The sequence below is a fragment of the Streptomyces sp. YJ-C3 genome (assembly GCF_053891275.1).
Genome location: NZ_CM132685.1, coordinates 7142136 through 7197840 on the forward strand (window position 1 = coordinate 7142136; position 55705 = coordinate 7197840).

53 protein-coding genes, 1 pseudogene and 1 riboswitch (1 of these 55 running past the window's edge) are annotated in these 55705 nt (G+C 71.9%); of the genes and pseudogenes, 23 read left to right on the forward strand and 31 right to left on the reverse strand.

Annotated elements, in window-relative coordinates; genetic code table 11:
• The 7 genes from ACVHNB_RS32160 to ACVHNB_RS32190 form a co-directional block, all read right to left on the reverse strand.
• Positions 1-493: the start of a lipid-transfer protein gene (locus ACVHNB_RS32160; protein ID WP_456226456.1), read on the reverse strand. It extends 698 nt beyond the left edge of the window; the window shows 493 of its 1191 coding nt (coding positions 1-493); the start codon lies at positions 491-493; its stop codon lies off the left edge, out of view.
• Between the two features lie 60 nt (positions 494-553).
• Positions 554-1735, reverse strand: coding sequence for an acyl-CoA dehydrogenase family protein (locus ACVHNB_RS32165; protein ID WP_428955009.1), 1182 nt, complete (start codon positions 1733-1735; stop codon positions 554-556).
• A 5-nt stretch (positions 1736-1740) separates the two neighbouring features.
• Positions 1741-2961, reverse strand: coding sequence for a CaiB/BaiF CoA transferase family protein (locus ACVHNB_RS32170; RefSeq protein ID WP_456226457.1), 1221 nt, complete (start codon positions 2959-2961; stop codon positions 1741-1743).
• The gene (locus tag ACVHNB_RS32175) at positions 2954-4612 is read right to left on the reverse strand and encodes an acyl-CoA dehydrogenase family protein (protein ID WP_456226458.1); all 1659 of its coding nucleotides are present in this window, start codon (positions 4610-4612) and stop codon (positions 2954-2956) included. Before ACVHNB_RS32175 ends, ACVHNB_RS32170 begins: the two co-directional genes overlap by 8 nt.
• 21 nt (positions 4613-4633) lie before the next feature.
• Entirely contained in the window at positions 4634-5986 is a 1353-nt protein-coding gene (locus tag ACVHNB_RS32180; protein ID WP_456226459.1) for an MFS transporter, read from the reverse strand.
• Between the two features lie 167 nt (positions 5987-6153).
• A complete protein-coding gene (locus ACVHNB_RS32185; RefSeq protein ID WP_428955005.1) occupies positions 6154-7068 on the reverse strand; it encodes a LysR substrate-binding domain-containing protein in 915 nt (304 codons plus the stop codon).
• Positions 7069-7126: 58 nt separating this feature from the next.
• Positions 7127-9304 (reverse strand): acyl-CoA dehydrogenase, encoded by a 2178-nt coding sequence (locus ACVHNB_RS32190; protein ID WP_428955004.1) that lies wholly within the window; start codon positions 9302-9304, stop codon positions 7127-7129.
• Between the two features lie 249 nt (positions 9305-9553).
• Here ACVHNB_RS32190 and ACVHNB_RS32195 point away from each other — a divergent pair, with 249 nt between their 5' ends.
• From ACVHNB_RS32195 to ACVHNB_RS32205, 3 genes and pseudogenes are all read left to right on the forward strand, one after another.
• The gene (locus ACVHNB_RS32195) at positions 9554-11308 is read left to right on the forward strand and encodes an MFS transporter (protein ID WP_428955003.1); all 1755 of its coding nucleotides are present in this window, start codon (positions 9554-9556) and stop codon (positions 11306-11308) included.
• Between the two features lie 95 nt (positions 11309-11403).
• Positions 11404-11574, forward strand: a pseudogene (locus ACVHNB_RS32200) (XRE family transcriptional regulator); the annotation flags it as partial.
• Complete coding sequence (locus ACVHNB_RS32205) at positions 11534-11737, forward strand: DUF397 domain-containing protein (RefSeq protein WP_428955002.1); 204 nt, start codon at positions 11534-11536, stop codon at positions 11735-11737. The pseudogene ACVHNB_RS32200 and the gene ACVHNB_RS32205, both read left to right, overlap by 41 nt.
• 3 nt (positions 11738-11740) lie before the next feature.
• Here ACVHNB_RS32205 and pepE read toward each other — a convergent pair whose 3' ends face one another.
• Both pepE and ACVHNB_RS32215 read right to left on the reverse strand, forming a co-directional pair.
• Positions 11741-12466 carry a dipeptidase PepE gene (gene pepE, locus ACVHNB_RS32210; protein ID WP_456226460.1) on the reverse strand — a complete coding sequence of 242 codons (726 nt, stop codon included), beginning with the start codon at positions 12464-12466 and terminating at the stop codon, positions 11741-11743.
• 37 nt (positions 12467-12503) lie between these two features.
• The gene (locus tag ACVHNB_RS32215) at positions 12504-13322 is read right to left on the reverse strand and encodes an IclR family transcriptional regulator (protein WP_428955000.1); all 819 of its coding nucleotides are present in this window, start codon (positions 13320-13322) and stop codon (positions 12504-12506) included.
• 157 nt (positions 13323-13479) lie between these two features.
• On the opposite strand from ACVHNB_RS32215, the gene ACVHNB_RS32220 reads away from it, so the two are divergent.
• The 7 genes from ACVHNB_RS32220 (at position 13480) to ACVHNB_RS32250 (ending at position 20981) form a co-directional block, all read left to right on the forward strand.
• Positions 13480-14433, forward strand: a complete 954-nt coding sequence (locus tag ACVHNB_RS32220) for a DUF1177 domain-containing protein (protein WP_428954999.1) — start codon at positions 13480-13482, stop codon at positions 14431-14433.
• Between the two features lie 4 nt (positions 14434-14437).
• Positions 14438-15799: a cytosine permease gene (locus ACVHNB_RS32225; protein ID WP_456226461.1), complete on the forward strand. Its 1362-nt coding sequence runs from the start codon at positions 14438-14440 to the stop codon at positions 15797-15799.
• Positions 15796-17106 (forward strand): M20/M25/M40 family metallo-hydrolase, encoded by a 1311-nt coding sequence (locus ACVHNB_RS32230; RefSeq protein ID WP_456226462.1) that lies wholly within the window; start codon positions 15796-15798, stop codon positions 17104-17106. The genes ACVHNB_RS32225 and ACVHNB_RS32230 overlap by 4 nt, the downstream gene beginning before the upstream one ends.
• A gap of 26 nt (positions 17107-17132) precedes the next feature.
• Entirely contained in the window at positions 17133-17801 is a 669-nt protein-coding gene (locus ACVHNB_RS32235) for a class I SAM-dependent methyltransferase (RefSeq protein WP_428957675.1), read from the forward strand.
• 22 nt (positions 17802-17823) lie between these two features.
• Positions 17824-18852: an N-acetylmuramoyl-L-alanine amidase gene (locus ACVHNB_RS32240; RefSeq protein WP_456226463.1), complete on the forward strand. Its 1029-nt coding sequence runs from the start codon at positions 17824-17826 to the stop codon at positions 18850-18852.
• Positions 18853-18980: 128 nt separating this feature from the next.
• Positions 18981-19856, forward strand: a complete 876-nt coding sequence (locus ACVHNB_RS32245) for a hypothetical protein (protein ID WP_456226464.1) — start codon at positions 18981-18983, stop codon at positions 19854-19856.
• Between the two features lie 114 nt (positions 19857-19970).
• On the forward strand, positions 19971-20981 hold the full coding sequence (locus ACVHNB_RS32250) for an LLM class F420-dependent oxidoreductase (protein ID WP_456226465.1): 1011 nt from the start codon (positions 19971-19973) through the stop codon (positions 20979-20981).
• A gap of 12 nt (positions 20982-20993) precedes the next feature.
• Here ACVHNB_RS32250 and ACVHNB_RS32255 read toward each other — a convergent pair whose 3' ends face one another.
• Positions 20994-21515 (reverse strand): hypothetical protein, encoded by a 522-nt coding sequence (locus tag ACVHNB_RS32255; protein WP_428957674.1) that lies wholly within the window; start codon positions 21513-21515, stop codon positions 20994-20996.
• 149 nt (positions 21516-21664) lie between these two features.
• Here ACVHNB_RS32255 and ACVHNB_RS32260 point away from each other — a divergent pair, with 149 nt between their 5' ends.
• Positions 21665-21943 carry a hypothetical protein gene (locus ACVHNB_RS32260; RefSeq protein ID WP_428954993.1) on the forward strand — a complete coding sequence of 93 codons (279 nt, stop codon included), beginning with the start codon at positions 21665-21667 and terminating at the stop codon, positions 21941-21943.
• On the opposite strand, the gene ACVHNB_RS32265 is transcribed toward ACVHNB_RS32260, so the two are convergent.
• The 3 genes from ACVHNB_RS32265 to ACVHNB_RS32275 are packed head-to-tail and all read right to left on the reverse strand — an operon-like array spanning position 21940 to position 25066.
• Complete coding sequence (locus ACVHNB_RS32265) at positions 21940-23010, reverse strand: prenyltransferase/squalene oxidase repeat-containing protein (protein WP_428954992.1); 1071 nt, start codon at positions 23008-23010, stop codon at positions 21940-21942. The two genes, ACVHNB_RS32260 and ACVHNB_RS32265, sit on opposite strands and share 4 nt — an antisense overlap.
• Positions 23007-23747, reverse strand: coding sequence for a class I SAM-dependent methyltransferase (locus ACVHNB_RS32270; RefSeq protein WP_428954991.1), 741 nt, complete (start codon positions 23745-23747; stop codon positions 23007-23009). Before ACVHNB_RS32270 ends, ACVHNB_RS32265 begins: the two co-directional genes overlap by 4 nt.
• Positions 23741-25066: a glycosyltransferase family 4 protein gene (locus ACVHNB_RS32275; protein ID WP_456226466.1), complete on the reverse strand. Its 1326-nt coding sequence runs from the start codon at positions 25064-25066 to the stop codon at positions 23741-23743. The genes ACVHNB_RS32270 and ACVHNB_RS32275 overlap by 7 nt, the downstream gene beginning before the upstream one ends.
• Positions 25067-25250: 184 nt before the next feature.
• Here ACVHNB_RS32275 and ACVHNB_RS32280 point away from each other — a divergent pair, with 184 nt between their 5' ends.
• On the forward strand, positions 25251-25880 hold the full coding sequence (locus ACVHNB_RS32280; protein ID WP_428954989.1) for a TetR family transcriptional regulator: 630 nt from the start codon (positions 25251-25253) through the stop codon (positions 25878-25880).
• Here ACVHNB_RS32280 and ACVHNB_RS32285 read toward each other — a convergent pair.
• Genes ACVHNB_RS32285 through ACVHNB_RS32295 form a run of 3 tightly spaced genes read right to left on the reverse strand, consistent with a single transcriptional unit; the run spans position 25877 to position 28499 of the window.
• Positions 25877-26740, reverse strand: coding sequence for a tetratricopeptide repeat protein (locus ACVHNB_RS32285; protein ID WP_428954988.1), 864 nt, complete (start codon positions 26738-26740; stop codon positions 25877-25879). The genes ACVHNB_RS32280 and ACVHNB_RS32285 overlap by 4 nt on opposite strands.
• 56 nt (positions 26741-26796) lie before the next feature.
• Positions 26797-27030, reverse strand: a complete 234-nt coding sequence (locus ACVHNB_RS32290) for a ferredoxin (RefSeq protein WP_428954987.1) — start codon at positions 27028-27030, stop codon at positions 26797-26799.
• A 5-nt stretch (positions 27031-27035) separates the two neighbouring features.
• Positions 27036-28499 (reverse strand): aldehyde dehydrogenase, encoded by a 1464-nt coding sequence (locus tag ACVHNB_RS32295; protein WP_456226467.1) that lies wholly within the window; start codon positions 28497-28499, stop codon positions 27036-27038.
• A 198-nt stretch (positions 28500-28697) separates the two neighbouring features.
• Between ACVHNB_RS32295 and ACVHNB_RS32300 the strand changes: the two genes are divergently transcribed.
• From ACVHNB_RS32300 to ACVHNB_RS32340, 9 genes are all read left to right on the forward strand, one after another.
• Positions 28698-29759, forward strand: a complete 1062-nt coding sequence (locus tag ACVHNB_RS32300) for an MBL fold metallo-hydrolase (RefSeq protein WP_456226468.1) — start codon at positions 28698-28700, stop codon at positions 29757-29759.
• Positions 29760-29865: 106 nt separating this feature from the next.
• The gene (locus tag ACVHNB_RS32305) at positions 29866-30123 is read left to right on the forward strand and encodes a hypothetical protein (RefSeq protein ID WP_456226469.1); all 258 of its coding nucleotides are present in this window, start codon (positions 29866-29868) and stop codon (positions 30121-30123) included.
• A 14-nt stretch (positions 30124-30137) separates the two neighbouring features.
• Positions 30138-31304, forward strand: coding sequence for a flotillin family protein (locus ACVHNB_RS32310; protein ID WP_428954983.1), 1167 nt, complete (start codon positions 30138-30140; stop codon positions 31302-31304).
• A 95-nt stretch (positions 31305-31399) separates the two neighbouring features.
• Positions 31400-31451: riboswitch (cobalamin riboswitch) on the forward strand.
• Positions 31452-31564: 113 nt separating this feature from the next.
• On the forward strand, positions 31565-32791 hold the full coding sequence (locus tag ACVHNB_RS32315) for a prenyltransferase/squalene oxidase repeat-containing protein (protein ID WP_456226470.1): 1227 nt from the start codon (positions 31565-31567) through the stop codon (positions 32789-32791).
• Positions 32788-33432, forward strand: a complete 645-nt coding sequence (locus ACVHNB_RS32320) for an SCO2322 family protein (protein ID WP_428954981.1) — start codon at positions 32788-32790, stop codon at positions 33430-33432. The genes ACVHNB_RS32315 and ACVHNB_RS32320 overlap by 4 nt, the downstream gene beginning before the upstream one ends.
• 4 nt (positions 33433-33436) lie before the next feature.
• Positions 33437-34564, forward strand: a complete 1128-nt coding sequence (locus ACVHNB_RS32325; protein WP_456226471.1) for a CbiQ family ECF transporter T component — start codon at positions 33437-33439, stop codon at positions 34562-34564.
• Positions 34561-36180, forward strand: coding sequence for an ABC transporter ATP-binding protein (locus ACVHNB_RS32330; protein WP_428954979.1), 1620 nt, complete (start codon positions 34561-34563; stop codon positions 36178-36180). The genes ACVHNB_RS32325 and ACVHNB_RS32330 overlap by 4 nt, the downstream gene beginning before the upstream one ends.
• The gene (locus ACVHNB_RS32335) at positions 36177-37169 is read left to right on the forward strand and encodes an ECF transporter S component (protein ID WP_428954978.1); all 993 of its coding nucleotides are present in this window, start codon (positions 36177-36179) and stop codon (positions 37167-37169) included. The genes ACVHNB_RS32330 and ACVHNB_RS32335 overlap by 4 nt, the downstream gene beginning before the upstream one ends.
• Positions 37170-37444: 275 nt before the next feature.
• The gene (locus tag ACVHNB_RS32340; RefSeq protein ID WP_428954977.1) at positions 37445-37849 is read left to right on the forward strand and encodes an aggregation-promoting factor C-terminal-like domain-containing protein; all 405 of its coding nucleotides are present in this window, start codon (positions 37445-37447) and stop codon (positions 37847-37849) included.
• Between the two features lie 122 nt (positions 37850-37971).
• Here the strand turns inward: ACVHNB_RS32340 and ACVHNB_RS32345 are convergent, their stop codons facing one another.
• Positions 37972-39141: a steroid 3-ketoacyl-CoA thiolase gene (locus ACVHNB_RS32345; protein ID WP_428954976.1), complete on the reverse strand. Its 1170-nt coding sequence runs from the start codon at positions 39139-39141 to the stop codon at positions 37972-37974.
• 240 nt (positions 39142-39381) lie between these two features.
• Here ACVHNB_RS32345 and ACVHNB_RS32350 point away from each other — a divergent pair, with 240 nt between their 5' ends.
• Positions 39382-40632, forward strand: coding sequence for a cytochrome P450 (locus tag ACVHNB_RS32350; RefSeq protein ID WP_428954975.1), 1251 nt, complete (start codon positions 39382-39384; stop codon positions 40630-40632).
• A gap of 140 nt (positions 40633-40772) precedes the next feature.
• Complete coding sequence (locus tag ACVHNB_RS32355; protein ID WP_456226472.1) at positions 40773-42389, forward strand: hypothetical protein; 1617 nt, start codon at positions 40773-40775, stop codon at positions 42387-42389.
• Here ACVHNB_RS32355 and ACVHNB_RS32360 read toward each other — a convergent pair.
• From ACVHNB_RS32360 to ACVHNB_RS32425, 14 genes are all read right to left on the reverse strand, one after another.
• A complete protein-coding gene (locus ACVHNB_RS32360; protein WP_456226473.1) occupies positions 42363-43571 on the reverse strand; it encodes a lytic transglycosylase domain-containing protein in 1209 nt (402 codons plus the stop codon). The genes ACVHNB_RS32355 and ACVHNB_RS32360 overlap by 27 nt on opposite strands.
• A 41-nt stretch (positions 43572-43612) precedes the next feature.
• Complete coding sequence (locus tag ACVHNB_RS32365; protein WP_428954972.1) at positions 43613-44308, reverse strand: hypothetical protein; 696 nt, start codon at positions 44306-44308, stop codon at positions 43613-43615.
• A 21-nt stretch (positions 44309-44329) separates the two neighbouring features.
• Complete coding sequence (locus ACVHNB_RS32370; RefSeq protein ID WP_428954971.1) at positions 44330-44857, reverse strand: nuclear transport factor 2 family protein; 528 nt, start codon at positions 44855-44857, stop codon at positions 44330-44332.
• 32 nt (positions 44858-44889) lie between these two features.
• Complete coding sequence (locus ACVHNB_RS32375; RefSeq protein ID WP_456226474.1) at positions 44890-45558, reverse strand: hypothetical protein; 669 nt, start codon at positions 45556-45558, stop codon at positions 44890-44892.
• Positions 45555-46052, reverse strand: a complete 498-nt coding sequence (locus ACVHNB_RS32380) for a hypothetical protein (protein WP_428957673.1) — start codon at positions 46050-46052, stop codon at positions 45555-45557. The genes ACVHNB_RS32375 and ACVHNB_RS32380 overlap by 4 nt, the downstream gene beginning before the upstream one ends.
• Positions 46052-47290 (reverse strand): MCE family protein, encoded by a 1239-nt coding sequence (locus tag ACVHNB_RS32385; RefSeq protein WP_456226475.1) that lies wholly within the window; start codon positions 47288-47290, stop codon positions 46052-46054. The genes ACVHNB_RS32380 and ACVHNB_RS32385 overlap by 1 nt, the downstream gene beginning before the upstream one ends.
• Positions 47287-48432 (reverse strand): MCE family protein, encoded by a 1146-nt coding sequence (locus ACVHNB_RS32390; RefSeq protein ID WP_428954968.1) that lies wholly within the window; start codon positions 48430-48432, stop codon positions 47287-47289. The genes ACVHNB_RS32385 and ACVHNB_RS32390 overlap by 4 nt, the downstream gene beginning before the upstream one ends.
• Positions 48432-49433, reverse strand: a complete 1002-nt coding sequence (locus ACVHNB_RS32395) for an MCE family protein (RefSeq protein WP_428954967.1) — start codon at positions 49431-49433, stop codon at positions 48432-48434. Before ACVHNB_RS32395 ends, ACVHNB_RS32390 begins: the two co-directional genes overlap by 1 nt.
• A gap of 2 nt (positions 49434-49435) precedes the next feature.
• Positions 49436-50500: an MCE family protein gene (locus tag ACVHNB_RS32400; RefSeq protein ID WP_428954966.1), complete on the reverse strand. Its 1065-nt coding sequence runs from the start codon at positions 50498-50500 to the stop codon at positions 49436-49438.
• Positions 50500-51561 carry an MCE family protein gene (locus tag ACVHNB_RS32405; RefSeq protein WP_428954965.1) on the reverse strand — a complete coding sequence of 354 codons (1062 nt, stop codon included), beginning with the start codon at positions 51559-51561 and terminating at the stop codon, positions 50500-50502. The genes ACVHNB_RS32400 and ACVHNB_RS32405 overlap by 1 nt, the downstream gene beginning before the upstream one ends.
• Positions 51558-52799 carry an MCE family protein gene (locus tag ACVHNB_RS32410; RefSeq protein WP_456226476.1) on the reverse strand — a complete coding sequence of 414 codons (1242 nt, stop codon included), beginning with the start codon at positions 52797-52799 and terminating at the stop codon, positions 51558-51560. Before ACVHNB_RS32410 ends, ACVHNB_RS32405 begins: the two co-directional genes overlap by 4 nt.
• 1 nt (position 52800) lies before the next feature.
• Positions 52801-53607 carry an MlaE family ABC transporter permease gene (locus ACVHNB_RS32415; RefSeq protein ID WP_428954963.1) on the reverse strand — a complete coding sequence of 269 codons (807 nt, stop codon included), beginning with the start codon at positions 53605-53607 and terminating at the stop codon, positions 52801-52803.
• A gap of 7 nt (positions 53608-53614) precedes the next feature.
• A complete protein-coding gene (locus ACVHNB_RS32420; RefSeq protein WP_456226477.1) occupies positions 53615-54484 on the reverse strand; it encodes an MlaE family ABC transporter permease in 870 nt (289 codons plus the stop codon).
• Between the two features lie 112 nt (positions 54485-54596).
• On the reverse strand, positions 54597-55604 hold the full coding sequence (locus ACVHNB_RS32425; RefSeq protein WP_456226478.1) for an ABC transporter ATP-binding protein: 1008 nt from the start codon (positions 55602-55604) through the stop codon (positions 54597-54599).
• Positions 55605-55705 lie beyond the last annotated feature (101 nt).

A 55705-nucleotide genomic window follows, 5' to 3' on the forward strand; every position in this document is an offset into this window, starting at 1 on the left:
CGTGCCGCTCCATGTGTTCACGGGCCGCGTCGCCGAAGATCTGGGCGGTGGGCGGGGACATCTCGAAGCCGTGCCGGGCGGCCATGATGCCGTAGTGGCGGGCGACGGGGGACGTCTTGAAGTCGCCGCCATCGGCTCCGCCGCCGAGCGCGCCGCGCTGCATCTTCTCGAAGCCGAGCGCGAGCACGCAGTCGCTCACGCCGCCCTCGACGAATTGGCGGGCCATCATCAGCGCGGTCGAGCCCGTCGCGCAGTTGTTGTTGACGTTGTAGACGGGGACGCCCGTCAACCCCAGTTCGTACGCGGCCCGTTGGCCTGCCGTGGAGGCCTGGAAGCAGTAGCCGACGGGGACCTGCTGGACGTCCCCGTAGGCGATCCCGGCGTCGGAGAGCGCGGCGCCGCCCGCTTCCCTCACCATGTCCCAGTACTGCCAGTCGCGGCTCTCGGGCTTCTCGAACGTGGTCATGCCGACGCCGACGATGTACGACTTCATGGCTGCACAGCCCTCCTGCCACTACCTGACGGACCGTCAGATAGTGGCAGGGCGGAGCGATTAACGGAAGGCCGCGTGCCCCGTCAGTGCCTGGCCGAGCGCGAGCGTGTGCATCTCGGTGGTGCCTTCGTACGTGAGCACGGACTCCAGGTTGTTGGCGTGCCGGATCACCGGGTACTCCAGGGAGATGCCGTTCGCGCCGAGGATCGTGCGGGCGGTGCGGCAGATCTCGATGGCCTCGCGCACGTTGTTGAGCTTGCCGAAGCTGATCTGCGCCGGGTGGACGCCGGTCGGCGAGTCCTTCAGCGCGGACAGCTGGAGCGCGGTCAGCGTCGCCTTGTGGAGTTCGAGCGCCATGTCGACGAGCTTCTGCTGGGTGAGCTGGAACGCGGCGATCGGCTTGCCGAACTGCTCGCGCTGCACCGCGTAGTCGCGCGCCGCCTGCCAGGCCGAGCGGGCCGCGCCGGTGACCCCCCAGACGATGCCGTAGCGGGCCTCGTTCAGGCAGGTCAGCGGGGCGCCGACGCCACGCGCCGCGGGGAGTTGCGCGGACGCCGGGAGTCGTACGCCGTCGAGGACCAGCTCGCTCGTCACCGACGCGCGCAGCGACATCTTGTGCTTGATGAGGGGCGCGGAGAAGCCGGGGCTGTCGGTGGGCACGACGAAGCCGCGCACCCCGTCCTCGGTCTGCGCCCAGACGACCGCCACGGCCGCGACGGAACCGTTGGTGATCCACATCTTGCGGCCGTCGAGCACCCAGTCGTCGCCGTCGCGGCGGGCCCGCGTCGTCATGGACGCCGGGTCGGAGCCGTGGTCGGGCTCGGTCAGGCCGAAACAGCCGATGGCCTCGCCCGCGGCCATCCTGGGCAGCCACTCCTGCTTCTGCTCCTCGGAGCCGAAGCGGTGGACGGCGAACATGGCGAGGGAGCCCTGGACGGAGACGAAGGAGCGCAGGCCCGAGTCGGTGGCCTCCAGCTCGCGGCAGGCGATGCCGTACGCGCGGGCCGACATGCCGGCGCAGCCGTAGCCCTCCAGGTGCATGCCGAGCAGGCCCATCTTGCCGAACTCGCGGGCGAGTTCGGGAAGGGCGGGCAGCTCGCCGGACTCGAACCAGTCGGCGATGTGCGGCTCGACCTTGTCGTCGAGGTACTGGCGGACCGTGTCGCGCACGGCGCGCTCCTCGTCGGTGAGGAGGGCTTCGAGGTTCAGCGGGTCGACGGGGTCGAGGGCGGGGAACGGCATGGGGCTCAGGCTCCTTGCGGGTGAGGGTGGTCTTCGGGCACGTCGAGAAGACGGTCGATCTCCTTCTCCCCGTACCCGAGTTCGGCGAGTATGGCCCTGTTGTGCTGGCCGAGGGTGGGCGGGGCGCTGCGCACGGGCGGGCGCCCGCCGCGGAACGTGACCGGGAACGCGACCTGCTGGAGCGGTCCGGCATCCGGGTGGTCGACCTTCTGCACCATGTCGAGCGCGGCGGTCTGCGGGCAGTCGTAGACCTCGTCGAGGGTGCGGATGGCGGCGACGGGCACGCCGAGCGGCTTCAGCAGGCCGGTCCAGTGGGCGACGGGCTCGTCGACGAGGACGGACTCCAGCTTGGCGTTGAGGGCCGTGCGGTGGGCGACCCGGTCGCGGTTGGCCGCGAAGCGCGGGTCGTCGGCCCACTCCGGGTGGCCGAGGGCGGTGACCAGGCGGCGGAACAGGGCGTCGTTGCCGACCGCGATCACGAAGTGGCCGTCGGCGGCCGGGTACGCCTGGTACGGGACGAGGCTGGGGTGGCCCGAGCCGAGCCGGGTGGGGCGCTCGCCGGTGGCGAAGTAGCCGGTGGCCCAGTTGATGTGCAGGGCGAGCTGGGACTCGTACAGGGAGGTCGTGACGTACTGGCCGAGGCCGGTGCGCTCGCGTTCGACGAGGGCCGCGTTGACGCCGATGAGGCCGAACAGGGCGGCGCCGAGGTCGCCCATCGCGTATCCGGCCTTGACGGGCGGTCCGTCGGGTTCGCCGGTGAGGGACATCAGGCCGGCGCTCGCCTGCGCCACCATGTCGTAGCCGGGTTCGTCGCGCAGGGGTCCGGTGTCGCCGAACGCGGAGATGTGCAGGATGACCAGGCGCGGGTAGCGCGCGCTCAGCTCCTGGTAGTCGAAGAGGCGGGCGAGCGAGGAGCCCGGGCGGAAGTTCTCGACCATGACGTCGGCGTCGGCGAGCATCCGGTGCACGGCCTCCTGGCCGCCCGCGGACTTGAGGTCGAGGGTGACGGAGCGCTTGTTGCGGTTGGCCGCCAGGTAGTACGTGGCGTCGGGGCCGTTGAAGGGCGGGCCCCAGGCGCGGGTGGGGTCGCCGCCGTCGGGGTGCTCGACCTTGATGACGTCGGCGCCGAGGTCGGCCAGGGACATGGTGACGTACGGCCCGGCGAGGATCTTGGAGAGGTCGACGACCTTCATGCCCGCGAGGGGGGCGGGGCTCTGGTCAGGCACGGTCGTTCTCCCGGAGGTCGTCGAGCGGGACCCGTCCACCATCCGCCAGTTCGGCGAAGTGGTCCAGGGCGGGGCGGGGCAGCGCGGCCGGGTCGCCCTCGTCGAGCAGGGTGCTGTAGCAGCGGGCGACGAGGAGGGCGCGGCCGTCGCCGGTGGTGCGGGTCTCGTGGTCGGCCTGGTCGTGCAGGAGGGTCTCCATGACGGCGCGGGTCAGCTCGTCGGCGTACCGGCCGATCCGCATCTCCTGTTCTTCGCCCGGGAGCTGGAGGAGCGCGTCGCCCTTCTTGCGCAGGAGTTCCCAGCGGGCGCGGGTGGCGGGCCGGTCGCCGTAGGTGTCGGCGAGGGTGGCGTGGGCGTTCTGGCGGCGCATGCAGCGCAGCACGTCGAGGGCGATGACGTTCGAGGAGCCCTCCCAGATGGAGCCGAGGTGGGCGTCGCGGACCAGGCGCGGATTGACCCAGTCCTCGATGTAGCCGTTGCCGCCGCGGATCTCCATGGCCTCGCCGGTGACGGTGCGGGCCCGCTTGCACAGGGTGTGCTTGGCGAGCGGGGTGAGGACGCGGACCAGCGCGCGGGCGTCGGCGTCCCCGTCGTCGGCGGCGCTCAGCCGGGCGGCGGCCTCGATCACCAGGTGCAGGGCGGCTTCCGTGTCGAGGATCATCGGGAGCAGCGTGGCCCGCATGAGCGGCTGGTCGAAGAGGGGCTTGCCGAAGACGTGGCGGGTGCGGGTGTGGTCGATCGACTCGCGGACGGCGCGGCGCATCAGGGCGGTGGCGCGCATGGCGTTGGAGAGGCGGGAGACGTTGAGCATCTCGGCCATCTGCCGGAATCCGTCGGTGAGTTGACCGACGGGGGTGGCGTACGCCTCTTCCAGGGTGACCTCGCCGCTGGCGATGGACTTCGAGCCGAGTTTGTCCTTGAGGCGGTCGATGCGGATCGCGTTGCGGGTGCCGTCGGGGCGCAGGCGCGGGACCAGGAACATGCCGAGGCCGCGGGTGCCGTCGCCCTGGCCGGGGACGCGGGCGAGGGTGAGGATCACGTCGGCGGACGGGTTCGAGGCGAACCACTTCTGCCCCGTCAGCGTCCAGTGGGTGCCCTGGTCGGTGGCGACGGTCTCCGTCAGTCCGACGTCCGTGCCGCCCTGCTTCTCGGTCATGAACATCGCGCCGGTGGCGCGGAGTCCGGGGTCGGTGGAGGACAGGGCGGCTATCTCGTCGGCGTACCGCTCGGGGTCGAACAGGCGCAGGATGCGGGCGGCCGAGTCCGTCATGGAGAGCGGGCAGGCCATGCCGAACTCGGACTGTACATAGAGGTACGAGAGGGCGTACTTGACGGTGTGCGGGACCTTCGTGGGCCAGCCGAGGACGCCGGGGCGGTGCGACATCGCGGCGAGCCCGAACCGCTCGTAGGCGAGGGAGGCGGCCTTGTCGTGGGCGGGGTGGAAGGCGATCTCGTCGACGCGGGTGCCGTCGGGGGCGTACTGCACAAGCCGCGGCGGGTTGGCGTCGGCGAGGGCGGCCTGCCGGTCGAGGTCGCCCGCGGCCAGCTCGCCGAGTTCGGCGAGGAGGGGTTCGACGCGGTGACGATCCTCTGCGGTCAGGACGCGGTCGAGGAGGGGGCGCAGGGCGGGGTCGCGGTCGGCGAAGTTCATGGCAGGCAAGGGTGGCTCCGGTCAGGCGGGTTGTGCGGCACGGGAGGTGGCGGGTTCGGTGGCGCGGTCGCCGGTGCGGGCGAGCAGCGGCAGCACACCCGCGAGGGTGATCGCGGTGTAGCCGAGGCCGAGGGCGACGACCGGCCAGATCGAGCCGGAGGCGTTCAGCAGGTACTGGGAGACGATCGGCGCGGTCCCGGCGAAGAGGGTCGTGCACAGCTGGTACGACAGGGACATGCCGGTGTAGCGGACCTCGACGGGGAAGACGCGGGCGAGGATGCCGGCGAGCGCCGCGTAGTACATGGCGTGCGGGAAGGTGGCCAGGCCCATTCCGAGGACGGCCAGCCAGAAGTTCCCCGTGCCCACGAGCACGAACATCAGTGGCAGCACGACGAATTCGGGGAGCAGCATCCACAGCACGGCTTTGCGTACGGGCCACTTGCTCGCGAGGACGGCGCCGAAGGGCTGCACGATCACCTGCACGACGAGGGCGAGCGAGATGACCGTGAGGAAGGAGGTCCGGTCGAAGTCCAGGTCGGAGGTGGCCCAGGACAGGGCGAACGTCGTCTTCACGTAGGTGATGGCGACGCCGGCCGTGCCCGCGATGACGCCGAGGAAGACGAGCATCGGGTAGCGGGTGAGCACGGTCTTGATGGGGAGCTTGACCGGCTTGTTGCGGGCGAGGGCCGCCTGCATCTCCGGGGTCTCGGCGAGCTTGAGCCGGATGAACAGGCCGACGGCGACGAGCACGGCGGAGAACAGGAACGGCACGCGCCAGCCCCACGACTCGAAGGCGGCGTCGGGGAGTTGGGCGATGCCGAGGAAGGCCAGCGTGGCGAGCAGGTTGCCGACCGGGGAGCCCTGCTGGGCGAAGGCGCCGTAGAGGAGCTTGCGCTTGGGCGGGGCGTACTCGGTGGCGATGAGGACAGCGCCGCCCCATTCGCCGCCCATGGCGACGCCCTGGATCATGCGCAGCAGGACGAGCAGGACCGGTGCGGCCGCGCCGATCTGGCCGTAGCCGGGCAGCAGGCCCACGCAGAACGTGGCGCCGCCCATCATCGTGAGCGTCACGACCAGGGCCTTCTTGCGGCCGTACTTGTCGCCGAAGTGCCCGAAGACCAGGCCGCCGAGGGGGCGGGCGAGGAAGCCGACCCAGAAGGTGGCGAACGCGGCGAGGGTGCCGACGGCCGGGGAGGCGTCGGCGAAGAAGATCTTGCCGAGGACCAGCGCGGAGGCCGATCCGTAGATGTAGAAGTCGAACCACTCGATGGTGGTGCCGACGAAGGCGGTGACGCCGGCGCGGCGGGCGTCACGGGCGAGCCCGGGGTCGGGCGGGGCCGGGGCGGCGGGCACGGCGGGGGTGTCGTGCTGCATGCGAGCGTCCTCTCGTTGCGGCAGGTCCCGCGGCGGAGGGCGACGGCAGTGAAGGGGTACAGGCGGGGACACCGAGCGGCCCGTCCTCGCTCCGTCGCGAGACGTGGATCACTCTGCACCGCGCCATTAGGTGGTGTCCAAGACCAATAACGGGCCCGATTAAGACGTCATCCGGCATGATCCGGTGCGTCGGGCGGCGTCGGCAGCACCTCTTCCGCCACCTGCAGCACCGCTTCGAGAGCCGCCGAGGGATTGCCCGTGCGCCAGCCGAGGGCGATCGGCAGCACCGGCACGTCGTCCCCGGCGAGCGGCCGGAAGACGACGTGCTCCAGGTGGATGTTGCGGGCGGACTCGACGACGACGGCGACACCGACGCCCGCGCCGACCAGGGCCAGCATGTTGTACGAGTCCGGGGCCTCCTGCGCGATCCGGGGCGCGAACCCGGCGTCGTGGCAGGCCTGCACCATCGCCTCGCGCACCGCCGACTCGCGGGAGAGCGGGAACGTCACGATGGGCTCCCCCGCGAGCTCCCGCACCGGCACCTCGGCGCGCCCGGCGAGCGGATGGCTGTCGGGCAGGGCGAGCACGAGCCGCTCCATGCGCACGACGCGGGCGGTGATGCCGCGCCGCACCGGCAGGGCGACGAAGCCGATGTCGAGGCTGCCGTCGGTGACCCGGCGCAGCGCCTCGCCGGTGTACGTCTGGCCCTCCAGGACCAGCTCGATACCGGGGAGCCGGGAGGTGACGGCGCGGGTGAGCAGGGGCAGCGCGGAGTAGCTGCTGGCCCCGGCGAAACCGACCGTGACCCGGCCGACCTCGCCGAGGTGGGCGGCGCGCACGGTGCGGCGTACGGCGGAGGCGTCGGCGAGCAGCCGCCGGGCCGGCTCCACCAGGGACTGCCCGGCCGGGGTGAGGCGGACGGTGCGGGTGGTGCGGTCGAAGAGCTTGACCCCGAGGTCGCGTTCGAGGAGCTTGATCTGCTGGCTGAGCGGGGACTGGGCCATGTGCAACCGCTCGGCGGCCCGCCCGAAGTGCAGTTCCTCGGCGACGGCCACGAATCCGGTGAGGTGTTTCAGCTCCACGGGGCCGACCTTACGCACCGGGGTCCTGGCCCTGGGATCCGCCACCGCCGAACAGGCCTCAGTCCCGCGGCAGCCCCAGGATCCGCTCGGCCACCACATTCAGCTGCACCTGCGTCGTCCCGCCCGCGATCGTCAGGCACCGGGACAGCAGGAACCCGTGCAGCGCCCGCTCGCCCGGCCCCTCGCGGAGCGCTCCCGCCGGGCCGAGGAGTTCGAGGGCCAGTTCGGCGACCTTCTGCTGGTGCGGGGTCTGCACCAGCTTCCTGACGGAGGCCCCGGCACCCGGCTCCTCCCCCGCGACCTGCTGGATCGTGGTGCGCAGGCCGATGCAGCCGAGCGCGTGCGCCTCCGCCGCGAGGGCCCCGATCCGGGCCCGGTACGCGCCGTCCAGGTCACCCGCTCGCGCCAGGAGCGCCTCCAGGCCCGTGTCGAAGGTCAACTGGTCGGCCATGTGGACCCGTTCGTTGCCGAGCGTGTGCCGGGCGACCCGCCAGCCGTCGTCGACCTCGCCGACCACCGCGTCGGCGGGCAGCAGGACGTCGTCGAAGTAGACCTCGTTGAAGAGGGAGTCGCCGGTGATCTCGCGCAGCGGGCGGATGTCGATGCCGTCGGTGTGCTTCATGTCGACGAGGAAGTAGGTGAGGCCCTTGTGCTTGGGGGCCTCGGGGTTGGTGCGGGCCAGGAGGATGCCGTGGTCGGCCCACTGGGCGGCGCTCGTCCACACCTTCTGGCCGTTGATCCGCCAGCGCCCGTCCTCGGTGCGTTCGGCGCGGGTGCGCAGTGAGGCGAGGTCGGAGCCGGCGCCCGGCTCGGAGAACAGCTGGCACCACAGGAGGTCGCCGCGCAGCGTCGCCGGGAGGTAGTGGTCGCGCTGCGCCTCGGTGCCGTAGGTGAGGAGGGAGGGGACGACCCAGGTGGCGATGCCGAGGTCGGCGACCTTGACCCCGGCCGCCTTCAACTCCTCTTGTACCGACAGCTGTTGGACCGGCCCGGCGCCCAGTCCGTACGGCGGCGGCAGGTGCGGGGCGGCGTAGCCGGTCGGCGCCAGGGCGCGGCGGGCGGCGGCCGGGTCGAGGCCGCGCACCCCGTCGATCACCGCCCGGGCCCGCTCCCGGTGGGCGTCCGCCTCGGCGGGCAGCGCGAACCGCAGCTCGCGGCGGGCGCCCGCTTCGGCGAGCCGCACCGCGCGCAGCCGGTGCGCGTCCCCGGCGCCGAGCAGCTGCCGGGCGACGACGGCCCGGCGCAGATACAGGTGGGCGTCGTGCTCCCAGGTGAAGCCGGTGCCGCCGAGGATCTGGATGCAGTCCTTGGCACAGCCGTACGCGGCGTCGAGGGCGGTCCCGGCCGCCAGCGCGGCGGCGAGCGCGCGGACCTCGGCGGGGCTGTCCTCGTCGAGGGCCCGCGCCGCGTCCCACACCAGGGCGCAGGCCTGCTCGACCCGGACGAGCATGTCGGCGCAGAGGTGCTTGACGCCCTGGAACTGTCCGATGGGGCGGCCGAACTGCTCGCGTACTTTGGCGTGTTCGGCGGCGGTGTGCAGGGCCCAGGCGGCGGTACCGCAGGCGTCGGCGGCGAGCAGGACCGCGGCGAGATCACGGACGAGGGCGCTGTCCACGGCGAGGATCCGGTCCGCGGGGACGACGGCGCCCGCGGCGACGGCCTCGGCGGTGGACCGGGTCGGGTCGGCGCCGTCGTGCGGCCGCACGGTGAGGCCGGGGGTGCCGGCGTCGACGGCGGCCCAGACGACGCCGTCGTCGGTCGTGGCGCCGAGCAGCAGCAGGTCGGCGTCGCAGCCGGTGAGCACGGGCGGCGCGGCCCCGTCGAGGACCAGCCCGTCGGGCCCGGCGGCGGCGGTGAGCCCGCCGGGGCCGAACGCGACGGCGCCGATCCGCTCACCGGCGGCCAGCGCCCCGGCGAGTTCGTGCCGTCCCGCCCGCCGCAGCACCTCCGCCGCCAGCACGGTGCCCACGTACGGGCCGGGCAGCGCCGCCCGGCCCGCCTCCTCGACGACCACCGCGAGGTCGAGCAGGGTCCCGCCCCCGCCGCCGTACGCCTCCGGCAGGTGCACCCCGAGCAGGCCCTGCCCGGCGAGCCCGTCCCAGTAGGGCGGGCGGTGGCCGGGTGCGGCCGGGGCGTCGAGCAGCTTGCGCACCTTCTCGGGCGGCACGGCGCGGGCGATCCAGCCGCGCGCGGCGTCCGCGAGTTCCCGCTGTTCCTGCGTGATGGCGATCCCCATGCGGCGCACGGTAGAACACGTTCCAGTAGAGCGGAAGACCGAATCTGACGCCAAGTCAGAAACTCTCTTCACCGGATGGCTGTGTAATGAAAAGGTCAAGGTTCCCGGTCGTACGACGATCGTCGGAATAGTCGCCTCGGGAAACAGGTTCGAGCTACACACAACCTGCCCGCACGCCGACGTACGCGCGCCCACCGCTGTACGCGCACCTTCGCCGTTCCCGAGACCGCCTTCCGGAGGCCCTCCGTAATGTCCCAGCCGACGACCACTCCTCGCCGAACAGGCGGCGTCGTCCCCGTCCTCGCCTTCGCCGGCATCGTCGTCGCGGTCATGCAGACCCTGCTCGTGCCGGTGATCAAGGACCTGCCCGAGCTGCTGAACACCGCCCCCTCCAACGCCACCTGGGTCCTGACCGCGACCCTGCTCGCCGGCGCCGTGTCCACGCCGATCATGGGCCGCCTCGGCGACCTCGCGGGCAAGCGCCGGATGCTGCTCGCCAGCCTCGCGATCATGGTCGTGGGCTCCCTGATCTGCGGCTTCACGGACAACCTGCTCGTGATGATCGCGGGCCGCGCCCTGCAGGGCTTCGCCATGGGCGCCATCCCGCTCGGCATCGGCCTGATGCGCGACATGCTGCCGCCCGAGAAGCTCGGCTCGGCCATGGCGCTGATGTCCTCCTCGATCGGCGTCGGCGGTGGCCTCGCGCTGCCGCTGGCCGCGCTCGTCGCCCAGCACGCCGACTGGCACGCGCTGTTCTTCGGCGCCGCCGCACTCGGCGTCGTCTCGATCGTCCTCACCCTCGTCTTCGTGCCCGAGAGCCCGCTGCGGGCGCAGGGCAGCTTCGACGTCGCGGGCGCGCTCGGCCTCTCGCTCGGCCTGGTCCTGCTCCTGCTGCCGATCACCAAGGGCAGCGACTGGGGCTGGGGCAGCGGCACCACGCTCGGCCTGTTCGCCGCGGCGGTCGTCGTGCTCCTCGGCTGGGGCGCGATGGAGCTGCGCCTGAAGGCCCCGCTGGTCGACCTGCGCACCACCGCCCGTCGCGAGGTCCTGCTCACCAACCTCGCCTCGATCATGGTCGGTGTCGCGTTCTACGCGATCTCCCTGGTCCTGCCGCAGCTCCTCCAGCTGCCGTCCGCCACCGGCTACGGCCTCGGCCAGTCGATGGTCGTCGCCGGTCTGTGCGTGGCGCCGCTCGGCCTGACCATGATGTTCACGGCCCCGGTCTACGCCCGCCTGTCGGCCCGCTTCGGCCCGAAGGTCACGCTGATCCTCGGCATGCTGATCATCGCGATCGGCTACGGCGCCGGGCTCGGCCTGATGAGCGCCGCCTGGCAGACGATCGTGATCTCGGTGGTCGTGGGCGCGGGCATCGGCCTGGCCTACTCCTCGCTGCCCGCGCTCATCATCGGCGCGGTCGACCCGTCCGAGACGGGCGCGGCCAACGGTCTCAACACCCTGATGCGCTCCATCGGCACCTCGGTGTCGTCGGCGGTCATCGGCATGGTCCTCGCCAACACCGCGCACCACGCGGGCGGCGTCGCGATCCCGACCATGCACGGCTTCCGCATCTCGTTCCTGATCGCCACGGCCGCGGTCGCGATGGGCGTCCTGCTCGCCCTGTTCCTGCCGAAGCGCCGCGCGGCGACCGCCCGGCAGCACGTCCAGCTGCGCGCCTCCAGCGAGGAGGACGCCAACCTGGCGCGGGCCGAGGAGGCCCTCGCCCACTTCCGCGGCCAGGTCCTGGACCCGGCGGGCCTGCCCGTCGCCCACGCCAAGGTCACCCTGATCGACCGCCGCGGCCGCCAGGCCGGTGCCGCGCTGACCGACCTGGAGGGCCACTACGCCCTCGACGTCCCCGAGGGCGGCTCCTACGTCCTCGCGGTGACGGCGGCGGGCCACGCGCCGCGCGCCTCGGCCGCCACGCACCACGGCGAGAACCGTCCGGTGCGGGTGGATCTGGCACTGCAGGCGGTGGCCGAGCAGGCCGTACCGGCTGCGCAGTAGGTCGACGGGGGCTTCGGGCGGCCCTGGAGAAGACGCGTCGCGCGCTTGCGCGGCGCGTCTTCTCGCTGTCCGGGGGCTTATTGCGCGGCGGCGCCATCCAAGGGCACATGACCGCCAACCCGGAAACCGTTCGGGAAGCGAGCCTTCGTTGCGCTAGCTTGCAGGTCACAGCCCTCTCCGTGGAGGACTCGGCAGCGCTGATCAGGCACGTACTGGAGGATCGTTATGGGCAGCCCGCAGGATCCGACCAACGCCCAGTGGCGTAAGTCCAGTTACAGCGGCAACACGGGCGGAGACTGCATCGAAGTCGCCGCCCCCACCGGCACCGTAGCCATCCGTGACTCCAAGGACCCCGGCCGGGGCCACTTCCAGGTCACCCCAACCGCATTCGGCGCGTTCGTGGCCGCCGCCGCCCGCGGACGCATCTAGCGCCTAGGAACGCACGTCGAACCGGGGCTCCCCCTTAAGGAGCTCCGAGACATCCGCACCGACGGCCAGCTCAAGAGGCGCGGCGCCCCGCCGGAACAGGCGGGCGTCACGCGCGCCCTCGACCGTGGCCCGCTCCCCCGCCACCCGCAGCCAGGACCCCTCGCGGAGCCCGAGCACCGGCACGTCGTTCTCCTCCAGGAACTCGGTCAGCCGCTCCTCGCGGGTCTCGCCCTTGTGCGTGGAGGCCGGGTCCGGGTCGAGGTAGTGCGGGTTGATCTGGAACGGGACGAGGCCGAGCGTCTCGAAGGACGGCGGCTGCACGATCGGCATGTCGTTGGTCGTGCGGAGCGTCGGCGCGGCCATGTTGGTGCCGGCACTGGCACCCATGTACGGCAGGCCGTCGCGCACCGCCTTGATCACCGCGTCCCGCAGGCCGGTGCGGTAGAGCGCGCTCAGCAGCCGGAAGGAGTTGCCGCCGCCGATGAACACCGCGTCCGCAGAGGCGAGTTGGCCCAGCGGGTCGCCGCCCTCGTGGACGCCGTGCACCTCGATCCCGGCCCCTCCCAGCGCGCCGCGCACCTTCGCGGTGTACGCGTCGTGGTCGGCGAGCGCGTACGGGACGAACGCGAGGCGGGCCCGCGCCGGCAGGAATCCGGTGACGGTGTCCAGGGCGTGGGCGAGGTAACCGCGGCCGTACTGGGTGGAGTTGGAGAGCAGCAGCAGGTTCATGAAGGGGTGGCTCCTATCAACAGGGTGGTGCGGATGATCACTTGGTGCCCGTGGCCCGGCGGCGGCGCTGCGGCGGGTGCGTGAGCCGCTTCTCCAGCAGGGCGGCCGCCTTGCGCAGCACGTCGAGCCGGTCGTCGGGCCCCTCCGGGAAGCGCTCCTTGGCGGCGCCGAGGCTGAGGCTCCCGTACGGCTCGCGCCCCAGGAACACGGGGACGGCGACCGTGCCGATCCCGGCGTCGTACTCGCCGACCGTCCACGCGTAGCCCTGGGCGCGGACGGCGAGGAACTCCCGCTCCAGCTCGTCCGGGTCGGTGACCGTGCGGTCGGTGAAGCGGGCCATCGGGCGGCCCCGGAAGAGCCGGTGGCGCTGGTCGTCCGGCAGGTACGCGTAGTACGACTTGCTGGTGGCGCCCGCGTGCGCCGGGTACAGCTCGCCGACCAGCGGGTAGTAGCGCAGCGGCCCCTCCTCGCCCTCGACGGCCGCGACGCAGCGCATGTGGAAGCTGTCGGGGAGGCAGAAGAGGACCGTGTCGCCGGTCGCGGCGCGCAGCTCCTCCAGGACCGGTCCGGCCAGCAGCTCCAGGGAGCCCGAGCGCTCCCAGAGCCTGCCGAGCCGGAGGACCGCCGGGCCGATGCGGTAGCGGCGCGTCGCCGGGTCCGAGACCAGGAAGCCGCGTCCCGCCAGCGTCGACAGCAGCCGCTGCGCGACCGAGGTGTCCCAGCCGAACTCGGCGGCGACCTCCGTCACGCCCCAGTCGGGCCGGGTCCGCTCGAAGGCGAGCAGCACCAGCAGGGCACGGTCGACGGTCTGCAGCGCGCCGGCCGGGGTCTTCCGGTCGAGCGGGATGTCCGCCACGCCATCTCACCATCCAGACCTTAATTGCAAATAACGGGAAACAGTTGCCGACAACGCTAACGGATCCCGAATCTACTGTCAGCACCGGTGGGAACCGCGACCGGTCGCCTGGCACCGCTCCGAGCAGTCGGCGCGGCAAGCAGTGAGAGGGACTCGCATGTTGAAGTACGTCCTGGACATCGTCGATCTGCTGGACGACCCCGACGCCGACGGCAAGCGCGCCGTCTCCTACCTCGATTCGCTCGCGGGCCCGGCGGGCTCCGGCGCCGAGGTGACCACCGTGGAGGGCGAGCGCGGCTCGACCGACTTCGTCCTCGTCCGCATCCCGGGCACCGAGGGCCGCAGCCGGGGCGGCAGCGCCCGCACGCTCGGTGTCGTCGGCCGCCTCGGCGGCGTGGGCGCCCGCCCCGAGATGACGGGCCTGGTCTCCGACGCGGACGGCGCGGTCGCCGCGCTCGCGACGGCCGCCAAGCTCCTCGACATGCGCCGCCGCGGCGACGTGCTCGACGGCGACGTCGTCGTCGCCACGCACGTCTGCCCGGACGCGCCGACCGCCCCGCACGACCCGGTGCCGTTCATGGACTCGCCGGTCGACATCGCGACGATGAACCGGCACGAGGTGACCGCCGACATGGAGGCCGTGCTCTCCATCGACACCACCAAGGGCAACCGCATCATCAACCACAAGGGCCTCGCCCTGTCCCCCACCGTCAAGGAGGGGTGGGTGCTGCGGGTGAGCGAGCAGCTGGGCGAGCTGCTCGCCGTCGTCACCGGTGAGCCGTTGGTCACGTACCCCGTGACCACGCAGGACATCACGCCGTACGGTAACGGTGCACACCACATCAATTCGATCCTCCAGCCGGCCACGGCGACCGCCGCCCCGGTCGTCGGCCTCGCGGTCACCTCGGCCGCGGCGGTCCCCGGCTGCCAGACCGGCGCCAGCCACGAGACCGACATCGCGGCCGCGGCCCGGTTCGCCGTCGAGACCGCGAAGGCGTACGGCGGCGGGCGCCTCGACTTCCACGACGCGGTGGAGTTCGACGCCCTCGTGAGCCGTTACGGCTCGCTCACCCACCTGCAGACCCTCGGCAACGCACCCTCGGAGTCGTGACGCCATGGCCACCACCAAGAAGAACGTGGGCAGTGACGACTACGCGCTGTCCAGAGTCCCGCGGGACAAGCGGCTCGGCTTCTGGACGATGCTGCTCCAGTGGCTCGCCCAGTCCGGCTCCATCTCGCAGTTCACGCTCGGCGCCACCATCGGCGTCGGCATGACCTTCGGCGACGCCTTCCTCGCCTTCACGCTCGGCGCGGTCATCCTCGAAGTGGTCATCTTCCTGATCGGCTTCGCGGGGATGCGGGAAGGCCTCGCGACACCCCTGCTGACCCGCTGGGTCGGCTTCGGGCGCAACGGCTCGGCGCTCGTCAGCTTCGTCATCGCGGTCAGCCTCGTGGGCTGGTTCGGCGTGCAGAACACGATCTTCGGCAACAGCGTCTCGTCGCTGGTCGGCGGCCCCGCGTGGCTGTGGTGCATCGTGGCGGGCCTCGCCATCACGGTCCTGGTGATCTTCGGCTTCCGCTACATGGCGGTCTTCGCGAAGATCGTCACCCCGCTGTTCTTCGCGATGGTGGCCTGGTCCGTGATCGACGCGCTCAGCGAGCACTCGATCGGCGACCTGATCAGCTCCCCGCCGCCGGGCCAGGCCATCCCGCTGTCCGTCGCCGCCACCGCCATCGCGGGCGGCTACATGACGGGCGCGATCGTCGCCCCGGAGATGACCCGCTACAACAAGAAGGGCAGCCACGTCTTCCTGCAGACGGCGTCCTCGATGATCCTCTCCGAGTACATCGTGGGCCTGACCGGCGTGCTCCTCGGCCACATGGTCAAGAGCAACGAGGTCTCGCAGATCGTGCTCTCCACGTCCGGCGTCTTCGGCGTCCTCGTCGTCCTGATGTCGACCGCGAAGATCAACGACTGGAACCTGTACGGCTCCTCGCTCGGCGTCGTCAACTTCTTCCAGGTCGTCTTCAAGAAGCGCCTGCACCGCGGCGCCGTCACCATCGCCCTCGGCATCGCGGGCACCGTCCTGTCGGCGGTCGGCATCATGACCCACTTCACCGACTTCCTGACGGTCCTCGGCGTGGCCATCCCGCCCATCGGCGGCATCGTCGTCGCCGAGTACTGGGTGGTGCGCCGCATGCGCAGGCCGCTGGACGAGACCCGCGAGGCCGGCACCCTGCCGACGACCTCGCCGACCTGGGTGCCGATGTCCCTGGCCATCTGGGCCGCCGCGTTCTGCGTCGGCAAGTTCTACGACGGCGGCATCCCGGCCCTGAACTCCCTCGCCACCGCCTTCGTCCTCTACACCGTGCTCGGGCTGCTCGGCTGGATCAGGACGTACGGCACGACCACCCTGGCCGACGACGAGGAGTCCGTCCCCGTCGCCGCCGAGCAAGCCCCCGTAGGAGCGGCATGACCACCCTTGCTTCCGAGGACGCCCAGCGCGAAGTCGTCGAACTGTGCGCCGAGTTGATCCGCTTCGACACCTCCAACCCGACCAGCGACGAGCGGGCCTGCGCCCGCTGGGTCGAGGACAAGCTGGCCGAGGTCGGCATCGCGTCCGAGTTCGTCGAGAGCGCGCCGGGACGGGCCAGCGTCATCGCCCGCATCGAGGGCGCCGACCGCTCGCGCGGCGCCCTGCTCGTGCACGGACACCTCGACGTCGTACCGGCCGACGCGGCCGAGTGGCAGGTCCCGCCGTTCTCCGGCGAGATCCGCGACGGCTATCTGTGGGGCCGCGGCGCCATCGACATGAAGGACACGGTGGCCGTGATGCTGGCCACCGCCCGCCACTTCGCCCGTACGGGCACGAAGCCGTCCCGCGACCTCGTGCTCGCGTTCCTCGCCGACGAGGAGGCAGGGGGCAAGTTCGGCGCGCACTGGCTCGTCGAGCACCGGCCCGACCTGTTCGCGGGCGTCACGGAAGCCATCGGTGAGGGCGGCGGATTCTCGTACGCGCTCGACGACACCCGGCGCCTCTACCCGATCGAGAACGCGCAGCGCGGCATGGCGTGGATGGAGCTGACCGCGACCGGGCGGGCGGGCCACGGCTCCTCCCCCAACGACGAGAACGCGGTGACCGACCTCGCCGAGTCCCTCACCCGCATCGGCCGCCACACCTTCCCCGTCCGTCTCATCGAGCCGGTCCGCGCCCTGCTCCAGGAGGCCGCCGACCTCCAGGGCGTGACGGTCGACTTCGAGGCGGAGGACCTGGACGCGGAGCTGGCCAAGCTGGGCCACGTCGCGGACTTCATGCAGGTGGTGCTCCGCAACTCCGCGAACCCCACCATGTTCACCGCCGGCTACCAGACCAACGTCATCCCCGGGAAGGCGACGGCCCGCGTCGACGGCCGCTTCCTCCCCGGCCACGAGCAGGAACTCATCGACGCCATCGACGCGTTGCTCCTCCCGTCCGTCTCCCGCGAGTGGGTCAACCACGACATCGCCATGGAGACGACGTTCGACGGTCCGCTCGTCGACGCCATGTGCGCGGCCGTGCGCGCCGAGGACCCGGACGGCCACCCGGTCCCGTACTGCAACCCGGGCGGCACCGACGCCAAGGCCTTCACCCACCTCGGCATCCGCTGCTTCGGCTTCAAGGGCCTGAAGCTGCCCGCCGACCTGGACTACGGACGCCTCTTCCACGGCGTCGACGAGCGCGTCCCGCTGGAGGGCCTGCGGTTCGGGGTACGGGTGATGACCCGCCTGTGGCAGGGCTGCTGAGCGGGCGCTCGGCGGCGTACGGCAGCATGGGCGGCATGACCACTTCAGGGAGCACCCCGGCCCCGGACGTCCTCGCCGCCTTCGAGAAGGCGAAGGGCTTCATGCCGCTCGACGAGGGGCTCGCGCTGTACGCCGCCGCCGTCGAGGCGGCGGCCCTCGGCCTGCCGCTCCTGGAGGTCGGCACGTACTGCGGGCGCTCCACGCTCCTGCTCGCCGACGCGGCCCGCGCCGCCGGGGTCACGGCACTCACCGTCGACCACCACCGGGGCAGCGAGGAGCAGCAGCCGGGGTGGGACTTCCACGACCCGGAGACCATCGACCCGGTGGTCGGGCTCATGGACACGCTCCCCACGTTCCGCCGCACGCTGCACGCGGCGGGCCTGGAGGACCACGTGGTCGCGCTCGTCGGGAAGTCGCCCCAGGTCGCGAAGGTCTGGGGCGGAGCCCTCGGCCTCGTCTTCATCGACGGCGGCCACACCGACGAGCACGCCACCGCCGACTACGAGGGCTGGGCCCCGCACGTCGCCGACGGCGGGCTGCTCGTCATCCACGACGTCTTCCCGGTCAAGCACGACGAGTGGACGGGCCAGGCCCCGTACCGCGTGTACCGGCGGGCCCTCGCGTCCGGCGCGTTCACCGAGGTCTCGGAGCGCGACTCGCTGCGCGTCCTGCGCCGAACCGGCGCAGGGATCTGAGCGCGCGGTTAAGGTCGGGAACGTGTCGTACGTAGGTCCGGAACCTGATGGCTTTGATGACTTCTACCCCGATGGCGACCCGGGTCGCAAAGGCGGCGGGCGCCGGTTCCGCGGCCGCCCGGTGCTCGTCGGCATCGCCGTGCTCGTGCCGACGGCGCTCGCGGCTTGGCTGGTGTGGCAGGTCGTGAGCGGCCCCCGCGACAGCGGGCCGTCGAGGATGCTCCCCGGGGGAGCGGCCTCGACGTCCGCGGCCGGTACGCCGTCGGCTCCGGACGCGAAGGAGCCGAGCGCGTCACCTTCGAAGTCGGCCCCGTCGAAGACCCCCTCGAAGCCGGCCGCGTCAAAGACTTCCTCGAATCCGGCGGGCGGTGGTTCGGGCCCCCTCAAGGGCAAGGTCGTCGTCATCGACCCGGGTCACAATCCGGGCAATTTTCAGCACACGGCCGATATCAATCGGAAGGTGAACGTCGGCAACGCCTCCAAGGAGTGCGACACCACCGGCACGTCCACCAACGCCGGTTACACCGAGGCCCAGTTCACGCTGGACGTGTCGCGCCGCCTGCGCACCCTCCTGGAACAGCAGGGCGCCACGGTGAAGTTGACGCAGGACGGCGACCGGTCCTGGGGCCCCTGTGTCGACGAGCGCGCCCGGATCGGCAACCAGGCGAAGGCCGACGCCGCGATCTCCCTCCACGCGGACGGCTCCGCCGCCGGCAACCGTGGCTTCCATGTGATCCTTCCCGCATCCGTGCACGCGGGAGGCGCCGACACCCGTCGGATCGTCGCCCCGTCACGCGACCTCGGCGAGCGCGTCGCGGGCAAGTTCCTCCAGGTCACGGGCGAGCCCCCGTCGAACTACATCGGTGGCGGCACGGGCCTGGACACCCGCTCCGACCTGGGCGGACTCAACCTGTCGAGCGTGCCCAAGGTCTTCCTCGAATGCGGCAACATGAGGGACACGCAGGACGCGGGCCGGCTGACCTCCGGCGCGTGGCGGCAGAAGGCGGCCCAGGGCATCTCTGAGGGAATCGTGAGTTTCCTGCGCGGGTAGGTGTCACCCTGTGGATCTCGGCAGACACCCACAGGACACGGACGATAGTGTCCTCCGTACGATGAGGGGCCACCCCCGCGCATGGCGCCGCCTCCTCCGACGACGAGACGACTGACGAAGGACCTGAAGTGAATATCCGCTCCCTCACTCGAGGCGACGGCGTGGTGATCGGAGCAGCGGTGTTGCTGTTCATCGCCTCGTTCCTCGATATCTACTCGATCGACGGCGCGCCCGACAGCGTCGACCTCCCGAACTCGTGGAGCAGCGGCCCGCTGCTGATGAGTGTTGTCCTTTCGGGCATCATCGGCGCGGTCCTCATCGTCGTCTCCCGGGGGCTGCCGCAGCCGACCAAGGTGGCCGGTCTCGACCTCGGCCAGTTCGGTGTCGCGGCGACCGTGTTCGCCGCGTGGGGCGCGCTCGGCAACATCTTCGACCCGTCCGGCGGCGCGAACAATGTCGGCACCAGCAGCAGCGGCGGTCCCGACGCGGGTATCGGCGCCATCCTCGCCCTCATCGCCACCCTGATCATGGCCGCCGCCGCGATCGCCACCCCCCTGGTCCCGGCCCTCAAGGCCGCCCTCCTCGGTGCCCCGCGCCCGCAGCAGCCGCAGCCCTACGGCGGTCAGCCGCAGGGTGGTTACGGCTACCCGGGCGCCCAGCAGCCCGGCCAGCCGTACGGTCCGCAGCCGGGTCCGGGACAGCCCGGTCCGGGACAGCCCGGCCCCGGCCAGCACTTCGGCGGTCAGCCGCAGCAGGCCGCCGCCGCCCCGGCGCCGCAGCCCTCGCAGGGCGGGCAGCCCGCCTCCGACTTCTCGCCGTTCTGGTTCGCCGTTCCGGTGCCGCGTCCGCTGTACGCGGAGGACGGCTCACCGACGCCGATCGCCGAACTGGCGCCGGGTACCTGGTACTTGGCCGTCGAGCAGCGCGGCCCCGGCCTCGTCGCCCAGACGCAGGACGGCCGTCGTGGCGTCCTCCAGGACACCACCGGGATCCAGCGCGGCTGATCCCTCGCGCCGTTTGAAGGCCCCTCGCCCACCTTCCGGGCGAGGGGCCTTTCGCGTACAGTCGCACCCGGAACCTGACTGACCGTCAGATCGTTGTCGCCACAGGGGGCTCGTATGCGGCTCGGACTCGCACTCGGCTACTGGGGACGCGGCCCGAACCCCGACCACCTGGACCTCGTCCGCGACGCCGAGGACCTGGGCTACGACTCGGTGTGGACCGCCGAGTCCTGGGGCAGTGACGCCTTCACCCCGCTGACCTGGTTCGCCGCGCACACGAGCCGGATCAGGCTCGGCACCGCCATCGCGCAGATGGCGGCCCGCTCCCCCACCACGACGGCGATGCACGCCCTCACCCTCGACCACCTCTCCGGCGGCCGGATGATGCTCGGGCTCGGGCTGTCCGGGCCGCAGGTGGTGGAGGGCTGGTACGGCCGCCCGTTCCCGAGGTCGCCCCTGACCGCCACCCGTGAGTACGTCGACGTCGTGCGGCAGGTACTGCGGCGCGAGGGCCCGGTCGAGAACGACGGACGCTTCCACGCCCACCCGTACCGGGGCGAGGACGGGACCGGGCTCGGCAAGGCCCTCAAGCCCATCACGCACCCGCTCCGCGCCGACCTGCCGGTCCTGCTCGGCGCCGAGGGCCCGAAGAACATCGCGCAGACGACCAGGATCGCGGACGGCTGGCTGCCGCTGTACTGGTCGCCGACCCGGACGGACGTCTACGAGGCGTCGCTCACCGAACTGCCGGCGAACTTCATGATCGCGCCCATGGCCCGGGCGAAGGTCTGCGACGACGTCGCCGAGGGCCTGCTGCCCGTCAAGGCCATGCTCGGCTTCTACATCGGCGGCATGGGGCACAGCACCCGTAACTTCCACGCCGATCTCATGGCGCGCATGGGGTACGAGGCCGAGGCGCGCCGCATCCAGGAACTGTTCGCCGAGGGGCGGCGCGAGGAGGCGGTGCTCGCGGTGCCGGACGCGTTCGCCGACGAGATCTCGCTCGTCGGCCCGCGCGCCCGTATCGCCGAGCGGCTGGAGGCGTGGCGCAAGGGCCCGGTGACGGACCTGCTGCTCCTGTCACCGGACCCGGACACCTTGCGCGTCCTCGCGGAGCTGAACTCCTGAACCGCCCGCCCCTCAGGAGCCCTTGGTCAGTTCGGACGCGGACGGCACCTTGTCCGTGACCGTCGCGCCCGCGTCCTTGCCGGCGTTCTTCACGTTGTTGATGATGTCGTCGAAGGACGAGGCGACCGAGTCGACGCCGTCGCCCTTGCGCAGCTTGCTCGGCAGGTCCTTGAGCGCGTCGATGCCGGCGGAGAGCGGGGCGACCGCCTTGGAGAGCGTGGGGTCGCCCTCGGCGTTCTTCACCGCGGCCTTCAGCCGGTTGTAGGTGAGCGCGCCCGCGAGGCCCGCCTTGACCAGCGCGAACTTGCGTCCGTCCGCGCCGCTCTTGAACTTGCCGGCCCGCCACGGCTTCACGATCCACTGGTAGGTCGCGCCGGCCGCGATGCTCGCGTTGGCCACGAACCGGGTCTTGGCGAGCTTCTGCCGCTCGGCCGAGCTGGTGGCACTGGGGTTGGCCGTCGCGTCCTTGTCGTCGCCACCGCACGCGGTGGTGCCGGCGAGCAGGGTGCCGCACATGAGGACGGCCACGACCATGCGCCGTACGGGAAGGGGGAAGCTGAGCACCGCGGTACCTCCGGGGTGGGACTGCACACTTCCCCGCAGCGTCACCCGCTGCGCACACCGCCGCCACTCGAGCGCCATCGTCCGGGTTTCATCGAACGGGTTGCGGTCAAACGGAGACTATGTCATCTACTCGCGGCAACAGCGCGGCCCGAGCCATCGTGGTCGTCGCCGACATCATGGCGCTGATACTCGGTCTGTGGATCCTGATGTACCTGCTCGATGCCAACCGCGGCAACGACCTGGTCCAGTTCATCCACGATGCGGCCAACTGGCTGGCCGGCTGGTCCTACGACCTGTTCACCTTCGACGAAGCCTGGGCCCGCGTGGTCGCCGGATACGGTCTGGCCGCCGTCGTCTACCTGGCCGTCGGCCACGCCATCGCGGGCCGGCTGCGCTAACAGCAGTCCGGCTCGACGCCGGACGGCAGCTGCTCCCCACCGAACACCGAGCACGTCGCCTCGTCGCCCCCCAGGGCGGCGACGGCGAGGAGCACGGACCCGGCCGTCCAGGTCGTGAGTTCCTCGGGCCAGACGGCCCGGTCCTCGAAGACGTAACCGGTCCAGTACAGGCCGGTGCGCGGATCGCGCAGGTGCTGGATGTCCTGCAGGATCGTCAGCGCGCGGTCGGACTCCCCCATCGCCCACAGGGCGAGGGCGAGTTCGGCGCTCTCGCCGCCGGTCACCCACGGGTTGGGCACGACGCAGCGCACGCCGAGCCCCGGCACCACGAACCGCTCCCAGTCGCCCTCGATCCTCGCCTTCGCCTCGGCGCCGCGCAGCGCGCCGCCGAGCACCGGGTAGTACCAGTCCATGGAGTAGCGGTCCTTGTCGAGGAACCGCTCGGGGTGACGCCGGATCGCGTGCCGCAGCGCGCCGACGGCCAACTCCCAGTCGGGTTGCGGCTCTTCGCGCTGGTCGGCGATGGCGAGCGCGCAGCGCAGCGCGTGGTGGATCGACGAACTGCCGGTCAGCAGCGCGTCGTCGACGGCACTGCCGTCCAGCTCGCGCTTCCAGCCGATCTGGCCGCCGGGCTGCTGCAGCCGCAGCACGAACCCGACCGCCGCGCACACCACGGGCCACATGCGGTCCAGGAACGCGTCGTCGCCGGTGGAGAGGTAGTGGTGCCAGACGCCGACGGCCACGTACGCGACGAAGTTGGTCTCGCGGCCGCGGTCGGTGACGTCGTGCGGGTCGCCGTCGTGGTAGGCGGCGTACCAGGACCCGTCCTCGTTCTGGTGCCGGGCCAGCCACGCGTAGGCGCGCTCGGCCGCCTCGTGCTCGCCGGCCACGTCGAGCGCCATGGCGGCCTCGGTGTGGTCCCACGGGTCGAGGTGGTGGCGGCGGAACCACGGGATGGCGCCGTCCGGGCGCTGCACGGCCAGTATGCCGCGCACCGTGTGCGCTGCCTGATCAGCCGTCAGTACGCCGTCCAGTACGAGGAGTTCGGTCCGCTCGGGGCTGCTCACTCAGCGGCCCCGCTGGCCTTCGGCAGGTGCGGCTTGGTGGCGTAGGCGACGAAGCTCTTGCCGACGACGGGGTTGAGGAGCTGCTCGGCGACCCGGGTCAGGGCGGGCTTCTTCATGATGTCCCAGACCAGGAGCTTGTGGTACGCCTTCACCGGCAGCGCCTTGTCGTTGTCGACGCCGAACGCGCACTTGAGCCACCAGTAGGGGCTGTGCAGGGCGTGCGCGTGGTGCGTGCCGTAGGGCTTGAGGCCCGCTTCCCGCATTCTGCCCAGCAGTTCGTCGGCCTTGTAGATGCGGATGTGGCCGCCCTCGACCTCGTGGTACTCGTCGGACAGCGCCCAGCAGACCTTCTCGGGGCCGTAGCGGGGCACGGTCACGGCGATGCGCCCGCCGGGCTTGAGGACGCGCACCATCTCGGCGAGCACGCCCTTGTCGTCGGGGATGTGCTCCATGACCTCGCTGATGATGACGACGTCGAACGACTCGTCGGGGAAGGGCAGTTGGAGCGCGTCGCCCTCCATCGCGGTGGCCGTGGCGCCCGCGGGGGCCTCACCGGCCTCCTTCATGGCGGCGAACCACTTGGCGACCTCGGCGATCTCCTCCGCGTTCTGGTCGAGCGCGACGACCTGCGCCCCGCGCCGGTAGCACTCGAACGCGTGCCGTCCGGCCCCGCACCCGAGGTCGAGGACGCGATCGCCCGCGGCGAGCGGGAAGCGGGTGAAGTCGACGGTCAGCACGTGGCCCTGCTTTCCTGGGGGGTTTCCTGGTGAGGTCGTACGGAGATGCCGGGGGCGGCGTCGATCGAGGCACGGTACAGCTCGGCCGTGCCCTGCGCGGCCCGCGCCCAGGTGAACCGGTCGAGGACGCGGGCGCGGCCCGCGGCGCCGAGCCGGGTGCGCAGGGCCGGGTCGCCGAGCAGCCGGATCAGGGCCGCCGCGAGGGCGCCCGGGTCGCCGGTCGGCACCGCGAGGCAGGTCTCTCCGTCGGGGCCCGCGACCTCGGGGATCGCGCCTCCGGTGGTGGCGACGAGCGGGGTGCCGGTGGCCATGGCCTCGGCGGCGGGCAGCGAGAACCCTTCGTAGAGCGAGGGGACGCAGGCGACCTGCGCGGAGCGCACCAGGTCGACGAGCTCCTGGTCGCTGATGCCCTTGACGAACTCGACGGCGCCCTCCAGCCCGTACCGCTCGATGGCCTGGGCGACGGGCCCGTCCTCGGCGCGCTTGCCGACGACGACGAGATGCGCGTCGGGCTGCTCGGCGCGCACCTTGGCGAGCGCCTCGACGAGGTACACGAGTCCCTTGAGGGGGACATCGGCACTGGAGGTGGTGACGATCCGGCCGGGCACTTCCGGTACGGCCGGATTCGGCGAGAAGAGGTCGGTGTCGGCGCCGATGTGGACGACACTGATCCGGCTCTCGCGCACGCCGAGGTGCTGGACGATCTCGTCGCGGGAGGTGCCGGAGACGGTGAGCACGGACGGCAGGCGGCGCGCGACGCGCTTCTGCATGCGCGTGAACGCGTACCAGCGGCGCACCGACATCCGCCGCTTCCAGGTCTCCGCGGCGTCCAGCTCCAGCTGCCGGTCGACGGTGATGGGGTGGTGGATGGTGGTGACGAGCGGGGCGCCGATCGCGGCGGGTCCGCCCAACAGGCCGTATCCGAGGGTCTGGTTGTCGTGCACGACGTCGAACGCGCCGCGCCGGGCGCGCAGATGGCGGCGGGCGCGCAGCGAGAAGGTCAGCGGTTCGGGAAACCCGCCGGTCCACATGGTGCCGACCTCGACGGCGTCGACCCAGTCGCGGTACTCGTCCCTCTTGGGGGTACGGAAGGGGTCGGGGCTGCGGTACAGGTCGAGACTCGGCAGCTCGGTGAGGGAGAGACCCTCCAGGTCCTCGCCCGCGTCGAGCACGGGGTACGGCTGGGAGCCGATGACCTCGACGCGGTGCCCGAGCCGGGCCAGCTCCCGGGACAGGTGCCGTACGTACACACCCTGGCCACCGCAGAACGGGTTGCCCTTGTACGTGAGGAGAGCGATGCGCAACGACTCCGCGGTCACTCCAGGCCACCCTTCTCCCTGCTTGCCCGTGGACACTGGACACTACGTGGGGACGCTAATCTAGAACAAGTTTCAGACTTGATCGTTCAATGAGCACCGAATCTACCGGCAGGTAGCCAGGCTGTGACCGGTGGATCGGGTGATTCACGCCACGGCCGGGACCACGGGACACGGAAGCGAACTCATGACAGCTCCGGACGGCAGAAGCTCCGCGCAGGGTGCCCCCGCGCTCACCGAGCGGCAGGAGGCGCGGCGCCGCCGCATCCTGCACGCGAGCGCCCAGCTCGCGGCGCGCGGCGGCTTCGACGCGGTGCAGATGCGCGAGGTCGCCGAGTCCTCGCAGGTCGCGCTCGGCACGCTGTACCGCTATTTCCCGAGCAAGGTCCATCTGCTGGTCGCCACCATGCAGGACCAGCTGCAGCACATGCACACCACGGTCCGCAAGCGTCCGCCGTCCTCGGACTCCCCCGCCGAGCGGGTCGCCGAGACGCTGATGCGGGCCTTCCGCGCGCTGCAGCGCGAGCCGCACCTCGCGGACGCGATGGTCCGGGCCCTGACGTTCGCGGACCGCAGCGTCAGCCCCGAGGTCGACCAGGTCTCCCGGCAGACGACGGCGATCATCCTGGACGCGATGGAACTCGACGACCCGACCCCCGCGCAGCTCTCGGCGGTCCGGGTCATCGAGCACACCTGGCACTCGGCGCTCATCACATGGCTGTCGGGCCGGGCGTCGATCGCCCAGGTCAAGATCGACATCGAGACGGTGTGCAAGCTGATCGACCTGACCGCGCCGCAGCGGGACGGGACGGTCTAGCCGACCGGGCGCAGCCCGCTCCAGGTGCGGCCGAGCAGCGTCCGGCCGCACCAGGTGTCGAGCAGCTCGCGCACGTCCTGCTCGGGGGCGGCGAAGGTCACCCGCTGGGAGCCCGCGTGGACACGGCGCCGCTGCTCCCTGCTGCCCTCGCTGCAGCAGGTGCACAGCAGCTCGACGGCGTCGGCCGGCTCCGCCCCGAAGTCGCGCTCCTGGAACAGCTCCAGCAACTCCTCCAGGTCGGCGGGTTCGCCCGCGCCGACCGTCGCCTCCCAGGTGGGCAGCGGGGACGGCTCGAAGAGCAGCAGTTCGTCGAAAACCGGGTAGCGGTTCCCGTCGACGATCCGCTCGCCCCGCGGTTCGCCGTCGTGGACGACGATCTCGCCGAACCGGCGCCCCGCGGACACCGGAACGTTCAGCACCCGCGCCCGCGTCGGACACAGCCTCCGCGCCCACACGACCTCCTGTCCGTCCGCGGTGTCGAGGCGCACGCCCACGTGACCGAAGTCGGTCTCGATCGGGCCGTCGCCGTCGGGGATCGGGATGCCGAAGCCCTCCCAGGCGTCCCGCGCGGTCGTCCAGTCGCGCAGGATCGTCGCGGCGATGCCGAGGTTCCAGAACGCCGGGTCGTTCGTGCCGCGCTCGGCACGGGCGGCCGCCTCTTTGCCCAGGGCGTACGCCGTGTCCCAGTCGCGCAGGAACTTGTGGGCGAGGGCGGCGTCGTACCACCACTCCGCGCTCGGCCCCTCGTCGGGGAAGTGGGCGAGCACCCGCTCGTACAGCTCCGCGGAGCGCGCCCATTCCTCCTCGTCCCACGCCTCGCGCGCCTGCGCGAGCAGTTGCCTGGCCTCTTCCTTGTGCACGGTTCTCCCACCCCTGCCGTCAGATCCGCAGGAGCGTATCCCGGGCCTTGCCGCGCTCACTCCTCGGGCGGAAAGACGACCTCGCCCGTGTCGGCCAGCGCCAGCGTGATCGCCTCCACGGGACACCCCTCCGCCGCCGCCAGCACGGCCTCCCCCGCGTCCACGTCCGGGTCCACGGGATGGGACTGCCGCGCCGAGTCGAGGCGGAAGGCGCCCGGCGCGTTGTTCAGGCACATGCCCGAGCCGATGCAGACGCTCCGGTCGACCTCCACGTGCCACCGGTCACCCATGCCGCTCAGCCCTCCCAGTCGGCGGGTAGATGGATCATCTTGTGCTCCAGGTAGGCGCCGTAGCCCTCGGGGCCGAACTCCCGGCCGACGCCGCTGTTCTTGTAGCCGCCGAAGGGGCCGAGCATGTCGAGGCTGAAGGTGTTCACGTTGTACGTGCCGGTGCGGACCTGGCGCGCGATGCCGATGCCGTGCGCGATGTCGGCGGTCCACACGCTGCCGCTGAGCCCGTAGTCGGAGTCGTTGGCGATCTTCACGGCCTCGGCCTCGTCGCCGTACGGGAGGAGGCAGATGACCGGGCCGAAGATCTCCTCGCGGGCGATGCGCATGCCGTTGTGGACGTCGCCGAAGAGGGTCGGTTCGACGTACCAGCCGTGCTCCAGGCCGGCCGTGGTGGGCGCGCCGCCGCCGGTGAGGACCTTGGCGCCCTCCTCCTGGCCGATGCGGATGTAGTCGAGGCTGCGCTGCTGCTGGCGCCGGGCGACGAGCGGGCCGACCTGGGTGGCCGGGTCGAGCGGGTCGCCGACGACCAGGGCGGAGGCGGCCGCCGTGAACGCCTCGGCGAACTCGTCGTAGCGGGAGCGGGGAAGGAGGATGCGGGTCTGGGCGACGCAGGCCTGGCCGTTGTTCATCCAGGCGGCCGGGACGACGCCCTCGACGGTCGACGCGACGTCGGCGTCCGGGAGCACGACGGCCGCCGACTTGCCGCCCAACTCCAGTGTCACGCGGGTGAGGTTGCGGGACGCGACCTCCATGACGCGCTTGCCGGCGCCGACGGACCCGGTGAAGGAGATCTTGTCGATGCCGGGGTGCCCGACGAGGTACTCGCTGACCTCCCGGTCGGCGGGGAGGATGGAGAGCACGCCCTCGGGCAGCCCGGCCTCCTTGGCGATCTCGCCCAGGAGGTACGCGTCGAGCGGCGACTCGGGCGACGGCTTGAGGACGACGGTGCAGCCGGCGAGGAGCGCGGGCGCGAGCTTGGCGGCGGCGACGAACTGCGGGACGTTCCAGGGGACGACGGCCGCGACCACGCCCACCGGCTCCCGGCGCACGAGGAGCTTGCCGAGGGCGCCGTCGCGCGTCTCCTCGTAGGTGAACCCGCGCGCGACGGTGATCGCGGAGTCCCACACCATCATCGCGCCGAGCGCCTGGGCGAGCACCGACCAGGAGTAGGGGGAGCCGTTCTCCTGGGAGATGACCTTCGCGATCTCCTCGTGGCGGACGGCGATGGCGTCCTTGATCCGGGTGACGACGGCGATCCGCTCGTCGAGGCTCATCCGCGGCCAGGGTCCCTCGTCGAAGGCGCGGCGCGCGGTGGCGACGGCGCGGTCCACGTCGGCGGGCGCGGCGTGCGGCACCCGCCCGAAGACCTCGCCGGTGTGCGGGGAGACGACCTCGATGACGTCCTTGCTGAGGGGATCGATCAACTCCCCGCCGATGAACAGCTGTCCGTGTTCCACGAGCTCGGTCATGGCGACTACCGCTTCCGTGACGGGTTTCTGACGGTGTTTCAGAACTGATACCAGTTCTAGTTGGGATGCGGAAGGGCGCGGCACGATCGCGAAGACGGTTGGCCCGGGCGACTATTGAAACAAGTTCTACACGTTCCATTACAGTGACGGGAGTTCGGCCCGGCGACAGACGCTCTTGGCGGCGGAGAGGCAGCCCCGATGACAGAGACGGCAGAGGCGACGCAGGTGACCGACCACGGCGGGGGCGTACGGAGCATCCGCGTCCCGATCCCCGACAATCCGCTCGGCCACACCCTCATCTACCTCCTGGACACCGACGCGGGCCCCGTCCTCGTCGACACCGGCTGGGACGACCCCACCTCCTGGGACGCGCTGACGGCGGGTCTGACCTCGTGCGGCACCACCGTCACCGAGCTCACCGGCGTCCTGATCACCCATCACCACCCCGACCACCACGGCCTGTCGGCGAAGGTGCGCGAGGCCTCCGGGGCCTGGATCGCGATGCACGAGGCGGACGCGGCGATCGTGCGGCGCACCCGGGAGAACCCGCCGTCGCGCTGGTACGCGTACATGGCCGCCAAGCTGACCGCGTCCGGGGCCCCGGACGACCACGTGGCGCCGCTGCTCGCCGCGGCCGAGGCGGGCCGCCCGCGCCGCCTGCCCGGGCTCGACCCGGCGCTGCCCGACCGCACCGTCACCCCCGGCGACCTCCTCGACCTGCCCGGCCGCCGGCTGCGCGCGATCTGGACGCCGGGCCACACCCCCGGCCACATCTGCCTGCACCTGGAAGAGGGGCACCCGGCGAACCTGCCCGGCAACGGCCGGCTGTTCTCCGGCGACCACGTGCTGCCCGGCATCACCCCGCACATCGGCCTCTACGAGGACCCGGCCGTCGAGGAGGGCTCCACCGATCCGCTCGGCGACTACCTCGACTCCCTGGAGCGCGTCGGCCGCCTCGCCCCGGCCGAGGTGCTGCCCGCCCACCAGCACGCGTTCACCGACGCGCCCGCCCGCGTACGGGAGTTGCTGGAGCATCACGAGTCCCGCCTCACCGATCTGCGCGCCCTGCTGGCCACCCCGCTCACCCCCTGGCAACTCGCGGAGCGCATGGAGTGGAACCGGCCCTGGGCCGACATCCCCTACGGGTCCCGGAACATCGCCGTCTCCGAGGCGGAGGCGCACCTGCGCCGGCTGGTGAAACTCGGGCGGGCGGAGGTGGTCACCGGGAGCGATCCGGTGACGTACGTGGCGTCACCCTGACGGGGGCGGATCTTTGCCGCGCGTAGATGGTCCGGGCCAGGACGCGGGCGTATGGTCTGGCTCTCAAGAGCTCTCATGAGCTGGAACGACAAGGGGGCGGCCGCCGATGGCGCCGGACGAGGCTGTGGTCGGCTGTACGGGGAGGCTCGTCCTCGGCACGCGTGGGGCCGGTGGGCCGGGTGAGGTGCTGGTGCAGGTCAGAGGCGGCACGGAGACGTTTCTCGCGTACTCCGACGAACCCCTGGCGCGGGGGGCGACCGTGCTGGTCGTGGAGTCCCTCGGTCACCGGCAGGTCTCCGTCATGGCGTGGAGCGATCCACTGCTCGACCCGCCGCTCGACGGCGGCGACGGCGGCGCCCGCTAAGGAGACGTCAAAGGATGTTCGGATATCGCGTTCCCGCACCCGACGAGGCGATGCTGATCTCGGGCGGCAGGCGGGGACTTGGGGGAGCGCCGTTCCGCGTCGTCACCGGGCACGGGAAGTTCGTGCTGCCCGTGTTCCGCAAGACCCGCTTCCTCTCCCTCGCCATGAGCGAGTCGGAGGTCGTGGAGAAGTGCGTGACCCGGCAGGGCATCGCCCTGACCGTGCGCGCCGTCATCGCGTTCAAGGTCGGCAACGACCACGAGTCGATCGTCAACGCCGGTCAGCGCTTCCTCTCCGACCAGGAGCAGATGTCCGTCCTCACCGGACGGATCTTCGCCGGCCACCTGCGGTCGATCATCGGCTCGATGACGGTCGAGGAGATCGTCACCGAGCGGCAGAAGCTGGCCACCGAGGTGCTGGACACCTCCAAGGCCGAGATGGCCAAGATCGGCCTGCACGTCGACTCGCTGCAGATCCAGTCCATCGACGACGGCAGCACCGGGTACATCGAGGCGATGTCCCGGCCGCACAAGGCGAACATCCAGCGGGCCGCGCAGATCGCCCAGGCCCAGGCCACGCAGGCGTCGACGGAGGCGGAGCAGGCGGCGGCCCGCAAGCAGGCCGAGTACGCGCGGCAGACCGCGATCGTGCAGGCCGAGTACGACGCCGAGGTGGACCGCGCCAAGGCGCAGGCCGACCAGGCCGGTCCGCTGGCGCTGGCCCGCGCCCAGCAGGAGGTGCTGGCGGCCCAGACCGAGCTCGCGCTCAAGCAGGCCGAGCTGCGGGAGAAGCAGCTCATCGCCGAGATCGTGAAGCCGGCCCAGGCCGACGCGGAGCGCATCCGGGTCCTCGCGCTGGCCGAGGCCGAGCGGATGAAGATCCAGGCGGAGGCGGCGGCGTCCCACGACCGCGTCGCCCTCGACCGGATGCTCATCGACCAGTTGCCGCAGATCGTGAAGGAAGCCTCGGCGGGTCTGGCCGGGGCCAACGTGAACGTGCTGAACGGGGCCGACGGGCTCGGCGAGATCGCGGCCGGGCTGGTCGGGCAGGGGCTGACCATCCTCGACTCCGTCCGCAAGAACCTGAACGGGGAGGACGGCCCGGCCGCGCCGGGTGCGGCCATCGAGCGGTACCTGGGGTCGTCCCGCGCGGACGACAACGGGCCCGTCGACATCCGGTAGGCAGCCGCCCCGCCCCCGGGCGGGGCGCACCTCTCGCCGGGACCCACATCGGACCGGCCGGTACAGTGGGCGGGTCGTCAGTACACACGTACGAGGGGAAGCCGGTGCAAATCCGGCGCTGACCCGCAGCCGTAGAGCCGGAATGCCTCGTGCGTGCCTGATCGGCTCAGGTCCGTCGAGGCATACGGAACCGGAGCCGCCCGGTCGCCTGTGCGTGCCGTGCCGCCCGGATCCCCGCAGGGAGAGGCACCCGCCCCACCATGAACATTCGCCGCAGTGCCGCGCTCGTCGCCGCGACCGTCGTGATCGGCGCCGTGAGCGCGCAGGCCGCGTTCGCAGACGGTGCTGCCAGTGCCTCCCCCTCGCCGAAGGTCGTCGTGCCGTCGGGTCTGTACGGCACGTCCGACCCGACGTACGACGGGGTGTGGCGGCAGTCCCTCGCCCTCGTCGCGCAGGACACCGTCGGCGTGAAGCCGGCGCAGAAGGCCGTCGACTGGCTGGCGGGGCAGCAGTGCGAGAACGGCGGGTTCGCCGCGTTCCGCGCCGAGCCCGGCAAGGCCTGCGACGCCAAGACGGCGATCGACAGCAACAGCACCGCCGCCGCCGTGCAGGCCCTGGTCGCGGTCGGCGGCCGGGACGGCGAGGTCACCAGGGGCGTCGACTGGCTGAAGAAGAACCAGAACGGCGACGGCGGCTGGGGCTACAACCCCGGCGGCGCCAGCGACGCCAACTCCACCGCCGTCGTGCTCGGCGCGCTCGCCGCCGCCGGGCAGCAGCCGGCCGACGTGAAGTCCGGCCCCGGCAAGTCCGGCCTCGACGCCCTCGCCTCGCTCGCCCTGCCCTGCTCCGAGGGCAAGAGCGGCGGCGCCCTCGCCTACCAGCCCGACAAGAAGGGCAAGCTCACCGCGAACGCCGACGCCACCGCGGCTGGCGTCCTCGGCGCGCTCGGCACCGGCTTCGCACCCGGCAAGGGCAAGGCGCCGGACGCGTACACCTGCGAGGACGGCGAGGACGCCGGCGCCCTCGCGCGCAACGGCGCCGTCTACCTGCAGAACCAGCTCTCCACGCACCTGTACCTGAAGTCCCAGCTGGCCGGCGCCGAGGACCAGCCCGACTACGGCAACACCGCCGACGCGGTCACCTCCGTCGCCGCCGCCGAGGGCATCAAGTACACGAAGGACCCGTACGCCTGGCTGGAGAAGAACGCCAAGGACTGGGCCGCGCAGTCCGGTCCCGCGGCCTACGCGCAGCTGATCTTCGCCGCGCACGCCACCGGCAACGACCCGCGTGACTTCGGCGGCACCGACCTGGTGAGCGCCCTGAACAAGGCGGGCCCGGCGCCCGCCTCCGCGAAGTCCTCCGACGCGAGCGAGAAGAAGGACGACAACGGCGGCGGCTTCGGCACCTGGTGGATCGTCGGCGTCATGTTCATCGCCGCCGTCGGCGCCGGGTTCCTGCTCAGCGGCCGCAAGAAGCAGCAGCCGTGACCCGGCGCGGGACGGCCGGGCTCGTCCTCGGGCTGCTCGTCGCACTGCTCGGGTTCACCGTGGCCCCGGCCCAGGCCGCCGGCTACCGCTACTGGTCGTTCTGGGAGCGGGACGGCCGGTCGTGGACGTACGCGTCGACGGGCCCTTCCGCAACCACCCCCTCCGACGGTGACGTGCAGGGGTTCCGGTTCGCGGTGAGCGCGGACTCCAAGGACGCCACGCAGCCGCGCGGCACCGCCGACTTCGACGCCATCTGCGCCGGCACCCCGGCGAAGGACGGCGTCAAGCGCGTCGCCCTCGTCATCGACTTCGGCACCGCGCAGGACGCGCCCGGCGGCGAGACCCCGCCGAAGCCGCGCACCGCCTGCGCGCGGGTCGCGCAGGACGCGACCTCGGCCGACGCGCTCGCCTCCGTGGCCAAGCCGCTGCGCTACGACAGCAACGCGCTGCTCTGCGCCATCTCCGGATACCCGGGCACCGGCTGCGGCGAGCAGGTCACCAAGAAGTACGGGACCACGCAGGAGCCCGCGCCGAAGACGTCGTCCGGTTCCGGGCCGTCCGTCGGGGTCATCGCCGGTGTCGCGGTCGTCGCCCTGCTCGGCGTCGGCGCGATCTGGCAGGCCAAGCGCCGACGCGGCTGACGCGATGGCCCTCCGTACGCTCCGGGCCCCGCGGGCCCACCGTTCCAACGCCGTGCACCCGGGCGCCTGGTGGATCTGGGCACTCGGCCTCGGCACGGCCGCGTCCCGCACCACGAACCCGCTGCTGCTCGCGCTGCTGGTCGGCGTCGCCGGGTACGTGGTGGCGGCGCGGCGCACCGAGGCGCCGTGGGCGCGCTCGTACGGGGCGTTCGTGAAGCTGGGCCTCGCCGTGATCGGCATCCGCCTCGTCTTCGCGGCCGTCCTCGGCTCGCCGATCCCCGGCACGCATCTGCTCGTCACGCTGCCCGAGGTGCCGCTGCCGGACTGGGCGCAGGGGGTGCGGATCGGCGGCAAGGTCACGCTGGAGGGCCTGACCTTCGCGCTCTACGACGGCCTGAAGCTGGCGACGCTCCTCATCTGCGTGGGCGCCGCGAACGCCCTCGCCTCCCCCTCCCGCCTGCTCAAGTCCCTTCCGGGGGCGCTGTACGAGGCGGGGGTCGCGGTCGTCGTGGCGATGACGTTCGCGCCGAACCTGATCGCGGACGTGCGCCGCCTGCGCGCGGCCCGGCGCCTTCGGGGCCGCCCCGACACGGGCCTGCGCGGGCTGCTCCAGGTCGGACTGCCGGTGCTGGAGGGCGCGCTGGAGCGCTCGGTGTCCCTGGCCGCGGCGATGGACGCGCGCGGTTACGGCCGCACCGCCGAGGTCCCCGCGGCGGTCCGCCGGGCCACGGCCGCGCTCACCCTGGGCGGGCTGATCGGGGTCTGCGCGGGGACGTACGGCCTCCTGGCCTCGTCCGGCGCGGGCTACGGCCTGCCGGTCCTCCTCATCGGGGTCGCCTCGGCGCTCGCGGGCCTGTGGCTGGGCGGCCGCCGTTCGGTCCGCACCCGGTACCGCCCCGACGTCTGGGGCGTACGGGCCTGGCTGGTCGCGGCGTCCGGGGCGGCGGTGGCGGCGGTCATGATCTGGTCCGGCGCGCAGGACCCCACCGCACTGCAGCCGCAGGTCGTCCCCCTCACCGCACCGACGCTGCCGCTGTGGCCGGCGGCGGGCGTCCTGCTCGGGCTGCTCCCGGCGTTCGTCGCCCCGGCCCCGCCCCTCGCCACCAAGCAGCCGACGGAGGCAGCACAGTGATCCGCTTCGAGAAGGTCTCCGTACGCTACGGCGACGCCCCGGGCCCGACCCTCACCGATGTCGAACTCACGGTGCCCGAGGGCGAGTTGATGCTGCTCGCGGGGCCGTCCGGGGTCGGCAAGTCGACGCTGCTCGGGGCGGTCAGCGGGCTCGTGCCGCACTTCACCGGGGGCACGCTGACCGGCCGGGTCACGGTCGCGGGCCGCGACACCCGTACCCACAAGCCGCGTGAGCTGGCCGATGTCGTCGGGACGGTGGGCCAGGACCCGCTCGCCCACTTCGTCACGGACACGGTGGAGGACGAACTCGCGTACGGCATGGAGTCGTTGGGCCTGACCCCGCCCGTCATGCGGCGCCGCGTCGAGGAGACCCTCGACCTGCTGGGCCTGGCGGATCTCCGCAACCGGCCCATCGCCACGCTCTCGGGCGGGCAGCAGCAGCGGGTGGCGATCGGCTCGGTCCTCACCACGCACCCCCAGGTGCTGGTCCTGGACGAGCCGACGTCCGCGCTCGACCCGGCCGCCGCGGAGGAGGTCCTCTCGGTCCTGCAACGCCTGGTGCACGACCTCGGCACGACGGTCCTCATGGCCGAGCACCGCCTGGAGCGGGTCGTCCAGTACGCGGACCAGGTGGCGCTGCTGCCCGCTCCCGGGGAGCCGCTGCTGGTCGGCGACCCGGCGACGGTGATGGCGGCGTCGCCCGTGTACCCGCCGGTGGTGGGCCTGGGCCGGCTGGCGGGCTGGGACCCGCTCCCCCTCACCGTGCGGGACGCTCGGCGCTCGGCTGCGGGACTGCGGTCCCGCCTCGCCGGGCGCGCCCACGCAGCGGGGCCGCACCCGACGCAGTCCCGCGCCCCTGGCGTGACCGCCCTCGCCGCCACCCGGAAGCTCGGGGTCCGTCGTGGGCGTGTCGAGGCCCTTCGGCACGTGGACCTCGACGTGTCGCGTGGCGAGATCATCGCCCTGATGGGACGCAACGGAGCGGGGAAGTCGAGCCTCCTCTCGACCCTCGTCGGGATGATCAAGCCCACGGGCGGGACCGTCGAGGTGGGCGGAGCCGCACCGCACCGGCTGCCGCCCCGGGACCTGATCCGCAAGGTGGGCCTGGTGCCCCAGGAGCCGCGGGACCTGCTCTGCGCGGACACGGTGGCAGCGGAATGCGCGGCAGCCGACCAGGACGCGTCCGCACCCACGGGCACCTGCCGCGCCCTCCTCACCGAACTGCTCCCCGGGATCGCGGACGACACCCACCCCCGCGACCTCTCGGAGGGCCAGCGCCTCACGCTCGCCCTGGCGATCGTGCTGACGGCGGCCCCTCCGCTCCTCCTCCTCGACGAACCGACCCGGGGCCTGGACTACGCGGCGAAGACCCGCCTGATCAAGATCCTGCGCAAGCTGTCCTGCGCCGGGCACGCGATCGTGATGGCCACGCATGACGTGGAACTGGCGGCGGAGCTCACCCACCGGGTGGCGATCCTGGCGGACGGCGAGATCGTGGCGGACGGCCCGACCCCGGAGATCGTCACGTCGTCCCCGTCCTTCGCGCCGCAGGTGGCGAAGATCCTGGCGCCTCAGCAGTGGCTCACGGTCAGCCAGGTCAGGCAGGCCCTGGCATGAGGGACGAACAGGAACCGAGCACCCCCACCGACGGTCAGCCGCGTACGAACGGCGAGGACATGGGCCAGCGGCGTCGGGAGCCCCACCGGGCGGAGGCCGCAAGCCGGCGCGGCCCCGCCCCACGCTCCGAGCGACGGCGCACCGACCCCGAGAAGACCCGCACCCCGGCCCCGCGCCACGACCGCCAGGCGAACCCGGTCCGCCTGGGCCCCCGCTCGATCGCCGCCCTGCTCCTGGTCAGCGCGGTGGGCGTGGTGGGCATCGGCTGGCCGCTGATCACCGGCCCCGGCTCCCAGGTGAACGCCCACGCCCAGGACGCGCCCTGGCTCTTCGCGGGCCTCCTGGTCCTCCTCGTCGCCGTCGTCGCCGCCACGATCTCCGAGTCCGGCATGGGCCCCAAGGCGGTCGCGATGCTCGGTGTGCTCGCCGCCGCCGGAGCCGCCCTGCGCCCCATCGGCGCGGGCACCGCCGGTATCGAGCCGATGTTCTTCCTCATGGTGCTCAGCGGCCGTGTCCTCGGCCCGGGCTTCGGCTTCGTGCTCGGCTCGCTCAGCATGTTCGCCTCCGCCCTGCTGACCGGCGGGGTCGGCCCCTGGATGCCGTTCCAGATGCTGTCGATGGGCTGGTTCACGATGGGCGCGGGCCTGCTCCCGGGCCCGCACAGCCTGCGCGGCCTCCCCGAGCGCGCGATGCTCGCCGCCTACGGCTTCCTCGCGGCCTTCGCGTACGGCACGATCATGAATCTGGCCGGCTGGCCCTTCATGAACGCGCTGGCCTCCTCCGTCGCGTACCAGCCGGACGCGGCGCTCCACGAGAACCTGGCCCGCTTCGTCGCGTACTGCCTGGCCACCTCCCTCGGCTGGGACCTGGGCCGGGCCGCGCTCACCGTCGTCCTGACGCTGACCGTCGGGGGCGCCGTGCTGAAGGCCCTGCGCCGGGCCACACGACGGGCCGCTTTCGAGGCCCAGGTCACATTCGACGGCCACTGAGGGTCCCGGCGCCGTGAAGCGCCCCACATGACGGAGGTCACCTCCTAACGGGGATAGTAGGCGCCCTTTATGTCCGCTTGACCCGTCACACCCCCTCTGACCTGCGACATGAGACCTGGACCACAAAAGGGACATATACCCCACTTACGACTTCCACTAGAAAAGGGGGTCTTTGCGGAACACCCCGGGGGCCTGTTTCTGTGGAGCGGTCGCCGAGCACCAGGGGCCTCGCCCCGGCGCCTTCGACGCCCCCGTCCCCCACGGAAGGTCCCGCCTTGTCCGCCACGCTTCTCCGTCGCATCGCCAGCCCGAAGAAGGCCGTCGCCGGCGCCGCCGTCGCGGCCGCCACGACCGGCATGATCTTCGCCTCGGCGCCGGCCCAGGCAGCGCCGACCTCCGCCAAGGCGATCGCGCAGCAGAAGATCTCGGACTCGGCGCAGTTCCGCTGCTTCGACAACATCGTGTCCCGCGAGAGCGGCTGGAACCCGAACGCGACGAACTCCTCGACCGGTGCGTACGGCCTGGTGCAGGCGCTGCCCGCCAACAAGATGGCGTCCGCCGGGTCGGACTGGAAGACGAACCCCGAGACGCAGATCGAGTGGGGCGTCAACTACATGAACGACCGGTACGGCAGTGCCTGCGGCGCTTGGTCGCACTGGCAGGCCAACGGCTGGTACTGACCGGCACATGACTGGGGCGGCACCCGAAGGTGCCGCCCCGGTCCTCTGTCGTCACCGTGCGGACCGTGGGGGCTGGTCGCGCAGTTCCCCGCACCCCTGACCGTTCCCCCCTCGCCCCTCCCCTAGAGGCGCTGGATGATCGTCCCCGTGGCGAGTGCGCCGCCCGCGCACATGGTGATGAGCGCGAACTCCTTGTCGCGGCGCTCCAGTTCGTGCAGGGCGGTGGTGATGAGCCGGGCCCCCGTGGCGCCCACGGGGTGGCCCAGCGCGATCGCGCCGCCGTTCACGTTGACCTTCTCCAGGTCCTGTTCGAAGACCTGCGCCCAGCTCAGCACCACCGACGCGAACGCCTCGTTGATCTCGACGATGTCGATGTCCTTCAGCGACATCCCGGCCTTGCCGAGCACGGCCCGCGTCGCGTCGACGGGCCCGTCCAGGTGGTAGTGCGGGTCGGACCCGACGAGGGCCTGGGCGACGATGCGGGCCCGGGGCTTGAGCTTGAGCGCCCGCGCCATCCGCTTGGACGCCCACATGATGGCGCAGGCGCCGTCGGATATCTGCGAGGAGTTGCCCGCCGTGTGGACGGCGGTCGGCATGACGGGCTTCAGCCCGGCCAGGCCCTCCATCGTGGTGTCGCGCAGCCCTTCGTCGCGGTCGACGAGGCGCCACATGCCCTGCCCGGCGGCCTGCTCCGCCTCCGTCGTGGGCACCTGCACGGCGAACGTCTCGCGCTTGAAGCGCTCCTCGGCCCAGGCGACGGCCGCCCGCTCCTGCGAGATGAGGCCGAGCGAGTCGACGTTCTCCCGGGTCAGCTCCCGCCTGCGCGCGATGCGCTCGGCGGCCTCGAACTGGTTCGGCAGGTCGACGTTCCACTCCTCGGGGAACGGCTTGCCGGGGCCGTGCTTGGAGCCGGAGCCGAGCGGCACCCGGGACATGGCCTCGACGCCGCACGAGATCCCCACGTCGATGACGCCGGCCGCGATCATGTTGGCGGTCATGTGCGAGGCCTGCTGGGACGACCCGCACTGACAGTCCACCGTCGTGGCCGCCGTCTCGTAGGGCAGGCCCATCGTGAGCCACGCGGTGCGGGCCGGGTTCATGGACTGCTCGCCCGCGTGCGTGACCGTGCCGCCGACGATCTGCTCGACGCAGTCCGCGTGGATGCCGGTGCGCCCGAGGAGTTCGCGGTACGTCTCCCCCAGCAGATACGCGGGATGGAGGTTGGCCAGCGCGCCCCCGCGCTTGCCGATCGGCGTACGTACGGCTTCGACGATGACGGGCTCGGCTGCCATGGCGGTCGTCCTCTCACGCTTCCCGGACCAGCAGGACCAGAACCGGGCAGAAGCCCCGCACGCGAAACTAGAACGCGTACCAGTTCTCCGTGCAGTCTCGGCGTGATTACCCCGGGTACGCAAGGGGCGTGCAAGCACCGCGCACGGAACCAACACACCCGCGACCCTTGCCACTTCTAGAACGCGTTATTACCTTTCCAGCCAGAACTGACGGACTGTCAGAACACTCGGGAGAGACCCATGCCGTGCCCCGCGCTGCCCGACGGGTTCGACTTCACCGACCCGGATCTGCTCCAAGACCGCGTGCCCTATCCGGAGTTCGCCCAGCTGCGGCAGGCCGAACCGGTCCGCTGGATCCCGCAGGAACCCGGCATCTCCGGCTTCGACGACGCGGGCTACTGGGCGGTGACCCGGCACGCGGACGTCAAATACGTCTCCACGCACCCGGAGATCTACTCCTCCCACACCAACACCGCCGTGATCCGCTTCAACTCCTCGATCCAGCGCGACCAGATCGAGGTCCAGAAGATGATCATGCTGAACATGGACCCGCCGGAGCACACGCGCGTGCGCCAGATCGTGCAGCGCGGCTTCACCCCGCGCGCCATCCGGTCCCTGGAGCAGGCCCTGCGCACCCGCGCCCGCGACATCGTGGCGGCGGCGCTCCGGCAGGCGGGCCCGGACGGCTCGTTCGACTTCGTGACGAACGTGGCGGTCGAACTCCCGCTCCAGGCCATCGCCGAGCTGATCGGCATCGCGCAGGACGACCGGGCCCGGGTCTTCGACTGGTCCAACAAGATGGTGGCGTACGACGATCCGGAGTACGCGATCACCGAGGAGATCGGTGCCGAGGCGGCCATGGAGATCGTCGGGTACGCCATGAACCTCGCCGCCGAGCGCAAGCAGTGCCCGGCCAAGGACATCGTCAGCCAGCTGGTGGCGGCGGAGGACCAGGGCAATCTGTCCTCGGACGAGTTCGGCTTCTTCGTGATCCTGCTCGCGGTCGCCGGCAACGAGACGACCCGCAACGCGATCACGCACGGCATGCACGCGTTCCTGACCCACCCCGACCAGTGGGAGCTGTACAAGCGGGACCGGCCGAGCACGGCCGCCGAGGAGATCGTGCGCTGGGCGACGCCCGTCGTCTCCTTCCAGCGCACCGCCACCCAGGACACCGAGCTGGGCGGGCAGAAGATCCGGGCGGGCGACCGCGTCGGCATCTTCTACTCCTCGGCCAACCACGACCCGGAGGTCTTCGAGAACCCCGACGCCTTCGACATCACCCGCGACCCCAACCCGCACCTCGGCTTCGGCGGCGGCGGACCGCACTTCTGCCTCGGCAAGTCGCTCGCCATCCTGGAGATCGACCTGATCTTCAACGCGATCGCCGACGCGATGCCCGGTCTGCGGCTCGCCGGCGATCCGCGCCGGCTGCGCGCGGCCTGGCTCAACGGCGTCAAGGAACTGAAGGTGTCCACCAGCGCGGGCTGACCGCCACGGGCCGGTGAACTTCGGCCGGAACTCCCCCACGATTCACCGCTGAGTGAACATTTCCGTTGCGTTGCGCGTCTTCGTCCGTGGAGCATGCCCTGCTCCACCCCAGCGTCCCGCAACGGAACGGACCGGTACCCGTGGCCACGGCCGACCTGCCCCTCGCACGCCGGCGTCCCGCCCTGGCCGCACGCCACCGCGTGGCGCTGCTCGCCACCGCACCCACCCTGCCCCTGTACGCGGTGTGGGCGCTGTTCCTGGCGACCGGCGGCGGCGATCTCGCGGCCCAGCAGGCCTGGGCCCGGTTCGCCGCCGACCACGGGGCGTCGGCGTACAACCTGTTCTGGTACGGCGGCATGCACACCGCCAACTACTCGCTGATCTCGCCCTATCTGATGGCCGGACTCGGGGTGCGCCCCGTGACGGTGGTGTCCGGGCTCGCGGCGGCCTGGCTCGGCTCCGTCCTGGTCGTCCGCACCGGAATCAGCCGTCCGCTGGCCCCGGCCGTGCTGCTCTCCCTGGCGCTGTGGTGCAACGTGGCGTCGGGGCGCACGACGTTCGCGCTCGGGGTCGCGTTCGGGCTCGGTGCCTGTGCGGCGCTGACGGGGCGGCGCCGGTTCGCCGCCGCGGCGGTGTGCGGGACGCTCGCCACGATGGCGTCCCCGGTGGCCGGGCTGTTCGTCGCCGTCGTCGGGGCGGGACATCTGGGCGTACGCGCATGGGGACGGGCGGCGGCGCTGCTGGTGCCGCCCGCCGTGGTGGTGGGTCTGACGACGCTGTTCTTCCCTTTCAAGGGCGAGCAGTTGATGCCGCTGAGCCGGATCTGGCCACCCGTCCTGTTCGCCCTCGCGCTGGCGGTGGCGGGCCCGCGGCACTGGCGGGCGGCGCGCTGGGCCGCCGTGGTCTACGCGGCCGGCACCGTCCTCACGTATCTCGTCCCCTCCCCCGTCGGCACGAACGTGGAGCGGCTGGCCGAACTCGCCGCGCCCGCCGTTCTGTTGGCGGCGGCCCGCACGCCGGGGCTGACCCGTGCCAGGGTCGCGGTCCTGGTGGTCGCGCTCGTGCTGTCGTCGGCGTGGGTGGTGAAGAAGACGGCTGACGACCTGGAGGTGTCGACGCATGTACCGTCGTGGGCGGCCCAGACGCACGGTGTCGTAAGGGAGTTGCGGCGGCTCGGCGCGGACCGCACCCGCGTCGAGGTGATCCCGGCCCGCAACCACCGTGAGGCGACCCGGCTCGCCCCGTACGTGAACATGGCGCGCGGCTGGAACCGGCAGCTCGACATCGAGCGGGGGCGGCTCTTCTACGACGGCACGTTCTCGGCGGCGACGTACCGGGCCTGGCTGGACCGGTGGGCCGTCGGCTTCGTGGTGCTGCCGGAGGGCCGGCCGGACGGGTTCGCCGAGCAGGAGGCCGCGTTCGTGCGCGGCGGGGCCGCCTATCTGGAGCCGGTGTGGCGCGACCCGCACTGGCGGGTGTTCCGGGTGCGGGACGCGATGCCGCTGGTGTCCGCGCCCGCGTCCGTGGTCAGCTCGGACGGGGCGCGGGTCACGGTGCGCTTCCGGCGGGCGGGGTCGGCGACGCTGCGGGTCGCGTACTCGCCGTGGCTCAGGTCCGAGGGCGGCTGCCTGAAGGTGCGCGCGCGGGGCGAGTTCACGGAGCTGACGGCGCCCGCGGCCGGCACCTACCGGATCGGCTCGGACTGGGAGCCGTCGCCCTCGCCGGGCCGGTCAGGCGCCGGGTGTCGCGCACGGTGAGGACGAGTCCGTCGGGTCAGGCTCCGGGGTGCTGGTCGGCGTGGGCGAGACGGTCGGGGACGCCGTGTCGGTGGGGCAGCCGGACGGGGTGCCGGGGTCGGTCGGCCCCTCGGTGGGCGGCTCACCGGTGGGCGGCTCGGTGGTGGGCGGGTCCGTGGGGGGCTGCGTCGTCGGCGGATCGGTGGGCGGGATCTGCGAGTCGGAGGGGCCGGGGGTCGGGCTCGGCTCGCCGGTGGGCTTCGGGGTCGGGCTCGGGCCGGGGCTCTTCGTCGGAGGGGGCCCGATGACGATGCCGCCGCCGTGCCCCACCGGCTCCTTGGCCGGGGTCTTCGATCCGGCGCCCGGGCTGACCGGGATCACCCCGCGGCCGTCCGGCACGGTATGCACGCCCTCGCGGTAGAACTCCAGCCAGTGCAGGACGAGTTGGAGGTAGTCGCGGGAGTAGTTGTAGCTGAGGACCGCCCGCTCCAGACCGCCCGCGGTGCCGAGGTCCCGGTTGCCCGCGCACAGGTAGTGCCCGGCGCCCAGGGCGGCGTCGAAGATGTTGTTGGGGTCGGAGCGGCCGTCGCCGTTGCCGTCGGCGCCCCAGCGCCGCCAGGTCCCGGGCAGGAACTGCATCGGCCCGACGGCCCGGTCGTACACGGGGTCGCCGTCCCAGGCGCCGCCTTCGGTGTCGCGGATCAGGGCGAAGCCGTCGCCGTTCAGGGCGGGCCCGGTGATGCGGTGCCGGGTGGTGCCGTGCGCGTCGACGTCGCCGCCGCGGGCCTGGCCCGACTCGACCTTGCCGATCGCCGCGAGCAGCTGCCAGGGCAGGCGGCAGCCCGGGTCGGTGCGGGCGACGGAGGACTCGGCCCGCCGGTACGCGGCGAGGACGGTGGCCGGGATGCCCGACTCGGACCGCGCGACCTGCTGCGCCGGGTACGTCAGGCTCGGCGCTTGCGGGGTCGCCAGGGGCGGCAGTTCGGTGTGGTACGAGTCGTCGCCCTGGGAGTCGACGCGGGGCAGCGGCTCGGTGGCGACCGCGGCCGGATCGGGGTCCGGCACCGCCCGCTCGGCCAACTCCCTGACGACATCAGGTGCTTGGGATGCGGTCAGCAGCGCGGTCGCGGCGACGGCGACGGCGGTGCCGCGCAGGCCGCGGTGCAGGCGGGGGCGGCGGCGACGGATACGCGGGGTTCGCATGGGGGCCCTTTCTCCGGTTCGGTTCTCCGGTGCGGCACGGCTCAGCCGCCGAAGGTGTCGATGGCCGAGACCAGCCAGCGGCCGTCCCGGTGGACGAGGTCGACGGCGAGCATCGCGCCCGCGTAGTTCGCGGCGTCCTCGGCCTTCGCGGCGGTGCTGGTGCTGCTCTGGTCGGCGAAGACGAGGACGCGGGCGCGGTCGCCGTCGATGCGCTCGACGGCGCTGTCGGTGACGGTGGTCGTCACCACGGTCTTCTGCTTCTTCGCCTGGGCGAGGACGGGCGCGAGGAGGGTGCGGTGCTGGGCGACCGCCTTCCCGGTGAGGTAGGTGGCGGCGGCCTTCTCCTGGGCCTGCGGGTCGGCGTAGTCGTACGAGAACAGCGCGTTCACGGCCTTGCCCGCCTGGCCCTTGACCTCGCTGGTACGGGCCGGGTCGGTGAGGGCGGTGTTGCGGGCGGCCGCGTCGTCCTCCAGGCCGCGGGTCTCGGCGTACGCCCATCCGGCGAAGGCGCCGAGGAGGAGGGTGAGGAGGCAGAGGGCGGCGAGGAGACGGCGGCCGGGGGGCCTCGTCCGCTCCGGGCTGTCGTCACGGTCCGTCGGGACGCTCGGTCGGCGCTCGGGGGCCGCCGTGCCCACCCTGCTGTCCTTGGCGGCAGAGCGCCCGAGGCCGGGGCTCTGCTGCGGCAGTGTGGCCAATCGGCGTTGACGGTTGAGGCTGTGGCGGGTCGTGGACGGCATCCTGGGTTCCTCTTCCGTCGCTCAGTCGGTGGTCGCGGTGTCGCCGACCGGGGCCTGGCCGAGGGCGCTGAGCTTCCAGTGGCCGTCGGTACGGGTGAGCTCGCCGAGCATGCGGCTGTCCTTGTCGGTGGCCTTCTGGCCCGAGGCCCGCACGGTGACGCGCAGGGCGACCATGACGCGGGCGCGGCCCGCGCGTTCGTCGAGTTCGGTCACCGCGCCGGACAGCACCTTGGCGGTGCTGACGGTCTTGGCGCCCTGCACCTGCTTGGTGAACTCCGCGCGTCCTTTGACGAGTTGGCTGTGCAGTTCGCCGGTCGTGGAGGACTCCCAGAGGTCGAGGCCGGGCTCCAGCTCGCGGTGGTCGAGGGTGTTGAGGTTCTGCACGGCCTGTTCCCCGGCTTCCAGGGCGTCGTCGCGGGCGGTGGCGTACCCGGTGGTGTCGTCGTGGGCCGCCCCGTACCAGGACCAGCCGGCCCACGCGGCGATGCCGCCGGCGAGCAGGGTGAGGGCGAGCGCCGCGACGAGCAGCGGCTGGGTGATCCGGGACATGCGCGCCCCTTTCGTCAGGGAGGTCATCGGGCTCACCGGGCCTTGATGTCGACGATCTGCCAGACGTCGTCGTGGAGTCGGGCGGTGACGGACAGCTGGGCGGCGGATGTCGTGGGTTTCTTCGAGCCGCGCCGCGCGGTCTGGTCGAGGAAGACGAGCAGGTGCGCGGTGTCGCCGCGCAGGCTGACGGTGCCGACCCGCACGGTCTGGGTGGTGAGGGTGACGCGCTGGCTGCGGACGTTCTCCCTGACCTGGGCGAAGAGCTGGGTGTACTGCCGCGCGGCCCGCCCGGACAGCACGGTGCGGGCGGACCGCTCGGTGGCGTCGGTGCCGCCGGGTGTGTAGGAGAAGACCTTGGCGAGGGCGCTGCTCACGTCGCCGTCGACCCGGGTCGTCGCCTCGACGTCGGTCAGGGCACGGTTGTCCGCGGCGGGCGCCGTGCGCAACTCGTGCGCCTGGTACAGGAGTACGCCTCCGGTGAGGGCCAGCAGGACCGAGCCGATGACGACCCCGAGGAACGGCCACCGGGGGCGTCCGGGACGGGTCGCCCGGCGGCCGCGCCACCAACGTCTGCGCTCATCACCCTCCGGGCGGGTCGTGGTCGCTTGTTCCTCGGCGGCCGCGGGGACCTCGTCCCCGTCCGCCCGGGCGTCGTCCGTCAGCACTCGCCCCGCCGCCCCGCCGCCCTCCCCCCGCGTCATCCGGACACCTCCGTCACCGGTACCGCGTCGAGCGCCTTCACCTTCCACGTGCCGTCGGACGCCCGGGTCAGGACCGCCTCCAGGCGTTTGCGGTCCGTCGACGCCGACTTCGTGCCCTTCGGGGTCGTCTCCACGCGGACGGTCGCGATGAGCTTCGCCGTGCCGGCCCGGTCGTCGAGCGCGGTGACCGCGGCGTCCGTGACGACGCCGCGCGAGGACGCCCCGGAGGCCGGGGACAGCCGGCCCAGCTGGGTGCGGAGCGGTCCGGACGTGACGGCCTTCCACGTGGTGACGCCGGCCCGGGCGCGCGCCGCCGTCGACGCGTCGAGCGTGGACAGCGTCGCGACGGCGGCCCGCCCGTCGGTCAGCGCCGCGTCCCGTGCCCGGCCGTACGCGAGGTCGTCGTCACCCCGCGCCTGCGCGTACGACCAGGCACCCGTCCCGCACAGTGCGAGCGCCGCGGCGAGCCCCACCCCCGCGAGGGCCCGGCGCATCATGAACCGCTCCCCGTGCGGGAGTTCAGGCCGAGCAGGTCCGCCATGCCGTCCGACGCGGAGGCCGCGCCCGACTCCGGGACCGACGGCAGGGACAGCGCGCCCGGCCGGGCCGGTTCGGGCACCGCGCCGCCCTTCGGCGCGTTCGCCGAGCCGCGTACCCCGACCCCGCTCGACGGCGCCGCGGTGCAGCGGGCGCCGGTGTTGAGGGCGGGCGCCGGGCTCAGGTCCGTACCGAGGCGGTAGCGCGTGCCGGAGTAACCGGCCGTACAGGGCAGGGGTTTGAAGAAAGTGACCGCCATGCCGAGGTTGACCTTCTTTCCGTCGACGGCCGTGGCCCCGGCCGCGACGGCCTCGGGGAGCTTGACGAGGAGTTCCTCGGTGCCGCGCTGCCGGGTGACCGCGACCTCGGAGGTGGTGAGGAGGTTGGCGAGGACGACGCCGAGCTCGGGGTTCACGTCCCGGAGCACGCCGCTGAGCTGGGTGGCGGCCCCGGGTGCGGCCATGACCAGCCGGCGCAGGTCCGTGTCGGAGTTCTTCAGCGTCGCCGCGAGGTCCTTGGCGCCGGACGCGAAGTCCTTGATCGCCTGGCCCTCCTCGGCCTGGGTGCGCAGCACGATCCGGCCGTCGTCGATGAGCTTCGTGGTCTGCGGCAGGGCGCGGTCGGCGGCCCGGACGAAGTCGGAGCCGTTGTCCAGGAGGACCTGGAGGTCCTGGCCGCGCCCTTCGAAGGCCTTGCCGAACTCGTCGACCACCGTGCGCAGGGAGTCCAGGGGCACCGATGTCGTCAGGTCGTCGACGCTCGCGAGGACGTCGGTGACCGGGCGGGGCACCGTGGTCGCCGACGGGTCGATGCGCGCGCCGTCGGCGAGGTAGGGCCCGCCGGTGCGGTCGGGCCGCAGGTCGATGTACTGCTCGCCGACCGCCGACAGGCTCGCCACGACGGCCTTGGCGTCGTCGGGGATGCGCGGCGCGGACTTCTTGATGCGCAGGTCGGCCTCGACGCCGTCCGCGGTGAGCCCGATGTCCCCGACGCGGCCCACCGAGACGCCGCGGTAGGTGACGTCGGAGTGCGTGAACAGGCCGCCGGTGCGCGGCAGTTCGACCTTGACGGTGTAGTAGTCGGCGGCGCCCACGTACCGGCCGAGGTCGGCGTAGCGGATACCGAGGAAGGCCAGTACGAGGACGGCGATGACGAGGAACGCGAGGTTCTTGAGCCGGACGGCGAGGGTGATCACCGGGCGCCTCCGCTCGACGGCAGGGGCAGCGGCGACGTCTGCCGCGCGGGCTTCCGGGCGGACTTCTGGGCGGTCGCCGTGGGGGTCGGCGTCGGGGACGCCTCGGTCAGCGGCGGGATCAGCTGCGTACCGGGCACGGCCGTGATGTCGAGGTACGTGTTGAGGTAGTCGCCCTTGACGCCGCGCAGCACCTCGTCGGTGAACGGGTAGGTGAGCAGCACCTGGAGCGAGTCGGGCAGGTCCTTGCCGGAGTCGGCGAGCGCCTTGAGGGTGGGCGCGATCGCCTTGAGGTCGGCGACCATGTCGGCCCTGCCCCGGTCGATGGTGTCGACGGCGACGCCTTGGAGCCGGTCGAGGGAGCGCAGCATCGTCATCAGCGAACCCCGTTGTTTCTCCAGGGTCTTGAGGCCGGGCGAGAGATCGGTCAGCACGGTCCCGACGTCCTCCTTGCGGTGCGCGAGCGTGGCCGACAGGCGGTTGACTCCGTCGAGGGCCGCGGTGATGTCGCCGCGGTGGTCGTCGAGGTCGGTGACGAGGGTGTTGACGCGGCGCAGCGTGGAGCGGACCTCGCTCTCGCGGCCGCCGAGGGCCGAGTTGAGTTCGGTGGTGATGGTCTTGAGCTGGTTGACACCGCCGCCGTTGAGCAGCAGGGACAGGGCGCCGAAGACCTCTTCGACCTCGGTGTTGCGGCCGGTGCGGGACAGCGGGATGCGATCGCCGGCGCCGAGCGATCCGGTGCCGTCCTTCGGCGCGACGAGCTGGACGTACTTCTCGCCGAGCAGGCTGGACTGTTCCAGGCGGGCGCCGGTGCCGGCCGGCAGGTGCACGTCGCCGTTGAGCCGCATCGTCACGCGGGCGGCCCACCTGCCGCCCCCGACCAGGGAGATGTCGGTGACGCGGCCCACCGCGACGTCGTTCACCTTCACCGCGGACTGCGGGACGAGGCTCAGGACGTCCTTCATGTCGGCGGTGATCGTGTACGGGTGCGGGCCGAGGTCGGCGCCGCCGGGGAGCGGCAGGTCCTCCATGCCGCCGAACGACGGCGTCGGCACCGTGATGACGCCCAGGGTCAGGAGGAAGGCGGTCGTGACGGCGAGTGCGGCGGCGAGTGCCGCGCCCTTGCGGGCTCCGGAGCGCGTCATCACTGGTCGCCCCCTGTCGCGGGCAGCGGCAGCAGCGGCCCGCCCGAGCTCAGCTCGTTCAGGTTGGCCCGGCCGTCCAGGGTGCGGTTCTTCGGGTCGTACGCGCTCACGACGTTCCCGGCGGCCAGCGGTGCGACGTCCAACGCCTCGGCGAGGGAGGCACGTTGGTCGACGAGGGTCTGGGTGAGGGGGACGAGCCGATCGACGTTCTTCTTCAGCTCGCCGCGGTTGTCGTTGATGAAGGTCTTGACCTGGCCGAGTGCCTTGCCGAGTTCCTTGAGCGCGCCGGCCAGGTCGTCCTTGTTGTCGGCGAAGTAGCCCGTGACGTCGTCGAGGTTCTCCTGCGCGGTGCGCACGCCGCCGTCCTTCTTCTTCAGCATCGTGGTGAAGGACTGGAGCTGGGCGAGGGTGGTGAACAGGTCGTCGCTGCTGCCGTTGAGGGTCTTCGCGGCCTTGCCGAACTGCTCGATGCTGTCGCCCATCGCGGTCCCGTTGCCCTTGAGGTTCTTCGCGCCGGTGTCGAGCAGTCCGGACAGCGCGCCCTCGGCGTTGGCGCCACCGGGCCCGAGGGCCTTGCTCAGCTCGGTGACGCTGTCGTAGAGCTGGTCGATCTCGACGGGGGTGCGGTTGCGGGTCGCGGGCAGGGTCGCCCCGTCGCGGAGTGCGGGCCCGGTGGTGTAGGCGGGCGTGAGCTGGACGTACCGGTCGGCGACGACGCTGGGCGCGACGGCGACGGCCCGCGCGCCGGCCGGCACCTTCACCCCGTCGTCGAGGTCGAGCGTCACCCGCACCCGGGTGCCCTCGGGCTCGACGGATCCGACCTTGCCGACCCGTACCCCGAGGATGCGCAGGTCGGATCCGGCGTAGATGCCGACGGCCCGGTCGAAGTAGGCGGTGATGCGGGTGCCGTCCGGGCCGGTGGCGCGGACGCCGACGATTCCGGCGGCGATCAGCAAGGCGAGCGCGAGCCCGCCCCCGAGCAGCTTGCGACGCGTCGTCATGGTCAACCACCGGCCTTCACGTCGTACGTGCCGTTCTTCGGCGGCATGCAGGAGGTCTTGGGCAGCGACTGCTCGGGCAGGTAGTTCCGGGGCACGACGCCGCAGAGGTAGCTGTCGAACCAGCGGCCGTTGCCGAGGGTGTTGCCGATGAGCCGGTAGTAGGGGCCGACGAGCGCGAGGGTCTTGTCGAGCTTGCCCTGGTTCTTCTCCAGGACGTCCGTGACCCGGCCCAGGGCCTTGAGGGTCGGCCCGAGCTGCTTCTCGTTGTCGTCGACGAGGCCGCCGAGCTCCCGGCCGAGCGCCTCGCTGCCGCTGAGCAGCGCCTTGATGGCGGTGCGCCGCTTCTTCAGTTCTCCGAGCAGCGACCCGCCGTCGTCGATGAGCGTCTCGAAGCTCGACTTCTTCGTCTGCAGGGTCTTCGTGAGCTTCTTGCTGCCGGCCAGGAGCTGGGCGAGTTCCGTGTCGCGCGAGGACACGGTCCTCGACAGCGCGGACAGGCCCTTCACGGCCGCCTTCACGTCGGGCGGCGAGTCCTTGAAGGTCTCGGAGATCGTCTCGAAGCTGGCGGCGAGCTGTTGGGTGTCGATGTCGTCGATGGTGCCGCTGAGGTCCTCGAAGGCCTGTGTGACGTCGTACGGGGAGGTGGTGCGGGACAGCGGGATGCGGGTGCCCGGGTCCTGGCGGGCGCCGCCGACCGGGTCGAGGGCGACGTACTTCTCGCCGAGCAGTGTCTTGATGGCGATGGCGGCGGTCGTCCGGTCGCCGATCCAGGTGCTCTTGTCCTTGATCTCGAAGGAGACCTTGACCTTGTTCCCGTCGAGGGCGACGCCGGTGACCTCGCCGACCTTCACGCCGGCGACGCGCACCTCGTCGCCGTCACCGAGCCCGGCGGCCTCGGTGAAGTCGGCGGTGTATCCGGTGCCGCCGCCGACGACGGGCAGGCTGTTCGCGTTGAACGCGGCGAGCGCGAGCAGGGCGATCACCACGAGGCCGACGAGGGCGACGGCGACGGGGTTGCGCTCCTTGACGGGCCTCAGCCGGGGCCGTCTCAGGGCCGGGGTCCGCATCACTGGCACCTCGCTTCGGTGACGGAGATGCCGGTCGGCGGCTTCGACCCGTCGGACATGGTGACCCCGCCGACCTTCGCCTCGCAGAGGTAGAGGTTGAACCAGGAGCCGTACGAGGACAGGCGGGACAGGGCGGTCAGCTTGGCGGGGGTCTTGTCGAGGAAGTTCTCGATCTGCGGGATGCCGTCCCCGAGTGAGGTGGAGAGCCGTCCCAGGTGGTGGATGTCGTCCTTCAGGGGCCTGCGCGCGTCCTGGAGGAATCCGGCGGTGACCGTGGTCAGGTCGCCCATCGCCTGGACGGCGTCGCCGAGCGGTTTGCGGTCGCCGTTGAAGCCGGAGACGAGTTCCTTGAGGGTGGTGACGAGGTCGTCGAACTGGTCCTCGCGGTCGTTGATGGTGGTCAGGACGTCGGTGAGATTGCCGACGACCTCGCCGATCACCTGGTCCTTGGCGGCGACGGTCGTGGACAGCGAGCCGACGTGCTCGATGAGGCTGTCGACGGTGCCGCCCTCGCCCTGGAGGACCTTCACGATGGACCCGGCGAGGTCGTTGACGTCGTGCGGTGACAGTCCCTCGAACAGCGGCTTGAACCCGTTGAAGAGGAGCGTCAGGTCGAGGGCGGGTGTGGTCCGGGCGAGCGGGATGGTGGCGCCGGGGTCGAGCTCCCCCGTGCCGTCCCCGGTGCCGCGGTCGAGGGCGACGTACCGCTGGCCGACCATGTTGAGGTACTTCACGGCGGCCGTGGTGGTGCCCGGCAGGCGCCGGTCGCGGGCGACGGTGAAGGTGACCTGGGCGGTGCGCCGGTCGACCACGCGCACGTCGGTGACCTCGCCGACCTTGACGCCGGAGATCCGTACGCCGTCGCCGTCGATGAGCCCGGTGACATCGGTGAACAGGGCCTTGTACGTGGTCGTGTCCGTGCCGACGCCGGAGTTGGCGATGCTCAGGCCGAGCACGGTGGTGGCGAGGGCGGTGACGAGGACGAAGATCAGCGACTTGGTCAGCGGTCCGGCGAGGGAGCGCCGTTTCAGGTGGGCGAACTCGGTTTCTTCCGTGGTCACTTGAGCTTCACCTCCGTCCCCCGGTACACGGGCCCGGCGAGCAGGCTCGACCAGTCGGGCAGGTCGTCGGGCGAGGTCTTGGCGGCGGGCGCGATGAGCTCGTTCACCAGGTCGTTCTCCTGCGGCGAGTTGGCGGGCCCGAGGTCCTGTTCGGCGGAGGCGGTCGCGGTGACGGGCGCCCGGGCGGTCGACGCCCCGAGGTACGGCACCGGGTAGCAGTGCGGTCCGCCGCCCGAGGTGTACGCGGGGGCGTCACGTCCGGGCTCGTAACTGCCCCTGGACGGGGCGGTGGTGAGGTCGACGTGCAGTCCGGGCTGGTCGGTGCCCTTGCCCAGCACCTTGTCCATGCGCGGTACGAAGTCGGCGAGGGTGCGCAGGGTGCACGGGAAGGACGGCGCGTACTCGGCGAGCAGTTCGAGGGTGGGCCGGGACGTGGCGGACAGCCGGATGATGTTGTCCTGGTTGGCGCGCAGGAAGGCGTCGAGGTCCTCGGCGGCGCGGGTGGTGTTGCCGTAGGCGCCGGCGAGGTCGCTCTCCTTCTCGGCGAGGGTGCCGCTGGTGGTGGTGAAGTCGGTGAGCGCGTCGATGATGCCGGGCGCGGCGTCGGCGTAGACGTGCGAGACCTTGACGAGCTGCTTCAGGTCCTCGTTGAGGGTCGGCAGGTTCGGGTTGAACTTCCGCAAGTGGGCTTCGAGTTGGGTGAGGGTGTCGCCGATACGGCTGCCGCGCCCTTCGAGTGCCTGCGACACGGCGGACAGCGTGGACGACAGTTTCTGCGGCTGTACGGCGGTGAGCATGGGCAGGACGTCGTCGAGGACCTGCTGCAGTTCGATGGCGTTGGCGGACCGGTCCTGCGGGATGACGGCCCCGGCGGTCAGCATCCGCGTGCTGGGGTCGCCGGGCGGGACGAGGGCGACGTACCGCTCGCCGAAGAGGGTCGTGGGCAGCATCTGGGCGCGCACGTCGTCGGGGATGTCGTCGAGGGCGCCGGGTTCGAGGGCGAGGGTGAGCCGGGCGCCGGTGGGGGTGGCGTCGATCTTCCGTACTTCGCCCAGTACGACGCCCCGCAGCTTCACCTCGGCGCCGAGGTGCATCTCGTTGCCGACGCTGCCGGTCTCGACGACGACGTCGTCGGAGGCGACGAAGTCCTTGTTGTAGACGGCGACGGCGAGCCAGATGAGCAGTGCGGGCACGACGAGGAACACGAGGCCGGCGAGCCGGCGGCGCAGGGTCTCCATGTCAGCCCGCCACCTTCACGGTCGTCGTGGCGCCCCACAGGGCCAGCGACAGGAAGAAGTCGGTGACGGAGATGAGCACGATGGCGTTGCGCACGGACCGCCCCACCGCGACGCCCACACCGGCCGGACCGCCGCTCGCCCGGAACCCGTAGTAACAGTGGGCGACGATGACCATGACGCTGAAGATCAGCACTTTGAGCACCGACAGCAGTACGTCGGTCGGTGACAGGAAGAGGTTGAAGTAGTGGTCGTACGTGCCTTGCGACTGCCCGTTGAAGACGACGGTGACCAGGCGCGAGGCGAGGTACGAGGAGAGCAGGCCGATCGCGTAGAGCGGGATGATGGCGACGACGCCGGCGATGATGCGGGTGGTGACGAGGTACGGCATCGACCGCACGCCCATGCCTTCGAGCGCGTCGACCTCTTCGTTGATGCGCATGGCGCCGAGCTGCGCGGTGAACCCGGCGCCGACCGTGGCCGAGAGCGCGAGGCCGGCGACGAGCGGGGCGATCTCGCGGGTGTTGAAGTACGCGGACACGAATCCTGTGAAGGCGGCGGTGCCGATCTGGTCGAGGGCGGCGTACCCCTGGAGGCCGACGACGGTGCCGGTGGCGGCGGTCATGGCGATCATCACGCCGATGGTGCCGCCGATGACGCCGAGGCCGCCGGAGCCGAAGGCGACCTCGGCGAGCAGCCGCTGCACTTCCTTCGTGTACCGGACGAGGGTCCGCGGTATCCACACCAACGCACGCACGTAGAAGAGGAGTTGGTCGCCACCGCGGTCGAGCCAGACGAGGGGGGAGGTCATGACGGGTTCAGCCTCCCTTCGGCGGAACGATCTGGAGGTAGATGCCGGTCATCACCATGTTCACGAAGAAGAGCAGGATGAACGTGATGACGACGGACTGGTTGACGGCGTCGCCGACGCCCTTCGGTCCGCCGCGCGGGTTGAGCCCGCGGTAGGCGGCGACGATCCCGGCGATGAACCCGAAGATGAGGGCTTTCAGCTCGCTGATGTAGAGGTCGGGGAGCTGGGCGAGCGCGGAGAAGCTCTGCAAGTAGGCGCCCGGGGTGCCGTGTTGCAGGACGACGTTGAAGAAGTAGCCGCCGAGGGTGCCGACGACGGACACCATGCCGTTGAGCAGCAGCGCGACGAACATGGTGGCGAGCACGCGCGGCACGACGAGCCGCTGCACGGGCGAGACGCCCATGACGGTCATCGCGTCGAGCTCTTCCCGGATCTTCCGTGACCCGAGGTCGGCGCAGATGGCGGAGCCGCCGGCGCCCGCGATGAGCAGGGCGACGATGAGCGGGCTGGCCTGCTGGATGACGGCGAGCACGCTGGCGCCGCCGGTGAAGGACTGCGCCCCCAACTGCTGTGTCAGGCTGCCCACTTGGAGCGCGATGACGGCGCCGAACGGGATCGACACGAGGGCCGCCGGCAGGATGGTGACGCTCGCGATGAACCAGAACTGTTCGACGAACTCCCGGAACTGGAAGGGCCGCCGGAACACGGCGCGGCTCACCTCGGCACCGAGTGCGAACAGTTTGCCGGTCTGGCGGAGGGGGGCGAGGAGCGGGTTCGGCGCGCGGGTTGCCGCGCGGCGCCGTGCGGCGGGCGGGGCGGGCGGTTCGCTCGGCGGCGGGGGCGGGGTCGGCGAAGTGGGCCGCTGATCAAGGCTCATTGGACAACCCCGCCAGGTATGCGCCCCGCCAGGGGCGCGGGGAACTGCGCGAGCGACCACGACGAAGGTCGCACCCGGCGTACCAGAGACGAGGGCAGACGAGAAGCCGATCTCACAGCGCACCCCCAGCCCGGGGCAACACGGCAGTCGGCTCCAGCGCATCGGCACCGTATGTCGCCCGAATCGCAGCAGCCGCCGACGTCGGCAAGGTGTCCAGCATCCCGAGCACCCGCGCTCGGCGCCGAGCAACAGCGGCGCGCTCCCCCAAGCCCGGAGAGGGCTGAAGCTGCGGCACCAACTCCCTCGGCACCGGAACCGCTCCACCGCCGGAGGCCTCAGCGGCCAGCGTGGCCGCGTCCTTCTCCTCCGACATGCCGATCGGCCCCGCCTTGCTGGCGGTGAGGAACTGCGCGACGACCGGCTCCCGGCTGGTCAACAGGACTTCGCGCGGCCCGAAGGTCACAAGGTTCCGGCGGAACAGCATCCCCATGTTGTCGGGCACGGTCGCCGCGATGTCGAGGTTGTGGGTGACGATGAGCATCGTCGCGTCGATCTGCGTGTTCAGATCGATCAGCAGCTGCGAGATGAAGGCGGTACGGACGGGGTCAAGCCCCGAGTCGGGTTCGTCGCAGAGGATGATCTGCGGGTCGAGGACGAGGGCCCGCGCGAGCCCGGCCCGCTTCCTCATGCCGCCGCTGATCTCACCGGGCAACTTCCCCTCGGCGCCCAGGAGTCCGACGACGTCGATCCGCTCCATGACGATGCGGCGGATCTCGGATTCCTTCTTCTTCGTGTGCTCGCGCAGCGGGAAGGCGATGTTGTCGAAGAGGTTCATGGAGCCGAACAGGGCGCCGTCCTGGAACATCAGGCCGAACAGCTTCCGGGCCTCCATGATGTCCCGCTCGGGGCTGCGCGCCATGTCGACGCCGTCGACGAGGACGCGTCCCCGCTCGGGCTTGAGCAGACCGATCAGCGACTTCAGGAAGACGGTCTTGCCCGTGCCGGAGGGGCCGAGCATGACGCTCACCTCGCCGGCGGGCAGGGTGAGACTGACGTCCTGCCAGATCTGCTGCTTGCCGAAGGACTTGGTGAGCCCCTCGACCTTCACTTCGATTCCCATCGCTTCTCACCTTCAGCGAGCGAACTCGGCAGCGCACGGTAATTCGCTTCATACGTGCCGGACAAGATCTCGGAGCGGTCGCCCCGAATCTTCCTGAAAAC

Excerpts from the sequence above, each read along its gene's own strand:
- ACVHNB_RS32165 (WP_428955009.1), bottom strand. The coding sequence starts at position 1,735 with ATGCCGTTCCCCGCCCTCGACCCCGTCGACCCGCTGAACCTCGAAGCC.
- ACVHNB_RS32175 (WP_456226458.1), bottom strand. The coding sequence starts at position 4,612 with ATGAACTTCGCCGACCGCGACCCCGCCCTGCGCCCCCTCCTCGACCGC.
- ACVHNB_RS32180 (WP_456226459.1), bottom strand. The coding sequence starts at position 5,986 with ATGCAGCACGACACCCCCGCCGTGCCCGCCGCCCCGGCCCCGCCCGAC.
- ACVHNB_RS32190 (WP_428955004.1), bottom strand. The coding sequence starts at position 9,304 with ATGGGGATCGCCATCACGCAGGAACAGCGGGAACTCGCGGACGCCGCG.
- ACVHNB_RS32195 (WP_428955003.1), top strand. The coding sequence starts at position 9,554 with ATGTCCCAGCCGACGACCACTCCTCGCCGAACAGGCGGCGTCGTCCCC.
- ACVHNB_RS32205 (WP_428955002.1), top strand. The coding sequence starts at position 11,534 with ATGGGCAGCCCGCAGGATCCGACCAACGCCCAGTGGCGTAAGTCCAGT.
- pepE (WP_456226460.1), bottom strand. The coding sequence starts at position 12,466 with ATGAACCTGCTGCTGCTCTCCAACTCCACCCAGTACGGCCGCGGTTAC.
- ACVHNB_RS32220 (WP_428954999.1), top strand. The coding sequence starts at position 13,480 with ATGTTGAAGTACGTCCTGGACATCGTCGATCTGCTGGACGACCCCGAC.
- ACVHNB_RS32225 (WP_456226461.1), top strand. The coding sequence starts at position 14,438 with ATGGCCACCACCAAGAAGAACGTGGGCAGTGACGACTACGCGCTGTCC.
- ACVHNB_RS32230 (WP_456226462.1), top strand. The coding sequence starts at position 15,796 with ATGACCACCCTTGCTTCCGAGGACGCCCAGCGCGAAGTCGTCGAACTG.
- ACVHNB_RS32235 (WP_428957675.1), top strand. The coding sequence starts at position 17,133 with ATGGGCGGCATGACCACTTCAGGGAGCACCCCGGCCCCGGACGTCCTC.
- ACVHNB_RS32250 (WP_456226465.1), top strand. The coding sequence starts at position 19,971 with ATGCGGCTCGGACTCGCACTCGGCTACTGGGGACGCGGCCCGAACCCC.
- ACVHNB_RS32255 (WP_428957674.1), bottom strand. The coding sequence starts at position 21,515 with ATGGTCGTGGCCGTCCTCATGTGCGGCACCCTGCTCGCCGGCACCACC.
- ACVHNB_RS32260 (WP_428954993.1), top strand. The coding sequence starts at position 21,665 with ATGTCATCTACTCGCGGCAACAGCGCGGCCCGAGCCATCGTGGTCGTC.
- ACVHNB_RS32280 (WP_428954989.1), top strand. The coding sequence starts at position 25,251 with ATGACAGCTCCGGACGGCAGAAGCTCCGCGCAGGGTGCCCCCGCGCTC.
- ACVHNB_RS32290 (WP_428954987.1), bottom strand. The coding sequence starts at position 27,030 with ATGGGTGACCGGTGGCACGTGGAGGTCGACCGGAGCGTCTGCATCGGC.
- ACVHNB_RS32295 (WP_456226467.1), bottom strand. The coding sequence starts at position 28,499 with ATGACCGAGCTCGTGGAACACGGACAGCTGTTCATCGGCGGGGAGTTG.
- ACVHNB_RS32300 (WP_456226468.1), top strand. The coding sequence starts at position 28,698 with ATGACAGAGACGGCAGAGGCGACGCAGGTGACCGACCACGGCGGGGGC.
- ACVHNB_RS32305 (WP_456226469.1), top strand. The coding sequence starts at position 29,866 with ATGGCGCCGGACGAGGCTGTGGTCGGCTGTACGGGGAGGCTCGTCCTC.
- ACVHNB_RS32310 (WP_428954983.1), top strand. The coding sequence starts at position 30,138 with ATGTTCGGATATCGCGTTCCCGCACCCGACGAGGCGATGCTGATCTCG.
- ACVHNB_RS32315 (WP_456226470.1), top strand. The coding sequence starts at position 31,565 with ATGAACATTCGCCGCAGTGCCGCGCTCGTCGCCGCGACCGTCGTGATC.
- ACVHNB_RS32325 (WP_456226471.1), top strand. The coding sequence starts at position 33,437 with ATGGCCCTCCGTACGCTCCGGGCCCCGCGGGCCCACCGTTCCAACGCC.
- ACVHNB_RS32335 (WP_428954978.1), top strand. The coding sequence starts at position 36,177 with ATGAGGGACGAACAGGAACCGAGCACCCCCACCGACGGTCAGCCGCGT.
- ACVHNB_RS32345 (WP_428954976.1), bottom strand. The coding sequence starts at position 39,141 with ATGGCAGCCGAGCCCGTCATCGTCGAAGCCGTACGTACGCCGATCGGC.
- ACVHNB_RS32350 (WP_428954975.1), top strand. The coding sequence starts at position 39,382 with ATGCCGTGCCCCGCGCTGCCCGACGGGTTCGACTTCACCGACCCGGAT.
- ACVHNB_RS32360 (WP_456226473.1), bottom strand. The coding sequence starts at position 43,571 with ATGCGAACCCCGCGTATCCGTCGCCGCCGCCCCCGCCTGCACCGCGGC.
- ACVHNB_RS32365 (WP_428954972.1), bottom strand. The coding sequence starts at position 44,308 with ATGCCGTCCACGACCCGCCACAGCCTCAACCGTCAACGCCGATTGGCC.
- ACVHNB_RS32370 (WP_428954971.1), bottom strand. The coding sequence starts at position 44,857 with ATGTCCCGGATCACCCAGCCGCTGCTCGTCGCGGCGCTCGCCCTCACC.
- ACVHNB_RS32375 (WP_456226474.1), bottom strand. The coding sequence starts at position 45,558 with ATGACGCGGGGGGAGGGCGGCGGGGCGGCGGGGCGAGTGCTGACGGAC.
- ACVHNB_RS32380 (WP_428957673.1), bottom strand. The coding sequence starts at position 46,052 with ATGCGCCGGGCCCTCGCGGGGGTGGGGCTCGCCGCGGCGCTCGCACTG.
- ACVHNB_RS32390 (WP_428954968.1), bottom strand. The coding sequence starts at position 48,432 with ATGACGCGCTCCGGAGCCCGCAAGGGCGCGGCACTCGCCGCCGCACTC.
- ACVHNB_RS32395 (WP_428954967.1), bottom strand. The coding sequence starts at position 49,433 with ATGACGACGCGTCGCAAGCTGCTCGGGGGCGGGCTCGCGCTCGCCTTG.
- ACVHNB_RS32400 (WP_428954966.1), bottom strand. The coding sequence starts at position 50,500 with ATGCGGACCCCGGCCCTGAGACGGCCCCGGCTGAGGCCCGTCAAGGAG.
- ACVHNB_RS32410 (WP_456226476.1), bottom strand. The coding sequence starts at position 52,799 with ATGGAGACCCTGCGCCGCCGGCTCGCCGGCCTCGTGTTCCTCGTCGTG.
- ACVHNB_RS32415 (WP_428954963.1), bottom strand. The coding sequence starts at position 53,607 with ATGACCTCCCCCCTCGTCTGGCTCGACCGCGGTGGCGACCAACTCCTC.
- ACVHNB_RS32420 (WP_456226477.1), bottom strand. The coding sequence starts at position 54,484 with ATGAGCCTTGATCAGCGGCCCACTTCGCCGACCCCGCCCCCGCCGCCG.
- ACVHNB_RS32425 (WP_456226478.1), bottom strand. The coding sequence starts at position 55,604 with ATGGGAATCGAAGTGAAGGTCGAGGGGCTCACCAAGTCCTTCGGCAAG.